Raw genomic sequence first — 56440 nt, forward strand, 5'->3', positions numbered from 1 at the left:
TAGCGCTTCATACATCAATCCCTGTCCCTGCCATTTCTCACCGAGTGAATAGCCAAGGAAACAGGCATGAAAAGAGCCCCGCAGCACATTGCTGAAGTTCGCAACGCCGCGCACCTCATTTTCATCCGGATCAAGCAGAATGAAGTAGTAGGCGTTGCCCTGCTTTTGCATTTCCGTGATCATGCCGAGCCGCGCCTGCCAGCCGGAAGGATAGCAATAGCTTTCATCACGCACCGGCTCCCAGGGTTTGAGGAAGGCGCGATTCTCCGCGTAATAATCCGCCAGGCGGTAGGCATCGCGCTCATGCACTAAACGGACGGCCAGGCGATCGGTGGTAAGACGTACTTTTGGTGATGCAGAGCGATAGCCGAACATCATTTCCCCCGCTATTCGGAACGGTTCGATAAAAAGAGAGTGATGGAACTGCGCCCTATGCATCAAGCGGCATAAACCGTATTTCCCGTCATTGAATATAACCGTAGCCTGCCTCACAGGTAAAACCCCAAGCGCTCAGTAAATAAGCGGTCAGCTTTTTTTCCCGCGCTTTTGTCGGCATGCTCCCGTTATTTCGGCGACCTCATCCGGAAACAGGTGGTCAACGCTTCGGCAAACAGACGTAAAATACGCGCTAAGTCACCAGAAAATCAGCAATATTTATATCAACTGCTATTCTGGTAGTACATTCACATCAGGAGTCGTCAGCATGTCCGAAGAAAACAATCACCTGCCCCAGCTGTTGGAACATATGGTTTTGAACCTGCGTATGATCTATGCCCGCTCCACGCTGATGGAGAAAGCTCTGGCGCGTATTTTGGCGGATGACAACGCGCTGAAAAGCGATGTGATTGAACAGCTTCAGCAGGTTAACGCCGCCACCGAGCGCGATAAAGTCGATTTAGAGCAGGCCCGCCAGCATTTGATTGACGTGTTCAATTCCATTCCCGCCAAAGAATAACCTCTCCCCCAGGCGCAACCTGCCGTGGTACGGTGGGTTACGCCTATTAGGCATCTTCCGGCAAGAATAGCGGGCGACAGCATCCGTAAGCTGTGCTAACTATTGCGGCAATCACCTGACAACGGGAGCGAGTATGAAACTGTTTATCTACGATCACTGCCCATTCTGCGTTAAGGCGCGCATGATTTTCGGTCTGCAAGGTCAGCCGGTGCGGCTGGTCACCCTGCTTAACGACGACGAAATCACGCCGACCACCATGATTGGTAAAAAGATGGCGCCTATTCTGCAAAAAGATGACGGCAGCTATCTGCCGGAAAGCATGGACATCGTGCACTATATCGATCGACTGGCCGATAAGCCGCTGCTGACCGGCTCCAGCAACCCGGCTATCGGCGAATGGCTGGCGCAGACGGCGGAATATACGCCGCAGCTGCTGCTGCCGCGCTTCGCCCAGGCCGACTTTGAAGAGTTCGCCACCGACAGCGCCCGTCAGTACTTTATTAATAAAAAACAGGCGGCGATCGGCGACTTTTCCCAACACCTGGCGAACAGCGCCGACCTTATCGCCCGTCTGGAGCAGGATCTGCCGGCGCTGGCGGCGCTGATCGTCTCGCCGGAGGCGGTCAACGGCACGCTGTCGGAAGACGATATACACCTGTTCCCGCTGCTGCGTTCGCTGTCCATCGTCGCCGGCGTTGCGCTACCGGAGCCGGTTGAGGCCTACCGTAACCGCATGGCTGAACGCAGCGATATCCCGCTGCTGCTGAATATGGAACAGTAATCACCGCCGCTGCGGTCAAAGGAGGAGCGCACAGATGCTGAAAATGGTGTTCGTCACCGCGCGCGATCGGGCGCGGCTGGCTGAAATTTCTGCGGTGTTGATCCGCTACGGTCTACAGGATGTGGTGCGTCTGCTGGGTTTAAGCCCGCTGCTAACCGCCGGCAAAGGCACCCCGCAGACGGATGACAGCCCGCTTTCACTGCCCGAACGTCTGCGCGCGGCGCTGGAAGCGCTGGGGCCGACTTTTGTCAAATTCGGCCAGATACTGGCGACCCGCTCCGATCTGCTCGACGCCGGCTGGACCAGCGAGCTGGACAAGCTGCACAGTCAGGCGTCCACACTGCCCTGGCAAACGCTGGCCGGCCAGGTGCATGCCGATCTGGGCGGCGACCCGCAGCAGATCTTTGCGCAGTTCGATACCCAACCGCTGGCGGCGGCATCCATGGCGCAAATTTATCGCGCCAGGCTGCACAGCGGCGAAGCGGTGATCGTCAAAGTATTGCGTCCGGGCCTGGCAAAAACCATTCAGGCCGATGTCCGTCTGCTGCGCTATCTGGCCGAAACTGTGGAACAGCAAAGCCCGGCGCTGGCGCGCTATCGCCCGGTGCAGATGGTGCAGACGCTGGCCACCGCGCTGAATAACGAGCTGGATCTGACCCACGAAGGGAATAACTGCGAACAGGTCGCGCTGCGCTTTAGCGATCGGCCAGAGGTGAAGATCCCGAAAATTTACTGGCAATGGTCAGGTAAACGGCTGCTGGTGCAGGAGTTTCTGCCCGGCATCGCGCCGGAAAACCCGCAGCAGTTGGCGGAGGCCGGCTTTAACGGCCCGCTGCTGGCACAGCGCGGAGCGCAGGCGTTTATGCGTATGGTGCTGGAACACCGCCTGTATCACGCCGATCCGCACCCCGGCAACGTGATGGCTCTTGACGGCGACCGCGTGGGTTTTATTGACTTCGGGATGGTCGGGCAACTGTCAGCAACGCGGCGCAATCAGCTGTTGCGCGTGCTGCAGGCAATTGCCGAGCGGCAGAGCGAAGGCATCGTCAACACGCTGCTCGCCTGGTCAGACAGCAATAACCCCGACGTGCAGGATCTGGAACTGGCGGCGCAGAACTATCTGGACAAACAGGGGTTCGGCACCTTAACGCTCGGCAAAGCGCTGACCGACCTGCTGGCGATGTCCCGCGAACACCAGCTGGCGCTGCCGCCCGATCTGGCGCTGCTGTTTAAAGCGCTGATCACCGCCGACGGCGTGCTGCACCGGCTGGATCCAGACTTTGACATTATCAGCACCTTGAAACCGATGCTGCAACAGCTCACGCTGCAGCGTTACGCGCCGGAAGCGCTGCGTCAGCGCATGTTTGCGCTGGGTGCCGACGCGCTGGATGCCAGTGATGAACTGCCGCAAAACCTGCGCCAGCTGCTGCGGCGTCTGACGCGCGGCCAGCTCAATGCCGACATCAACGTCAGCAATCTTTCACAGCTGAGTAAAGCATTGGAACGTGCGGCGGTGACGCTGGCTATCGCCATTGTCACCGCCGCCTTTGCGCTGGGCCTGGCGCCCTATCTGATGCACGTCTCCCCACGCTTATGGGGCGTGCCGCTGTTTCCGCTGCTCGGCGGTTTGGCCTGCATCGGCGGCATCGTCCTTCTGGTTCTGCGGCTGCGGCGATGAGGAGCAGGAGATTCGGCGTTATCCGATAGGCGCACCACCGATTCCCGCGCACTATCAACGCGCGCGGGGTTTATCGCTTGGGTTGCGAATGCGCGCATGTTTATAATGATAATCAATTCATTATTGGCATTTTTATTAGCAGTAGTTATGAGGCACGTATGAAAAAGATGGTTATGGGCGCAGCCGCCCTGATGTTTGTCGGCGCGCTAGCCGGCTGCAACAAGCTGACCCAGTACACGCTCAGCGAACAGGAAGTTAATGACTACCTGCAGAAACATAATGATTACCAGAAGCAGATCGGCGTGCCAGGGCTGGTGGATGCGCATATCGTGCTGACGCAGCTGCAGAGCCAGATCGGCCGCAGCGAACCGGGCAAAGTTACCCTTTCCGGCAATGCCAAAGTGGACATCACCTCGATTCTGGGGCCACAGCAGGCGGACATGCAGCTGACGCTGAAGGCGCAGCCGACCTATGACCGTGAGAAAGGAGCCATTTTCCTGAAAGATATGGAGCTGACCGACTATAAAGTGCAGCCGGAAAAAATGGATACCGTGATGAAGGCGATTTCGCCTTATCTGAATCAGTCACTGAAAAGTTACTTCAACCAGAAACCGGCCTATGTGCTGGACCCGAACAAGAGCAAAACCGAAGCCATGGCGCGCAAACTGGCCAAAGGGCTGGAAGTGAAGCCGGGCGAACTGGTGATTCCGTTTACTGATTAAATTCAGCGCATGAAGGCGCAGCAACCGCTGCGCCTGACAGGTTTTACGCCTGCTCGTCGTCTTCAGAGCCTTCCTGCTCTTCATACTCCGCCAGTTCATCGCGCATCGCCTGCAATGCATCACGGGTAATCATCGCCAATGTGCGATAAAAACCGCTGGTTGCATGGGCTTCAACCTTGCCGAGGAAACGTCCGCACCACGGCAGCAAATATTCATCAAACAGCGTAATTTGCGCCTGCGCCTCATCTTCCTGCGACTGATCTTCCAGCCAGGATGCCGCCAGCAGCAGCGAGCCGAAGTGATCCGCCGGCGCCTCGCCGAGCGGCATACCGCGCTGCTGCAGGAAACTGCGCACTTCGCTTTCCGTCGCCCCCTCAACATAGGTTGAGCGCAGCGGCGATACGCTGCATTCAGCGCCAACGAACAACGCGTTAAAGTCGGCAGCCAGCAGGTGCGGCTCGCAGCCTTGCTGCAAACGCTGGAGCAATTCATCCTGCTCCAGCGGCCAGTGCTGCTGCAGTTTACCCTCTTGAATCAGGCTGAACAGCGGCACCAGCAGCGGGTCCTGCGGCTGACGGTAAAACAGCGTCCCCAGCACGCGGCAGACGATGGAAAACTCATTCATGATGAAATCCTATGCAAAGGCGGAAATTTTTTGCCGTGACGATGTCACAGATCGGCCAATTCCGCAATCGCTGGTTTGCCGCGTTGCTCAAGAAAGTTCAGTAAACGACGCGGACTGACGTTGAGGATGCGATCCTGCGGGAATTCAACCTCGGCAAGGATGCGTTCACAGTGCTCAAAACCTCCCAGCGAAAAGGCAATATGCGAGTCTGAGCCCAGCGCCAGCCAGCCTCCGGCATCACGCACCGCAGCGGCGATCGCCCGGCAGTTGGCTTCACTGCCCTTACGTGAATGCGTAAACGATGAGTTGTTCAGCTCAAGCGCCACATTATAACGCGCAGCGGCGGCGGCAACCTCCGGGATATCAATCGGATAACGCGGATTGCCCGGATGACTGATGATGTGGACATCGCCCTGCGCCATCGCGGCAATCATCGCCTGCGTATGGGCGGCCCGATCCTGCGGTGCAAACACCGGCTCATGGAAACCGGCGATAATCACATCAATGGCATCCAGCATCGGGCCGGTGCAGTCAATATCGCCGTCCAGATTCTTAATGTTGGCTTCAATACCGCGCAAAATGGCGACGCCGTCCACTAACCGCGGCCAGACGCGCATATTCATAAAGTGCCAGTAGTGCGGCGCATCGGCCATATCCGGGCCGTGGTCGGTAATGGCAAACAGCTGGATGCCCTTCTGCTTGGCTTCGGCGACATAATCATGCAGCGTGCTGTAGGCATGGGTGCTGGCAACGGTATGCATGTGTAAATCAACGGGGTACATTGCTTCTCCTTATTCGTGGGTCAGCCGCCATGCGCAAACGGCAGGCGCAGTTGCGCCTTAGCATAGCAGTTAACCGGCTCATTAATAACCTCTGCGAATATCCACAATTCCCGTCGGCGTCTCTCCGGCTTCGATCGCTAAAATATTCTGGGCAACCCGATCCATCGCCTGCTCAGGCAAGGTAATCGCGGCAATATGCGGCGTGATGGTAACGGCGGGATGACGCCAGAAGGCGTGCGCCGGCGGCAGCGGCTCTTGCACAAAGACATCCAGCGTCGCCGCTTTAATCTGCCCCAGCTCCAGCGCCGCCAGCAGATCCTCCTCAACCAGATGCGCGCCGCGCGCCAGGTTGAGCAGATAAGCCTGCGGCGCTAAATGGGCAAACATCTCACCATTGAGGATACCCTGGGTTTCCGGCGTATTGGGCAGCAGGTTAATCAACAGCTTGACGCCGTCCAGGAATGCCGGCCGCTGCGCCTCGCCGGCGAAACTGCTCACGCCGTCAATCTGCTTGGCGCTGCGGCTCCAGCAGCGGACGTTAAAGCCGAAGTCCACCAGTTTTTGCGCCACCGCCCTGCCCAGCACGCCGGCGCCGAGAATACCGATAGTGAAATCCTGTAGCTGATGCGGCTCCAGCGGCTGCCACTCTCCCTGTTGCTGCTGCCGCTGGTACTCATCGAAACGGCGGAAATAGCGCAGTACGTAACTCAACGCATACTCCTGCATCTGCTGCGCCATACCGGTATCTTCCAGCCGTAACAGCGGTACCCCCGCCGGCAGCGTACCGGGATGTTGCCTCTCCTGCTGCAAAATGGCGTCAACGCCGGCTCCCAGGGCGAACACGCCTTTCAGCTGATGACGCCCGGCCAGCATTTCATACGGCGGCAGCCAGACCAGCGCATAGTCTGCCGGACGATCGTCCCCCGGCTGCCAGATGCGCAGCGTGGAACCGGGCAAACGCTGCTGCATGCCCGCCTGCCACTGCTGCGCATTAAACGTAGGATGGTAAAACATAATGTTCATGGTAAGAGAGGCTCCTGCTTGTTCGCTGTTATTGTCCCCTCAGGTTTCCGCGAATCGTCAGAAGATGCAAGAGTAAAACCGACAAATAAAAACAGCCCCGACCAGTGGGGCTGTTTCGCTCAGGCTAGTGCCGCTGCGCCGTCAGACGCGCTGGATCAGGCGGCGCAGCAGTGGTATCAGGATCAACAGCACCACGCCCACGCCGGCCGCTCCCCACCCCAGCATGCTGAAGACATGGCTGTAGCCGGGGTTGGTTAACAACGGCGTACTGCCGCTGTTTTCCGGCATCAGGCCGGATACATAGCCCGCCAGCACTGAGCCGACGCCGGTCACCATCATCCAGCAGCCCATCATGACGCCCTGGTAACGCGCCGGCGCCAACTTGCCGATCATGGCGTAACCGATGGGCGAAATCAGCAATTCGCCAATGCTCTGCAACACGTAACTGATAACGATCCATTTAAACGCCACCAGTCCGTCGCCGCCCGCCAGGCTGATGCCCAGCGGCAGCACCAGCATCCCCAGCCCCATACAGAACAAGGAGCCGGAAAACTGCAGGGGAATATCAATCTTGCAGCCGCGGGCGCGCAGGCGGTTAAACCACCAGGCCAGCAGTGGGCCGCCGATGACGATCACCAGCGTGTTGATGTTCTGGATCCACTGCGGGGCAACATGGATGCCATACGGGTTCAGATTGATATTGTGCTCCGAAAACAGCATCAGCCCCATCGGCGCCAGCTGATACAGCATCCAGAAGACCAGCGATCCCAAGGCCAGAATCAGGTAGGCGCTCATCCGCCGACGCTCATCGCGCGGATGATGGCGTAGCGTAACGAGACATAGCAGCAAGAAAATGGCGCATCCCAGGCCAATCACAAAGTAACCGCTGAATTCAGCATGGGTCAGCATCAGACGAATCACCGGCACCAGAATCACTAATACCGCCAGACCGGCCAACAACCGACGGCGATACTGCGACGGCGTCGTATCAAGCAATGGGGTATTGATATCGGCCAGCATGCGCCAGCGCAGCGCCGCAACGATAATCGCCCCGGCGTTGCCCAGCGTGGCGAACAGAAACAGCGTGCGGTAACTTTCCGTCAGTTGGAAATAGCCGGCGGCACTGTAGCCAACAAAAAAACCCAGGTTCATCGCGGCATAGTTCCACAAAAACGCCATCTCGCGCCGGTCATCCTCGGGCTTGAACCGCTGCGTCAGCATCATATTAATGCAGGTGACGTTCAGCCCGCTGCCGGTGAGGAACATCGCCAGCCCCCAATACAGCCCCCAGACGCCGGCCAGAGCAATCGTCGCGCACCCCGCCACCTGCAGCACCATCCCCAGGACAAACAGGTTGCGGTTGCTGAGATAGCGTCCGCCCAGGTAGCCGCCGAACAGGTGCAGGCCATAGTTGAACGCGCCGAATACGCCCATCATGGCGTTGGCGCTGCTTTCGCTGAACCCCAGACGCTTGGTGGCATACAGCACCAGCGTGGAGTACAGCACGGCAAAGCCTAGCGTAGCGAAAATTTGGATAAAGAACAGCGCTCCCGCGCCGGAAGGGGCAACATGGCGTGACGACGCCGCCAGTGTGGAATCTGAGTCAGTCAAAGCAAACCTCTACTGCATTATTATTTGATGGTTTTATCCCTGTCTGCGCTATCTGCCCTACGCCTTCGCTACACGCGGCGGAGAGCCGGTGCAACCGATAAGGAAATGGCATCAATAGCGCGGTAAGCGGCGCGGACGTTGATGTTTCCTTGCAAAAATCCCCGACGCTCGTCACTCCATTTAGCGGCATATTTGACTAATAATCCAGTATTAATGAATACATTGGCAATACGACATAACGAAACGGTGGAATATTAATCTACAAATGGATAATTTGCTCAAATAACAAACCAGACGACAGTTCCAAGTTTCTTATCGGCCATTCTCGGCGGCAGGTGAAGAATAAATAGCTGATTATTGTGCGTGAAATCAGCAAATTGCTGCAAGTTTAGCTAAACAAACTGAAAGCGTAAAAAGAGTGTTGACGCTGGGATCAGTTTCTCCTACATTAGCGCCCGTCGACAACGCAAGGCGCTGACGATGACAATATGGTGAGGTGTCCGAGTGGCTGAAGGAGCACGCCTGGAAAGTGTGTATACGCGAAAGTGTATCGAGGGTTCGAATCCCTCCCTCACCGCCATATTCCAAGAGAAAGCCTGAACTCACGTTCAGGCTTTTTTGCTTTATATTCCCCGTCCGGGAGGGTGAGCCCCCTCAACTTACGCTCCCGTTGCTGGCGCAGGCAAGGTAATTCCCTTTTGGACAGCAGGGCGCTCCGCTATCCGCTGGAACCAGGCGTCCAGGTGACGATAGCGACTGAAGTCAAACCGGATGATGCGGGCGATGTGCATCCAACCAAAATGAGCAATATCGGCAATGGAATAGGCATCACCAGCCAGATAGCTGTTTGCGGCCAATCTGCGGTCAAGTACCGCGAAAGCATCCTCCGTCAGGCTACGATAACGCTCAATCGCGGCCGGAATACGTTCAGCGGCAAATAACTCGAAGTGTACACGCTGCCCGACGATCGGCCCCACGCTTGAAGCGTGAAATTGCAACCACTTGATCGCCTCCCAACGCCCCTTGATATCATCCGGCATCAGCCGGCCGGTTTTATCGGCAAGGTACAGCAAAATAGCCGCCGACTCGAACAGTACCACACCAGTCTCATCGTCAGTCAGGACGGGGATGCGGGCATACGGGTTCAAGGCCAAAAAATCCGGCTGACGATGCTCACCAGCCTCGATACGCACATGGTGTAGACGATAAGGCAGCGCCAGTTCTTCAAGAGCGATCGTTGCCTTAAAGCCGTTAGGTGAACTGTCAGTATAGAGATTCAACATATGACACCTTTATTTAGTTTTACTAAACTCGATGATGGTAACCATCACCCGCCCATACTCCTTCTTTAATCAGCATGGATAAAGCGATACTTCTTAACATCAGTATTTAGGAAATCTAAATGAAAGCACCTCCTCTTCAGGCATTGCGCACCTTTGTTGAAATCGGACATCGCGGCAGCGTCCAGGCAGCAGCGCAGGCGCTACATGTTACGCCCGGTGCTATCAGCCAACAGCTACGCTCGCTGGAAGAACGGCTTGGCGTCGTACTACTTGAGCGCAACCGCCTGGGAATGCGTTTGACGGAGGCCGGTGCCAGCATCCACCCGAGGCTCAGTGACGCATTTGCGCACATTGATCGGTCGCTAGAAGAGTTGAAAACACGTGAAAGCCCTCAGTGCCTGACCATCAGCACGGTGGCCGCGTTTGCCGCCTCTTGGCTGGTTCCACGCCTGGGAAATTTTCAGCAGCGTCACCCCGGTATTGAAGTCCGAGTAGAAGCCACGGCAAACCTGGTGGATTTACGCCGCGATCGCGTCGATATTGCCCTACGCCACGGGTTGGGTGATTATCCAGGTTTGGCCGTCACTCCGTTGATGTCGCCCGTGCTGGTGCCGGTGGCCTCCCCCCATCTGCTCACCGCTGACCAGACGCTGAGCGAACCTGCAGATTGCCTGAATTATCCTCTGTTGCATAACAGTGATCGCACCGACTGGTCGCTCTGGTTAAGTGCGCACGGTGTGGCTACAGATCCTCGAGCCGACCGTGGCAATGTGTTTGAAGATGACTTTCTGCTCATCCGTGCGGCAGAGGCAGGACAAGGCCTGGCACTGGTGCCGGCAGCCTATGCGCAGATAGAGATCGCCGCCGGTCGCCTGGTACAAATACTGGATAAACCCTGGCCCGCGAGATTTGCCTACTACATCGTATACCAGCCCGATGCCGCCCTTCGTCCCGAGGTACGCGCCTTTATCGCGTGGCTGTTAACCGAGGCGGTCGCTGTCCCCTGACAGGGAAATGCGCCGAGCGGCCTTCCTGTTGCCAAAGAGCTGACAGCTGACCCCATGATCATCGCCAACTCAGCCTGACTTTCAGCCAAAAAGAACACAACTTAACCACCCGTTACGAAACCAAAAAAATATGCTTGACCCACCCGCTCTCACTCCCTATAGTAGCGCCCCGTTGCCCTGACGCATTCAGCGCAACGACAATATGGTGAGGTGTCCGAGTGGCTGAAGGAGCACGCCTGGAAAGTGTGTATACGCGAAAGTGTATCGAGGGTTCGAATCCCTCCCTCACCGCCATATTCCAAGAGAAAGCCTGAACTCATGTTCAGGCTTTTTTGCTTTACATTCCCCGTCCGGGAGGGTGAGAACCCTCGACAGGGTTCGACAAAACGCAACGCGTTTTGCACAGCCGTCAGGCTGCCCGCAGGGTGAGCGCAGCGAATACATCCCTCCCTCACCGCCATATTCTAAGAGAAAGCCTGAACTCACGTTCAGGCTTTTTTGCTTTATATTCCCCGTCCGGGAGGGTGAGAACCCTCGACAGGGTTCGACAAAACGCAACGCGTTTTGCACAGACGTCAGGCTGCCCGCAGGGTGAGCGCAGCGAATACATCCCTCCCTCACCGCCATATTCCAAGAGAAAGCCTGAACTCATGTTCAGGCTTTTTTGTTATGTATAATTTCTGTTAGCACTGAGTAATTAGAATTGCCGTACACGTACGGTACTTCTCTGCGATAACAGAGAACGGCAATTGAAGGGGCCGTAGGCGTGGCCCCTTTCACCCGCGCCCGCGCTTAGGCACGTTCTGCCTGCTTCGCAGGTGCCCTCTCTGCGTCACCGTCGCCGGACGGGTCGGCTCTACTGGCATTCCTGCCTGTGCCGCCTCAACCGGACATCCCTGTCCGGTTGAGGCGGCACAGGTTCCTTGTTCAGCAGCCCGTGATGCGCGCCGAAGGTCAATACCCGAATCTGTATTTACCGGGAAAATCAGCTGCGGGTTTTAACGTCAACGACCTAAAAACTATTCCCTTGATGCACAATCGTTAGTGACACAGTCGCAGCGAATACATCCCTCCCTCACCGTCATATTCCAAGAGAAAGTCTGAACTCTCGTTCAGGCTATATTCCCAGCCCCCGCGACAGGATTGGCAGGTATCACTCATCATGCCCGTTTGGCGGCAACCTGAAGCCGGCTCAACACCGCAATAAAAAAGCCCGACGTCATGTCGGGCTTTTTTCCATTCAACAGCTGGGAATCAGTTGCTGGTATCGAGTTCCGGGAAACTTTTCACCAGATCGTCGATCGCCTTCATCTGTACCAGGAACGGCTCCAGCTTATCCAGCGGCAGCGCTGACGGGCCGTCGCACTTGGCGTTGTTCGGATCCGGGTGCGCCTCAATAAACAGGCCGGCCAGGCCCACCGCCATACCGGCGCGCGCCAGTTCAGTTACCTGAGCGCGACGACCGCCGGAAGCGGCGCCAAACGGGTCGCGGGTTTGCAGCGCATGGGTCACGTCGAAAATCACCGGATGGCCGCCGGTGGCGTTCTTCATCACGTTGATGCCCAACATATCAACCACCAGGTTGTCATAGCCAAAGTTGCTGCCGCGGTCGCACAGAATAACCTGGTCGTTGCCGCCTTCTTTGAATTTCTCCACGATATTGCCCATCTGGCCCGGGCTGACAAACTGTGGTTTTTTAACGTTGATCACCGCGCCGGTTTTCGCCATCGCTTCCACCAGGTCGGTCTGACGCGCCAAAAACGCAGGCAGCTGAATGACATCAACCACTTCCGCCACTGGCTGAGCCTGAGCAGCCTCATGCACGTCGGTGATGGTTTTTACGCCGAAGGTTTGCTTCAACTCTTCAAAAATACGCATCCCCTCTTCCAGGCCCGGCCCGCGATAAGAGTGAATGGAAGAGCGGTTGGCTTTATCAAATGAAGCCTTGAAGACGTAAGGAATACCCAGTTTTTGCGTCACCGTGACGTAGTGTTCGCAGATGCGCATCGCCAAATCGCGCGATTCAAGCACGTTCATACCACCGAACAGCACAAACGGCAGGTCGTTCGCTACGTTGATGTCGCCAATGCTAATCACTTTCTGTTTCATGCTTTCGCCTTTCTTGAGGGTAAGTCGCCAAAATTAGTGCAGCGTCACCTGTTTGGGTTCGATCGCGTGGATCTGTACTTTGATCACTTCGCTGACCGGATCTTCAGGACACTGCTCGATAAAATAGTTGAGGTCAGAAATCGCCACATAGTTGCACTCCAGCTGCGCATAGATTAAACCACGGTCACGAATTTCATACGGATCGTCCGGGTCAAAGCACAGCACCGTTTCACTGGCGCGCAGCGCCATTTCCATCTGCTTTTCTTCCATCAGGGCGGCTTTCAGCGTATCGAGCATCTTACGCACCACCATATTATTCTCCGCTTCATCCAGATCGTCATCTTCCAGTTCGGCGGATAAACCCAGATTGCCCCTGATCCAGGCCTCAAGCGTATGCTCATTCAGCGTTTCGCCGTTAAGCGGATTGATTAGCCACATCTCATCATCCATCCAGTCGGCCCGCAGGATTAACTGGGTCGGAAAAATTACCGGCATCAGCGGTAAACCGAGCTGATGGGCGATGTGCAAAAAGATAGTGCCCAGCGATACCGGCGTACCCTGGCGCCCTTCCAACACCTTATCCAGCCAGATGGCATCAGAAAGACGGTAGACGCCGCTCGCCCCGCCAAACCCCCAGGTACGGTAAAACAGCTCAATGAGTGCCTCTAATCGCTGTTCCTGACTGAGATCGTCCGGCACTGCCGCCCGCGCTTCTTCAGACAATCGCTGCAGTTGGCGCGCCACGTCGGCAGCAGGAAAATCTCGCCGCACGCGCTGAGACACCAGAATGACCCCTGCGCTCAGCGGTGAAGAATTAAATTCAAAATCAGCAATGCTACTCATAGGTATCCCATCAGAAACGGTATTTTCGTCGTGGCAAGTTTAATAATCAGGTAGAGACAGCCCAGAGCCAGAATAAACGCCGACGTGCGTAACCCCGCGCTGCGGACTTTCTTGCTCAGTGCAACGTAGCCCAGCAGGATATAGATAATAACGCCAAACAGCTTTTCGGTCAGCCAGGAGTCCATGCCCAGCAGCGGGTAAAGCTGGAACATCACCACCAGTGCAATGCCGCTCAGAAACAGCACGGTGTCATTAATATGCGGCGCTATCTTCACCCAGCGCCGGTTCATCATCGCCGAATCACGCCATTTCCAGAAAAAACGCAATACAAACAAAACAATACTGATGGTTACCGTCAACAGATGCAAATTTTTTAACGCGGCGTAGGCTGTCATGGTCATTCCCTTTGCTTTCCAGTAATTATTATTGGGCCGGCAGATACTGCCCCAGCGTTACCCGCTCGTTGCCGCCATAGTCACGGCGGCTCTCCACGGCGCCAAAGCCCGCCTCGGCCAGCAGTTCACGCACGCTGGCCGCCTGTTGCCAGCCGTGCTCCAGCAGCAGCCAGCCTTGCGGCAAAAGATACTCCGGCGCCTGGCGCACGATGGCGCGTAAGTCCGCCAGGCCGTTCTCCTCCGCCACCAGCGCGCTGTCCGGCTCAAAGCGGACATCCCCTTGCGACAGATGCGGATCGGCGGCGTCGATATAAGGCGGGTTACTGGCAATCAGCTGGAAACGCTGCCCGGCCAGCGGCGAAAACCAACTGCCCTGAACAAACTGCGCATTGGTAATCGCCAGTTTTTGCGCGTTATGGCGCGCCAGCGCCACCGCTTCAGGCTGGAAATCAACGCCGGTTACCGTACAGTCGGGACGTTCGCTGGCCAACGCCAGCGCAATGGCGCCGGTGCCGGTACCCAGATCGAGAATGGCGCAGGCGCCGGCAGGCAGACGTGCCAGCGCCTGCTCGACCAGACATTCGGTGTCCGGCCGTGGAATCAGGGTTGCGGGGGAAACAGACAGCGGCAGCGACCAGAATTCACGCTCGCCCACCAGATAGGCAATCGGCTCGCCGCGCGCCCGGCGCGTCAGCAATATTTCCAGCCGGGCGATCTCCTGAGGGGTCAGGCAACGCTCGCCAAACGCCAGCAGATAGGTTCTGGCGCGCCCGGTGACAAACCCCAACAGGATTTCCGCGTCCCGCCGGGCGCTGTCGCTCTCCGTCAGCCGGGCCGTTGCCGCCTTCAGCCAGCTTTGATAATCCATCACTCTTGCTCGGCGGACAACGCAGCCAGCTGATCCGCCTGGTATTCCTGCACGATAGGTTGGATCAGCATATCCAGCTTCCCTTCCATCACTTCGTCCAGCCGGTAGAGCGTCAGGTTAATGCGGTGATCGGTCACGCGGCCCTGCGGGAAATTATAGGTACGGTTACGATCGGAACGGTCACCGCTGCCCAGCAGGTTACGCCGCGTTGATGCCTCTTCCTGCTGGCGTTTGGCCACCTCGGCGGCACGGATGCGCGCGCCCAGCACCGACATCGCTTTCGCTTTGTTTTTATGCTGTGAGCGCTCGTCCTGACACTCCACCACAATGCCGGTCGGCAGGTGGGTAATACGGATCGCCGAATCGGTGGTGTTAACGTGCTGACCTCCGGCGCCGGAAGAACGGAAGGTGTCGATTTTCAGGTCACCGGGGTTGATATCCGGCAGTTCAGCCTCCGGCACCTCCGGCATCACCGCAACGGTGCAGGCCGAGGTGTGAATGCGCCCCTGAGATTCGGTTTCCGGCACGCGCTGCACGCGATGGCCGCCAGATTCAAACTTCAGCTGGCCGTATACGCCCTCGCCCGAGACTTTGGCGATCACTTCTTTAAAACCGCCGTGCTCGCCTTCGTTGGCGCTCATCACTTCTACCCGCCAGCGGCGCGTTTCGGCATAGCGGCTGTACATCCGGAACAGGTCGCCGGCGAACAGCGCCGCCTCGTCGCCGCCGGTGCCGGCGCGCACTTCGAGGAAACAGCTGCGCTCATCGTCGGGGTCTTTCGGCAACAGTAACAGCTGCAGCTGTTGCTCCAGCTCTTCGATCACCGTTCTGGCCTGTTTAATCTCTTCCTGCGCCATCTCGCGCATTTCCGGGTCTTCCAGCATCATCTCGGCGGTCGCAAGATCGTCTTGCACCTGGCGCCACTGCAGGAAACAGTTGCTGACATCGGTCAGCTGCGCATATTCGCGCGACAATGCCCGGAACCGGTCCTGATCGGCAATAACGCCGGCATCGCCGAGCAGCGCCTGAACTTCTTCATGGCGCTCTTGTAACGCTTCCAGTTTGGCAACAATAGAAGGCTTCATGCGTGGTTTTAAACCCTGTAAATAGAGAGAAACTAGTGCTGATCCAGCCCGAGGCTGTCGCGTAATATTTGTAACCGCTCCACATCGCCGTCGCCGGCAGCCTGCTGGAGGGATTTGGTAGGGGCATGAATAAGACGATTGGTCAGATTATGGGCCAATTTATGGATCACCTGCTCCACATTGGCACCCTGCGCGATGGCCGCTAACGCTTTGGCTTCCATTTCGCTGCGGATCTGATCGGCCTGCGAGCGGTAGTCGCGAATGGTTTCCACCGCACCCTGCGAGCGCAGCCAGGCCATAAAATTGGTGCTTTCCTGTTGAACGATGGATTCCGCCTGCACTGCCGCCGCCTTACGCTGCGCCAGGTTGTTCTGAATAATCGCATGCAGGTCGTCAACGCTGTACAGATAGGCGTTCGCCAGCTTGCCGACCTCCGGCTCGATATCGCGCGGAACGGCGATGTCCACCAGCAGCATCGGCTGATTGCGGCGCGCCTTCAGCGCCCGCTCAACCATGCCTTTGCCGATGATCGGCAGAGGACTGGCCGTCGAACTGATAATGATGTCAGCATCGGCCAGGCGCGCGTCAATTTCCGGCAGCGTAATCACCTCGGCGCCGACTTCATCCGCCAGCAGTTGCGCCCGCTCGCGGGTACGGTTGGCGATGATCATATGCTTGACCTGATGTTCCCGCAGATGACGCGCAACCAGCTCAATGGTTTCGCCCGCGCCCACCAGCAACACGTTCAGATCCGCCAACGACTCGAAAATCTGGCGCGCCAGCGTACAGGCGGCAAACGCCACGGACACGGCGCTGGCGCCAATCTCGGTTTCGGTACGCACGCGCTTGGCGACGGAGAAGGACTTTTGGAACAGGCGCTCCAGCTCACCGGATAGCGACTGCTCACGTTGGGACTCGGCAAAGGCTTTTTTCACCTGGCCAAGAATCTGCGGTTCGCCCAGCACCAGTGAGTCCAGACCGCTGGCAACGCGCATCAGGTGGCTGACCGCATCATTACCGTGATGCCAGTACAGGCTCTTTTTCACCTCTTCCGGGCTCAGCTGATGGTATTCACACAGCCAGGCCACCAGTTGCTCGTGAATGTGCTCCTGCTGCTCCACGCTGAGGTACAGCTCGGTGCGGTTACAGGTGGACAACACGACGCCGCCCTGCACCAGCGGCTGCTGGAGCAGACTATTGAGCGCCTGGTCAATGCTCTCTGGAGAAAAGGTGACTTTTTCCCGCAAAGCAACCGGTGCGGTTTTGTGGTTAATGCCTAAGGCAAGCAGGGTCATTGCTTCAAGTAATACTTCTGTTGGTACGGGTTTCGTTGACGGCATTCTACTTGATGCGCGGCATCAATAAAAGCAACAAGCGCATCTTACGCCCAATCGCTGCCATCGTCGGCACACATCAAACAACCGCTTAAAAACAAACCATTAATTTATAATGACGATCAAAACTAAAGAACCGACGCCGCTGGCCGATTAAATCAGGTAACGATCGCGTGTTATGTGTAGTTTAGCGCTTTTTGCCGGCCAGATAAAACTCGCCGCGCCATGGCGCTCCTGCGCTGAACCTGTACGGATATTAATCAATAGTTGGTTATGATTATAACCACTGGCAACCTTCCCAATTGTTATTATTGAATTTCTGTCCGCCTGTTCGCATAATTCCGCGCCGTATAAATTCGTACATAGCGAATAATATCGGTTTATCCGTTCAGCCCCGATAACATCGGCGCCCGAAGTGATAATGCATTATATAAAGGACGCCGCGGGTGGTTTGAGCATCGGTGCGAACCATTCGTCGGAATTAAAAAATTGTATAAATATAAAAAGCAGGTATGGATATGGCACATAAAATTAGTCGTTTAGCCCGCGGCGTAGCCGTTGGTCTGATAGCTGGCTGCACCGCCTTTGCCGCGCAGGCAGAAATCACCTTACTGAAACAGGATCCGCAGGCAGGCGATCCGCTGAGCCGTCTCAACTTCACCGTCGGCGGCAGCATCCGTCCGCAGTTCAATATGATGACCGGCGACGGCGATAAAGGCTCTTACAAACGCAACGGCTTTGACGGCGGCACCCGCTTCCGCTTTGCCGCTGACTACTACCTGTTCGATGACATCAGCTGGATCAGCTACTACGAACTGGGCGTCAACATCCCGGCGCTGTTTGACTGGGACAACCACTACGCCGACGGCGCCAACAACACCAGCCGCCGCATGCTGTACACCGGCCTGAAGAGCAATACCTGGGGCCAGTTGACTTTCGGCCAGCAAAACAGCGTTTACTATGATGTGGTCGGCGCCAAAACCGATATCTGGGATTACGACATGCTCGCCCAGGCGCCGGGCAACGGCATCAACGGCGACTACGACGGCTCTTACCGTTCCCGCAAAATGCTGAAGTACAAGAAGACCTTCGGTGATGCCGACGTCTACGCCTCTTACCTGTTCAGCGACAGCGACTACCTGCCGGGCAACGGCCTGCGTTATAAGCGCAAAGGCGGCGGCTCACTGGGCGTCGATTACCATCTGACCCGCGACCTGACCTGGGGCACCGCGTGGAACTACACCCGTGCGGAAATGCGCGATCCGACCGGCGGAGACAGCAAAACCTACGACCAGAACATCCTGGGCACTGCGCTGAGCTGGAAGCCTGACAACTGGACCTTCAGCTTCGGCGGCGGCTGGTACAATAACTTCCTGACCACCAAGCAGACCGACGTGCACAATTACTTCGCCGGCGACGCCTGGGGTATTGAATACTACGCCGGCTACACCGCACCGGTCGGCCAGTATGCGCTGAAATCCGTCACCCCTTATGTGATGGGCGACCGCTTGGAATACGTCAGCGGCCGCAACTATCAGCGTATCGATAACGGTCTGGGCGTCACCTTCCAGTTCGACTACGGCTTCCGTACCGATGTGGAACACGTGTTCACCTCCAGCACCGACAACCTTGGCGATATGACCGTCGTACGTCTGCGTTACGACTTCTGATCGTACGGGCGCCCGCCTTGCCGGCGCGGCGCCCCGTTTTCTGAGAAAAAACCGCATTTTTCATCTTCTTGCTACATCCTTCCCCCTATCTCCGCGTACACTATGAACATTCGTCCGCCCTGACGCCGGACGCGCTGAATCATAATATTGACGCTGCGCGCCTGTGCCGTTAGCGTGGTGGCAAAAATGGGTGGCGTCACGTCAGCCCGCCAGGACAAAAGGACAAAAAATCGTTATGCCTATCCGCAAAGTCAGTTTGCTACGCCTTATCCCGCTGGCCAGCCTGGTGCTGGCGGCCTGTACCACCACCGGACCGACCGGCCCGGCCACCAGCCCGACGTCTCCTGAGTGGCGAGCCCATGAGCAAGCGGTGCAGCAGTTAAACCAGTATCAGACCCGCGGCGCTTTCGCCTATCTTTCCGACAGCAAAAAAGTCTACGCCCGCTTCTTCTGGCAGCAATATTCGCCGGATCGCTACCGTCTGCTGCTGACCAACCCGCTCGGCAGCACCGAGCTGGAGCTGAACGTGCAGAAAAACGTGGTGCAGCTGACCGATAATCAGGGCAAACGCTACGTCAGCGACAATGCCGAGGAGATGATCCGTAAGATGACCGGCATGGCGATTCCGATGAATAATCTGCGTCAGTGGATGCTCGGCCTGCCCGGAGAAGCGACCGACTTTACCCTGGATGACCGCTACCGCCTGAGCAAACTGAATTACCAGCAGGAAGGCCTGAGCTGGAAAGTCAGCTATCAGGACTATAACAGCGATATTCAGCCCCAGTTGCCGAGCCGTCTGGAGCTGCAGCAGGGCGACCAACGCATCAAGCTGAAAATGGATAACTGGACGCTCAAATGATTCAGCAGTGGCCCTCGCCGGCAAAGTTAAACCTGTTTTTATATATCACCGGCCGTCGTGCAGACGGCTACCATCAGCTGCAGACGCTGTTTCAATTCCTTGATTACGGCGACACGCTGACCATCACTCCGCGTCAGGATGATAAAATCTGCCTGCTGACGCCGGTTGACGGCGTTGAGGATGAGCACAACCTGATCGTACGCGCCGCCCGCCTGCTGCAGCGTTACTGTGATGAACAGCAGATCGCCACCCCGCCGCGCGGCGCCGACATCCGGGCTGAGAAAGTGCTGCCGATGGGCGGCGGCCTGGGCGGCGGTTCATCAAACGCGGCGACGGTGCTGGTGGCGCTGAACAGCCTGTGGCAGTGCGGCCTTAGCGACGAACGGCTGGCCGAACTGGGTCTGAGCCTCGGCGCCGACGTGCCGGTGTTCGTGCGCGGCCACGCCGCGTTCGCCGAAGGCATCGGCGAACGGCTGCAGCCTGCCGATCCGCAGGAAAAATGGTATCTGGTCGCCCACCCCGGCGTCAGTATTCCTACACCGCTGATTTTCGGCGATGCCGAACTGAAAAGGGATACGCCGGTGCGCACGCTAAATGAACTGTTGCAATTACCATACGCCAATGATTGCGAACCGATCGCAAGAAAACGTTTTCGCGAGGTTGAACAGCTTCTTTCTTGGCTGTTACAATACGCGCCGTCACGCCTGACCGGCACAGGTGCTTGTGTGTTTGCAGAGTTCAACACCGAGTCCGAAGCCCGCCAGGTGTTAAATCAAGCCCCGGCGTGGTTGCGTGGTTTTGTAGCGCGTGGCGTTAACATTTCACCACTACATCGTACCCGTTCCGGGCAAATTTGAGTCGTAGCTTGACGTTCGTTGTACTGGGCCTGTTTTCTCCGGCTTTGTTCCCTGCGCGGCTACGCCTCATAAGTTTTACATACCCGTATGTCTATTGCGTCAGCCATGCTCAACAGCCCCCTGTGCTGGCCGACTGTCAATAGCATCTTCTCTGGACGCAAGCCTGAGGTTCTTCTCGTGCCTGATATGAAGCTTTTTGCTGGTAACGCCACCCCGGAACTAGCACAACGTATTGCCAACCGTTTGTACACCAGCCTTGGTGACGCCGCTGTAGGTCGTTTTAGCGACGGCGAAGTGAGCGTGCAAATCAACGAAAATGTACGCGGTGGTGATATTTTCATCATCCAGTCCACCTGCGCTCCCACCAATGACAACCTGATGGAACTGGTTGTCATGGTCGATGCCCTGCGGCGCGCTTCTGCAGGCCGCATCACCGCCGTTATCCCCTACTTCGGCTATGCCCGTCAGGACCGTCGCGTTCGCTCCGCGCGTGTGCCAATCACCGCTAAAGTGGTTGCCGACTTCCTGTCCAGCGTCGGGGTTGACCGCGTGCTGACCGTGGATTTGCATGCTGAACAGATCCAAGGCTTCTTCGATGTACCGGTTGATAACGTGTTCGGCAGCCCGATTCTGCTTGAGGATATGCTGCAGCAGAACCTGGAAAACCCGATCGTTGTTTCTCCGGATATCGGCGGCGTCGTGCGCGCACGTGCAATTGCCAAGCTGCTCAACGATACCGATATGGCCATTATTGATAAACGTCGCCCACGCGCCAACGTTTCTCAGGTGATGCACATCATCGGTGACGTTGCCGGCCGCGACTGCATTCTGGTCGATGACATGATCGATACCGGCGGCACCTTGTGTAAAGCGGCTGAAGCGTTGAAAGAACGCGGTGCCAAGCGCGTATTCGCCTACGCGACGCACCCGATCTTCTCCGGCAACGCCGTAGACAACATCAAGAATTCCGTGATTGATGAAGTGATCGTCTGCGACACCATCCCGCTGTCACCAGAAATCAAGGCACTGAAAAACGTACGTACTCTGACCCTGTCCGGCATGATGGCTGAAGCTATCCGCCGTATCAGCAATGAAGAGTCAATCTCTGCGATGTTCGAACATTAATTCTCCGTCGGCGCGGGCATTCCGCGCCGCCGTTGAACATGGTCAGACGCAGTAAAAGAAAAACCCGTTGGCGCCTCGGCAACAACGGGTTTTCTATTTTAAAGCGCTCATAGCGTTAAACCTGGTTACGCGTCACAGTACCTGTGCCCTCTGTCTCCCTGACGTAATGACTAATGCGATGAACGATGATGGCTATTGCGGCAACGCTTATCAAAATGTTTTACCCACCAATAACGATCCGCAACCTGTTCACGTCCGCCGATACGCGCGCCGGCCAGCCACAGCAAGGCGCCGATAAAGATACTGAATATCGCTCCGTGGGAGAAAAACTGCGGTAAATTGAACTGAGAGACCTCGGCGACAATGGAATAGCCAACGCCGCCAATCATCACCAACAGCCCAAGCCCCATCAGAGCGTTACCCATCACATCCGCGTTTTTACGTTTCATATGTCACCTCCATAGCGCTAAATGCCAGCGGGATGAATAAGTCATTGTTAACTCCCTGCGATGAATTAATTATAGACACTCCCGGGGCAAGGGTATTGCGTTGGCGATCACAGATGTGTAATTAACACTGACAAATCTTTACTTTAGAAGCAGCAACTAGCTATAAAGTTGAACTATAACCCGTGTGCATTATTCACTTTTCAAAGTAAAGGGCTGTCGTTTATTACCGAACACGACGTGTTTTGTCATTCGGCGCAACGGAAGGTAGACTAATGCCCTTTCCATTATTTTGAGCATAGTGAATCTCTCCGTGAGCAGTATCAAATTGATTGTCGGCCTGGCCAACCCCGGCGCCGAATATGCGCAAACGCGCCACAATGCAGGCGCCTGGTACGTAGATCAACTGGCGCAACGCCATAACCAGGCGTTGAAAGAAGAAGGCAAATTCTTCGGCTATACCGCACGCCTGAACCTGGCCGGAAACGACGTCCGGCTGTTGGTGCCAACCACGTTTATGAATTTGAGCGGTAAGGCCGTGGCGGCCATGGCGTCGTTCTATCGCATCCAGCCAGATGAAATCCTGGTCGCTCATGATGAGCTTGATTTGCCGCCGGGCGTCGCCAAGTTAAAACTGGGCGGCAGCAACGGCGGTCATAACGGCTTAAAAGATATTCAGAGCAAGATGGCGAACAACCCGAACTTTTATCGTCTGCGTATTGGCATCGGTCATCCGGGCGACCGCAACAAAGTCGTGGGATTCGTACTGGGCAAACCGCCGGCCAGCGAACAGAACCTGATCGATGAAGCAATAGACGAGTCGCTGCGCTGCACCGAAGTGCTGTTAAAAGACGGTATGACCAAGGCCATGAACCGTCTGCATGCATTTAAAGCCGGTAACTGAAGCCCCTCCTTTCAGGCTGCATGATTGCCATGTAGCCTGGTTTTTCCTCCTCCCGCTCCGCCGCCATTTGCCGCCTGAGGCAACTGGCAATATGGCGTCAGACAGGTGAGGCCTAAACGCCTGCGGACGGAACGACGCTTTTTCTTTAACCAATGACGCTGCACAGGCTTTTTTCTCAGCATATTACGACTGTGCAGTGAAAAAGAAAGCAATGACAATATTGATAAACTTGGCGCTATATAAATTAAAATCCCATTCATTTAAACTATCCTCCTTGATATCCTCCCAAACGCCAAAACAATTAAAATATGAGGTAAGCGGCTCAGTAAATACAACAATAAAGCACAAGCAAAACTTTACAAAAAAGTTTAGATGCGTAGAACTAACAAATGGAATATGATTATTTTTTAATTAGATAATACTTAGAGAAACCCCAATAATCTTTATTATTGGGGTTTGACATTTTAGTCTGCGGCAACGCGATAGGTGGGATCGTCCAATTCATGAAGACAGAACGGACCAGCCTGCTTCAGCAGACTGACGCAGTCAGCGCTTAGATGACGCAGACGCACCGTCTTGCCGGCGGCCAGGTAGCGCGCCGTGAGCTTATCAATCGCCTCTACGCCGCTGGAATCCATCACCCGGGTCTGTGCAAAGTCTAAAATAACCAACGCCGGATCGTGTGCAGGGTCAAAGAGCTCGGCAAAGTCCGTCGTGGATCCGAAAAAGAGCGGCCCCGCTAAAGAATAAACAACGGTGTTGTTTTCTTCTTTTTTATCACGGATAGATATTTTTGCCTGTTTCCAGGCAAAGACCAACGCCGAAATAATGACACCGCTGATAACCGCCACGGCCAAATCTGCAAATACCGTAATAACGGTGACGGTCAGCAGAATAAAGGCGTCTTCTTTCGGCATTCTTTTTAAGCGGCGCAGCGAACTCCACTCGAAGGTGTTATAGCACACCACCAGCATAATGCCGGCCAGCGCGGCAACGGGAATATAACCGATGTAGGATGACAGGCTGACCACAAACAGAATCAGCAAAATAGCGCCAACCGCTGCAGAGATGCGGCCACGGCCGCCGGAGGTGAAGTTGATGATCGACTGGCCGATCATCGCACAACCGGCAAAGCAGCCAAACAGCCCGCAAATAGTATTCCCTGCCCCCTGGGCGATGCTTTCACGGTTGCCGTTGCCTTTACTGTTGCCCATTTCATCCAGCACCGTCATGGTCAACAGCGATTCAATCAAACCGACCAACGCGATAATCACGGCGTATGGCAGCACCACCTTCAGCATATCGAGCGTAAACGGCGCCATCGGCAGGCTAAAGTGCGGCAGACTGCCGGAGATATCCGCCAAATCCCCCACCCGCAGCGTATTCAGTCCAAACCCGATCGCCAGCGCCGACACCACGATCAGCGCCGCCAAAGATGCCGGGATCGCCTTGGTCAGACGCGGGAAGAATACCACCACCAGAATCGCCAGCAGCACCAGGCCGTACATCAGCGGCCCCTGCCCGGCAACCATATGCAGCTGCGCCAACATAATAACGATCGCCAGGCCGTTGACGAAGCCATGAATCGCCGGCAGCGGTACCAGACGAATAAATTTCCCCAGGCGGAAAATGCCGATCAGGATTTGAATCACGCCGGCAAAAATGGTCGCCCACAGCACGTAATCCATCCCGTGCTGGGCTGCCAGGCTCATTAACACCACCACGATGGAGCCGGCCGCGCCGGACACCATGCCGGGTTTACCGCCGAACAGCGCCGTGGTCAGGCCGATAATAAATGCGGTATGCAGGCCGACGATGGGCGACAGCCCGGCGACCAGGGAGAAGCCGACGGCTTCCGGGATCATGGATACCGCGACAACAAAGCCGGCCAGGACTTCATTCTTGACGTCCGCCAGCCTGAAGTTGCTCAGGTTAAGCATAAATTTTCCAGATAGTCTGAGATTGCAAAAACAGTGCATGCCTGATGCAGGCAGCAAAAAACATCAGCGCCGGCGCAAGGCCAATGCTGTTACAGAGAGAGTAAGCGGGCGGGAAAACTCAGGGTGGAGTAGGCAAGAAGTACATCCGCGCGTTTCCTGTTGGTTAAAGATAGTAAACAGTATGTTGAAACGTGAGCAAGATCTCAACACAAACTTCGTAAGCAAAACTCTCCGCCCTCACGCCGGGATCGTGATAGATGCGCATTACGTGTATAATGACGCAATTATTCTGCCCTTTATGCGGCCAGTTAATGCTAACTGGTTGTTAGTTAAGATATTTAAGGTGATAACAACATGGGATTCAAATGCGGTATCGTCGGCCTGCCAAACGTAGGCAAATCCACCCTGTTCAACGCGTTGACCAAAGCGGGTATCGAAGCAGCCAACTTCCCGTTCTGCACCATTGAACCGAACACCGGTGTGGTTCCGATGCCCGATCCGCGTCTGGACCAGTTAGCCGAGATCGTCAAACCCCAGCGCATCCTGCCGACCACCATGGAATTCGTCGATATCGCGGGCCTGGTGAAAGGCGCCTCCAAAGGCGAAGGCCTGGGCAACCAGTTCCTGACCAACATCCGCGAAACCGAAGCGATCGGCCACGTGGTGCGCTGCTTTGAAAACGACAACATCATTCACGTTTCCGGCCAGGTCGATCCGGCATCGGATATTGATGTGATCAACACCGAGCTGGCGCTGTCCGACCTGGATACCTGTGAACGCGCCATGCACCGCATCCAGAAGAAAGCCAAAGGCGGCGATAAAGACGCCAAGGCAGAGCTGGCCGCATTGGAAAAATGCCTGCCGCACCTGGAAAACGCTGGCATGCTGCGCGCGCTGGATCTGAGTGCGGAAGAGAAAGCAGCCATCCGCTACCTGAGCTTCCTGACGCTGAAGCCGACCATGTACATCGCCAACGTGAACGAAGACGGCTTTGAAAACAACCCGTACCTCGACAAAGTGCGTGAAATCGCCGCCGGCGAAGGCTCCGTGGTGGTCGCCGTCTGTGCCGCCGTTGAGTCCGACATTGCCGAACTGGATGACGAAGAGCGCGACGAGTTTATGGCCGAACTGGGTCTGGAAGAGCCGGGCCTGAACCGCGTGATCCGTGCCGGTTACCAGTTGCTGAACCTGCAGACCTACTTCACCGCCGGCGTCAAAGAAGTACGCGCCTGGACCATCCCGGTCGGCGCTACCGCACCGCAGGCAGCCGGCAAGATCCACACCGACTTCGAGAAGGGCTTTATCCGCGCGCAGACCATCGCATTTGACGACTTCATTACCTACAAGGGCGAGCAAGGCGCGAAAGAAGCCGGCAAGATGCGCTCTGAAGGTAAAGAGTACATCGTCAAAGACGGCGACGTAATGAACTTCCTGTTTAACGTCTGATAGCCAACCTCTCCCCATAAAAAACCACGCTAACGCGTGGTTTTTTTATTCATCATCACCGCTCGCCCTTAACGCATCTGCAGGATAATAACGTTGCTGCTGGCGGGATCGGTTTTCTCGCGTAGCTCCCCAACCGCCTTGGCATCCGTCTCCGCGCCCTGATTCCCCCATGAGGTACGAATAAAGTTCAGTACGTCGGCGGTCTGCTGGTCGGTAAGCTGTTTACGGTACGGCGGCATACGGTAGGCATCCGGCACGCCGTCGGCCACAATACGCGCGGAGCCGTTCAGCACCACGTTGATGGAAGACGACGCATCAACCTGCATTGACGTCGCGCCGGCCAGCGGCGGGATCCACGGTGCCTGACCGCGACCATCCGCACCGTGGCAGCTGCTGCAGCGCGCCATATAGGTCTGCCTGCCGGGATGACTCCCACTGCCGTCCGGCGCAGCAGCTGAGGCTTCTCCTTGCGGATATCGCCAGGCGTTACCGTTGTTATTACTGCTGGCCGGCAACGCCTTCAGATAGTGGGCGATCGCGCGCAGATCGTCATCGCTCATAAACTGGGTTGAGTTGTTGAACGCATCAGTCATTGAGCCGAACACCACGGCGTGCTGGTTGCGCCCCTGCTTAAGGAATGTCACAACGTCCTCTTCGCTCCAGCGGCTGATGCCGGTATTGGCATCGTTACGCAGACTTGGCGCATACCAGCCGTCCAGCAGCGCGCCGGCCAGATACTCCTGGCTGCCGGCGTCCAGCGCCTTCTCATTAAAGGCCAGCCCGCGCGGCGTATGGCAACTGCCGCAGTGCCCCGGCCCCTCCACCAGATACGCGCCACGGTTCCACTGTTCGTCCTGGCTCTCCTGCGCCTGATAAGGCCCACCGCGGGAAAACGCCGCGCTCCACAGCGCCAGCGGCCAGCGCATATTCAGCGGCCACGGAATTTCTGTCGGGCTATTCTGGCGGGATACCGGTTTAACGCCCTGCATCATAAAGGCATACAGCGCCGCCACGTCCTCATCGCTCAGCTTCTGGTAAGAAGGAAACGGCATGGCTGGGTACAGGCGATGGCCGTCACGTGCGACGCCGTGGCGCACCGCGCGATCGAAATCGGCCAGCGTGTAGCGCCCGATGCCGGTCTCGTCATCAGGCGTAATGTTGGTGGTGTAGATTTTCCCTACCGGCGTCGCCATCGCCAGGCCACCGCTGAAAGGCGCGCCGTCCGGCGTGCTGTGGCATGCCACACAGTCGCCGAGCCGGGCGACATACTCCCCCTGGCGAATCAGATCGGCGGAGATTGCCGACGTGTCCGTCGGCTCATGATCAAACGTTGAAGCAGGCGTACGCAGCAGCCACACGGTCGCCACCGCGGCGACGCCCACCAAACCGGCCACTATCAGGCCGAGCCTTTTCAGTTTCATGATTCTTTCCCTTAAGCGCCTGCGGCTCAGCTGAAGTTAAAACGTGACAGCGGCATGGAGCGGATCCGCTCGCCGGTCAAGCGGGAGACGGCGTTCGCCACGGCCGGCGGTATGGCGGGCAGTGGCGGCTCACCAATGCCGCCCATTTTGGCGCCGCTCTCCACAATGCGTACCTGCACCGGCGCCATGCGCGAGGGCGGCAGAATCGGGTACATATCGTAATTGCGCGCGACCGGCTGGCCTTTTTCATACACGCTCTCTTCTAGCAGCACCTGAGATAGCCCAAGGGCAACCGCACTATTGACCTGCGCCTCAATGATTGCCGGATTAACAATGCTGCCGGGATCGATCGCCTCCCAGACCTGATGCACCTTAACCTGACCATTCTCGATGGAAACCTCGGCAATGGCCGCCGCCTCAGAGCCAAACGGCGAGGCCATCGCCACCCCACGCGCCCGGCGGCTGCCGTCAGGCGCGGTATAAGGGCCGGCCTGCCAGCCGCCGGACATCTCCGCCACTGTGTTGAGCAACGTCGTCAGCCGTTGATTCCCCTTCAACAAATGCAGTCGCAAGGCTAAAGGATCCAGCTTGCTCTTATCGGCGATCTCATCGAGGAAACACTCATAGAGAAAATCATTCATTGAGTTGCCCACCGAGCGCCAGTAGCCCAGCTTGACCGGCCCCTTTTTATAGATCTGCGCGATACGCACGTTGGGAATGGCATACGCTTTACCCGTCAAGCCTTCCAATGCCGTGGGATCCAGTTGCTCGCCGTGTTTGCCTGCCTGCCCTTCCGTCGGCCCTTCGCAGATGCTGACCGCCTCCAGCGCCACGGGGTAGCCCTGCGCATCCAGCCCGGCACGGAAACGCACTGCGGCCATCGGCCGATGGGTGTCGCGCAGAAACTCCTCCTCCCGGCTCCAGATCAGCTTGATAGGCCGGCCAACCGCTTTGGCCAGCGCAATGGCCTGCGGATACACCATCGCGGTGTCATAGACAAAGTGGCGGCCAAAGAAACCGCCGAGCAGCGGTGAATGGATAATGATTTTTTCAGGGGCGAGTCCGGTGCGTTTAGCCACGTCGGCCTGAAACATTTCCGGCGCCTGATTCGGTATCCACAGCTCCAGGGTGCCGTCGTTATTAAAGCGCGCCAGCGCGGAAGGCGGCTCAAGCTGGGCATGATTGAGATACTGGCTGTGATAGGTCGCGCTCAGCGTGGTTTCCGCCGCTGACATTCCCTGCGCGATATCACCCTTCACTTCCGCGTCTTCGCCCTTGCCCGGCTCCTGCGCCAGCACGGCGGCAAACGCTTCAGAGGAGAAATCGGCAGGCATATAGTTACCGTCCGGCGTGTCAGGCTCCAGCCACTCAACCTGCAGCGCTTCGGCGGCGCGTTTCGCCTGCCACCAGCGCTCCGCCACCACGGCCACCGCCCCCGGCAGTACATGTACCGAGTGCACGCCTTTCATCGCCTTGACCTTATCTTCATTACGCAACTTGCCGGCATGCAAGCCAAGCCGTGGCGCATGCTGGACGGCGGCATGCAACATGTCGTCAACGCGGCAGTCGATGGTATAGACGGCCTTGCCCGTCGACTTTTCATGCATATCGAGGCGCTGAACCGGTTTGCCGATCCAACGGAAGCGGGCAGGATCTTTAAGCGTCACTGAATCCGGCGACGGAACGGATAAATCGCGGGCGCGGGCGGCGAGTTCGCCATAGCTCAGCGAACGACCGGAAGCCGCATGGATAACCCGTCCCGGCTCGGTCTGCAGCTGGTCAACCGGCACGGAAAGCTCCGCCGCCGCTGCCTGCAGCAGCATCTGCCGCGCCAGCGCGCCGAGACGACGCATGGTGGTGTAGCTGGCCCGCACCGACTGGCTGCCGCCGGTGATGCGCATCCCGCCCTCCATCACCTGATATTGTGAACCGGCAGGAGCATTCTCGACGATAAAGGTCGCCGGATCGGCATCCAGCTCCTCACCGACTATCTGCGCCATCGCGGTAAATATCCCCTGTCCGCCCTCGATAAACGGCGAAAGGAATTTCACCGAGCTGTCGGGGAGGATTTCTAGGAATGCCGGCACCCGCGTCCCCGGCGCTAAAACGGCTTCAGCCGCCTGAGCGCGGCTCTGCCCAATCGGCAAACCGACGCCCAGCACCAAAGCGCCGGCAAGGCTGCCGCCGGCCAGCAGAAAACGACGCCGTGAAAGGTTAACCGGTTGCTCATCCAGAGCTGTCAGATCGTGATCGCGTCGTTTCATGCGTTGTCTCCCTCCCCCGCAACCTCATGAATGGCGGCGCTGATAGCGTTGTAGGTACCGCAGCGGCATAAATTCACCATCGCCGCAGCAATCTCCTCGTCCGAAGGATGAGCGTTATGCTTTAACAAGGCGGTTGCCGCCATCACCTGGCCAGACTGGCAATAACCGCATTGCGGCACCTGATGCCGAACCCACGCCGCCACCACGCGCTTGCCGACGTCATCACTTTCGATCGCCTCAATGGTGGTGATTTTTTTCCCGGCGACGGTCTCCAGCGGCGTCACGCAGGAACGCACGGCCTGGCCGTCCACCATAACCGCACAGGCGCCGCACTGCGCCAGGCCGCAGCCATATTTCGTGCCGGTCATGGCCAGATCGTCGCGGATAACCCATAACAGCGGCGTATCCGCGTCCGCATCGGTCTGATAAATCTTGTTGTTGATATCGAGTTCCATCGCTAACCGCTCCAGATAAAATAGTGCTCACAATGACGGCTGTTCAGCTTGCAGGCTCAGGCAATGGCTACCCCGCAATGCTGATAAGGGTGGGTACGTCAGAAAAATGACGGAGATGAAGAAGACTTTTTATATTTACAAATATTAGACAAATAATTAACAGTTTCCTGCTCAATGTGGTTATGAAAAAAATTCACAAATCGCTACGTCGGATGCGTCAGCGCGCCAGGCCGTTTCCCGTGGCCGAAGCGCAGCCCGCGCTGTTTAAGGCGCGGACATCATGAAATGGAGGTCGGGGATAAGGGACAGGAGAATTGGCCTGTACCGCTGAACACGCGTTACCGGCAATATTTTAATCGGTTATACGGGGTTATCACCCAATGGACAAAAGCCGCCCACCAAGCCGCAGCTTACTTCCTCTGCTGGCGAAATCTGGCGACCTTCGCCCGGTTGCCACATAGCGCCATGCTGCACCAGCGGCGACGGTGCGACTTGGTACGATCATAAAACCACAGCGTGCAGTCGGGGTGTTCACATTCACGCACCAGCTCAAAATGCGTCTCGACCAACAGAGACGCCGCCAGCTCCGCCACCGGCGCCAGCAGTTGCCTCGGCGTCTGATTGCTATAGATGCGTTTAATACTCAGCCCGCCTTGCCGATCCGCCACCAGTTGCTGATGGCTGACGACGGCGCTCAGGTAGCGGTTCAGCGCCGCCGGATCCGGCGTTTCTCCGGCTTTTCTCTGCCTGACCAGTTGCCTGACGGTGTCCCGCAGCCGGCGCGCTTCATGCAGCAAAGCACCTTCGGCAAACGTCGGCGTGTCCGGCGCAGCGGCCAACCCGGCCAGCGCCAGCCAGTGGTGGACGTCATCATCAGACTGCCAAAAGTCATAAGGCTGCCCGTCCAACTGCGCTACCGTATTTAAGAAATCGAGCGCGCCGTGGTCGGCAACAAACAGCGGACCTTCAACGCTATGGGAGTGGGCAGACATCGACGCCTCCGTGGCACATAAACGAACCGTAACGTAACTCATAAACTGACAAATTAACAGTTACAAAATCATTTTACCGATGTGAAGCAGCACACCAACGCGATAACGCTGCTGCTAACCAGATGAAATAGAAAAAATATCTACACGGCTCCCCGCCTTTTGCGGTTCACCCTTCCACTGTAACCATTAAAAACACAATTGACAGGTTACATTATTTCGCCATACTCACCCTTCAGGTAACCATTAAAAACAACTTTAACAGTTACAGACGGAGCCAGATGATGACCATGAACCGCTATTTCCCCGTACGCTATCAGTTTGTCGATGCCGACGACGTACGCGTTTTCTACCGTGAAGCCGGCGATCCGCAAAGCCCGACCCTGCTGCTGCTGCACGGTTTTGCCAGTTCATCTCACCAGTTCCGCGAGCTGATCCCGCTGCTGGCGGATAAGTTCCATCTGGTGGCGCCGGATCTGCCCGGCTTCGGCTTTAGCGAAATCCCCGCGCAGCGCCGCTACCGTTACAGCTTCGATGCACTGGGTCAGACACTTACGCATTTTGTCGAGGCGCTGGGGTTGGAAAGCTACGCGCTGTTTGTTTTCGACTACGGTGCGCCGGCCGGTTTGCGGCTGGCGCTCAACCATCCTGAGCGGGTAACCGGGTTTATCTCACAAAACGGCAATGCCTATCTGGAGGGGCTCGGCGACGCCTGGGCGCCAATCCGCGCCTACTGGCAGGACGCCTCCGCCGACAACCGTCAGGCGGTTAACGACGCGGTGCTGAATCTGGCGGGTATTCGCTGGCAGTATCTGCATGGGGTGCCGGAACCTGAACGCGTCGCGCCCGAAACCTGGCACCTGGATGCCCTGCTGCTTGAGCGCCCCGGCAACAAGGACATCCAGTTGGATCTGTTTCTCGACTACGCCAACAATCTGAAGCGCTACCCCGATTTTCAGGCGTTCTTCCGTAAAGCCCAACTGCCGATGTTGATTATCTGGGGAAAAAACGATCCCTTTTTCATTCCGCCGGGCGCTGAAGCCTTTAAGCGCGACACCCCCGATGCCGTCGTCGAGCTGCTCGATACCGGCCACTTTGCATTGGAAACCCACGTGGCGCACATCGCCAAACGCATCCGCGAGGTGATTGGCGGCGAACGGGTCTGAGCCGATAGTAAAAATCCACGCCGCAGCGTGGATTTTTACTAGTCGGAATTAAGCTGCGCCTATTTGACCGGCGTCGCCTCAAACACCAGCGTTTCCAGCGGCTGCAGGGTAACCACCAGCGCCTGCTGATACGCCTGCGGGAAGGTGGCATTGTTGCCGTAAACCGGCTTCAGGCTAAAGCGGGTGGCGGCGCCCTGCGGGATTTCAAAGTCTTTACTCAGGTTCAGGTAATAGGCCTGCGGCTTATCCAGCGGGTTACGCAGGCCGAAAATCGCCTTCTCCGGTTGCCACGACGCCCAACCGTATACCTCCAGCCGCGTCGGGTCACCGCCGATCCAGTGGGTATCGACCAGCACATCGGCATTATCCCGCGACCACGTCGCCGCCTGCGCCAACGTATCCCACTTATGGTCGTTCAGCATCGACGGGGTGATATACAGCTCCTGCAGCTGCGTACCGGTGGCGAAGAAGCTCCACACCTGGTCGTCAAAGTCGTCGTCGCTCTGTACTTTCTCCAGGCCGTAGTAGGCATTTTCCGCGCTGATAATGCCGTGATACATCAGTGAATTCAGCGGGAACAGCGGCCCTTTTCTGACGATCGAGCGATAGGTTTCCGCATCGCGGTAGGTCATCCACCGCTGCACTGGCGAACCTTTGCCGTACAGATTGATATCATCCCCCTGCCGCCAGATGGAATCGGCATAAAACAGCCAGGACGGGCTGGCGTTGGTGCCGGTGGTCAGGTTGATAAACTGATTCGGATTGGCGGCGCGCATAGAGTCCAGCAGCGCGATCGAAGCATCAAAATCCGAGGCGAACGGGCTGCCGGCAAGATGCGCGTTGGCGTTGCCCATGCCGTCCAGCTTGAACGAGGTGATATGCTCGTTCTTGATCAGCTTGACGATCTGCTGATTAAAATTCTTAAAGTAGTTCGGGCCGGACAGCGCCAGCTTGCCGTCAACGGTTTCAAAGCCGTACTCTTTGGCGTGGGAGACGCGTATATCGCGCGGCGTGTTATAGCCGCCCCACGGCGACAGCCACAGGCCGACCGAACTGTGCAGACTTTCCGCTTTCTTTTTCACAGTGCCAAAGCCGTGGCGGAAGGCCGGGCCGAACAGCCAGCGGCCGGTGCGGTCATCCCAGCCGTCGTCCAGCAAGAACGCATCCAGCTTCACGCCGCGCCCGCTGATAAAGGCTTTGTCCCACTCGTCCATCCGTTTCAGCACATCCTGTTCGGTATAGGTGGTGAAAAAGCCGATATCCATCCAGCTGTTGTAGTGCAGATAAGGCTGATACGGCCGCGCGCGCACCGTATTAATGAACTGGTTGACGCTGCGGCGCAGCTGGCCGACCTGCGGGAAGGTGCCGAAATAGATACGATAGCTGACCGGCGTTTCCGGCTGTATCGGCGTCACCAGTTCCACATTCAGGTTGGTGGTGGCCTCGTAGGCGTAGGTATTGACTATCGGTTTTTCCGGCATGATAAAGAATGAGTCGGCGATAATCGGCGAACTGTTAATCGCACCGTCAACATACGGGGCCTGGGACTGCTTCTTCGTCGGGAAGAACGTGATCTTCGCCACGCTGCGCGCCTGCTTCAGCGCCGTAATCTTATAATCGATGCGGGCATACTTGCCGTGCAGCGTGTTGAGCGTCACGCTGACGTTGAAGTCCGGGCGCGTATACGCCAGCACGATCGCATCGCCCTGCTGGCTGACGCTCTTCAGCGTGAAATCCGCAGCATGAATTACCGTTTCATCCGGCAACGTCAGAAAAAACAGCTCCTGCGGCGCCAGCCGGCTTCCGCCGGCCTTATCTTTAATCGCCAGCGCCGATTTGCCCTCGTCAAAGGTTACGGCAATCTTCTCATTGTCGAGCGCATATTGCGCGGCGGTCGCGCCGTTGGCAACCAGCAGCGCCAACAGCGCCACGCGGGTGACTTTCTTCATTCCAGAGGTCCTTATTGTTGTTATCGAAGGTAACGGTAATAACGGCGCATTACGCCGTCAGCGCCGTCTCCGCGCCGATGCGGCCCGCCGAGCCGCACAGGCTGATTTTATTGCTGACCACCTCTTTCATTGCATCCATGCCCACGCGCAGGTAATAACGGGGATCGTTGCCCTGCGGGTTATCGGCAAACCACTGCTTCACCGCCCCGGCGAAGGCGATCTTCAGCTCGGTGGCAATGTTGACTTTGCAGACACCGAGTTCAATCGCCCGGCGCACGAAGTCGTCCGGCACATCGCTGGCGCCGTGCAGCACCAGCGGCACGCTGACCACATCGCGAATGGCCGCCAGCCGCTGAAAATCAATCTTCGGCCGCTTGGTGTATAAGCCGTGTGCGGTGCCGATGGCGACGGCCAGGCTGTCGACGCCGGTTTGTTCCACAAAGCGCCGCGCCTCCTGCGGATCGGTCATAAACGCCTGCTCTGCGTCGGTGGCCATATCATCCTCCACGCCGCCCAGGCGGCCCAGCTCGGCCTCCACGCTGCAGTCATGACGGTGACAATACGCCACCACCGACGCCACCAGCCGGACGTTATCGTCAAACGGCAAATGGCTGCCGTCGATCATCGCGCTGCGTACCCCGGCCTGCACCTTGCGGCGGATATCGTCCAGCGATTCATGGTGGTCGAGATGCAGCGCCAGCGGCATCCGGTAGCTGTCGGAATAGGCGCGGCACAGTGCATAGATCTCGTCAAAGGCGATATGCCTGAAGGTGCCGGGCGTCCCCGCCAGAATCACCGGCGAGCGCAGTTCGGCGCACACTTCCAAAATCGCCTGAATAGTCTCGGCATTATGAATATTGAACGCCGGCACGGCGTAGCCGTTGGCCTGCGCGTCCAGTAACAGATACTTGGTGGAAATAATGCTCATGGTGCCTCCTACGCTTGCCATGCATGAATAACCACGCCCTGCACCACCCGGTTTACCGCGCCGCTGGCGGAAGGCGTATCCGGCGTGATGCCCGCTTTCAGCGATTCGCTCAGTGCGAACATCTGCGCATACATCAGGAAACAGAACGCCAGCTCCACATCGTTGAACCCGCGTGAAGGCGGCAGCAGGATATGCGGGCCTTGCTCAATCATCGCGTCCGGCTCTGCCGCGATCGCCAGCACGCGCATCGCCTGGTTATCACGCCGCAGCTCGGCCAGCAGATCCAGGTCGTAACGCCGCGTATAGGGATGACTGGAAATAAACACCACCACCAGCGTCTCGTCATCCACCAGCGATTTCGGGCCGTGACGGAAGCCGGCCGGCGAATCGTAAAACGCCGCCAGCCGGCCGGCGGTCAGCTCCAGCACTTTCAGCGCGGCTTCGCGCGCCGCCCCCTGCAGGCCGCCGCTGCCGAGGTAGGCGACGCGCTTCCACGGCAGGCTGCCGAACACGCCCTCGCGGACATCGTCCAGCGACGCCAGAATACTGCGGCAGCGCTCGGCTACGTCGCGGAACGCCCCGACGTTAAATACCGCCGGCGCAAACGCCGCCAGACAGCTGAGCATCATGGTGGTGATGCTGCTGGTCATGGCAAAACCGCGATCGTGCGTTTCTGCCGGCATCAGCAGTGCGAAGGCATTGCCGTCGTCACGCGCGTTTTGATACAGGCTGCCGCCCTCATTACAGGTAATCACCAGGTGATGGCATTCCGGCACAAGCTGATTCGCCAGCTCAATGGCCGCCAGGCTTTCCGGACTGTTACCAGAGCGGCCAAAGGAGACCAGCAGCAGCGGGTGGGCGGCGTTCAGGTAGTCCATCGGGTTGGTGACCAGATCGGTGGTGGGCAGCGCGCTGAAATTCTTGCCCGTGTAGCACGTCAGCCAGGGGGCGATAATCTCGCCGATAAACGCCGAGGTGCCGGCGCCGGTCAGCACAATGCGTAAATCCTCATTCAATAGCAGCGGCGCAAGAAACTGCTCAAGCGACTGGCGCAGGTTATCGATAGCATTTAACGCCCGTAGCCAACTGGCCGGCTGCTGGCGGATCTCGGCTTCTGTCCAGGTGCCCGTAGCACCGGTCGGGCAAGTCTCGGTTTGTGGCATAACTTCATCCTTAGTCGTGTGACATCAATATCGGGCGTGGCGGCATTTCGCCTGATGACGTTTTTGGGCTATTCGCATGCAGTGGGTTATATGCCCTCTTCCAGCGGCTTTTCCTCTCGGCAGCGCCCCAGCTCATCCGCCAGGCTGGTCAACCCGCGGCGTCCGCACGCCAGCGCCTGCCGGCGAAATGCTTCGCTGCTCAGCCCCTCACGCTCCAGCACCATCTCCAACAAAAGTTGCAGATTGGTGCCGGTAATCACTTCCCGCCCCGGCTGCTGCATCGCCAGCGTCGACGCGACGCGGAACGGCGTGCCCCCCAGCAGGTCGGTCAGAAACACCAGATCCTCGTGCGCATCGAGTGCCGCAACCGCCTGCTCCAACTGTGCGGTCAGCAGCGATGTGCTCGAACTTTCGGTAAAATCGATCGCCATAAACTGCGGCTGCTCGCCCAGTATCTGCGTCATCGCCCGCGCCAGCCCGCTGGCGAAGCCGCCGTGGCCGCAAAGAATAATGCCTATCATCGTGAACGCCTCCGGCTTACAGAAAGTGAGCGAACTTACCGACTATCGCCAACACCACGGTGATCGCGATTAGCCGCAGCGGACTCCAGCCGCGCCGCACCAGGTAGTACATCAGCAAGGTATACATCAGCGGCAGGAAGGCCGGCATCAGCTTGTCGATCACGTCGCTCTGCAGCTTGACCACCGCGTCACCGGCGGTGATCTCCAGCGTCGTCGACAAACGTACGTAGGTCGCCACCAGCGCGCCAATCACCGTCATGCCGACGATCGACGCCGCATGGCCGACCCGCCGGGTATTGGCTTTCAGCAGCGGGATCGCCGCCACGCCCATGCGATAGGCATAGTGAGCCAGCCCAAAGCGCAGCCCCAGGTGCACCACGTTAAACAGCAGCAGGAAGATCACCGCGCCGAGGATCGAACCCTGCAGTGCCAGGCTGGCGCCGATACCGCCGCAAATCGGCAGCAGCGTCAGCCAGAACATGGCGTCGCCGATGCCGCCGAGCGGCGCGCCGACGGCGATTTTGGTGCTTTGGATGCTGTTCACGTCCTGCTTGGAGCGCTCCATCGCCAGAATAATGCCGATGACAAAGGTCACCAGAAACGGGTGGGTGTTAAAGAACCCCATATGTCCTTTCATCGCCCGCGCCAGATCGCGCGGGTTGGTATGGATTTTTTTCAGCGCCGGCAGCAGACCGTACAGCCAGCCGGCGGCCTGCATGCGTTCGTAGTTGAACGAGGCCTGCAGCAGCATGGAGCGCCAGGCGACGCGGTTGATGTCCTTGCGGCTCAGCTCCGCGCCGACGCGCTGGTCTTCATACAGGTTCTCATTAGCGCCGGTCAACAGCGTCCCCTCTCCGTCTGAAACGTTGTTCGGCAGCGTGCTCGGGTTAGATGCCATCTTCGAATTCCTCCTGCTGTGGGGCCGGCGCATTGGGCTCAGGGCCTTTGCGGTACAAATCAATCAGCGCCATCGCCAGCGCCGCCGCGGCAATCGCCAGCACCGGTAGCTTCAGCCAGGCCGCCGCCACAAAGCCGATGATAAAATAGGGGATATAGACATTTTTCATCATGATCTTCAGCAGCACGGCGAAGCCGATGGCCGGCATAATGCCGCCCGCCACGCCAAGGCCGTCAATCAGCCGCGCCGGCAGCACATCGATCGCGGTTTTGGCGTCTTCCGCGCCAAAGTAAATCGGCAGGAACGCGCACAGAAAGTAGAAGCATCCCAACGCCAGCATCGCCAGGTAGTTCACCCGCTCAATGCCTTTGGTATCGGCGTTGGCCGCCATCCTGTCGCAGCGTGACATCACGCCGGACATCACCGAGAACAGGAAGGTGATTCCCATCTGCACCGCCACGGCGAACGGCACCGCGACGCCGACGGCGACGTCCGGTTTTACCCCGGTGGTGATGGCAAAGGTGGTGCCGACGATGGTGCCGATAATCACATTGGGCGGCTGCGCGCCCGCCAGCGGCGCCAGCCCCATCCACACCAGCTCCAGCGTGCCGCCGGTCAGAATGCCGGTATGCAGGTCGCCGAGGATCAGCCCCACCAGCGGACCAAGCACCACCGGGCGGTGCATATGGGTTAAACCGTCAAACATATCCAGGCCGGCGATAAAGGCGAGAATGCCCAGCGCGCAGGCCTGCAGCAGAGTGATTTCCATTGCCTGTCCCTCACAGTTGTTTGAACAGATCCAACGCGGGTTCCGTCGGTACGCCCTGCACAAAGCACTCAACCCCGGCGGTTTGCAGGCCGTGAAACGCGGCGATATCGCCGGCGTCGACGGAGACCGTTTTGGCGATTTGCCGTTTACCTTCGACGTAATGCATATTGCCCACGTTGATGCGCGTCACGGGCACCCCGCCCTGCACCAGCGTGAGAAAATCCGCCGGCGTCTTGCAGACCAGCAGGATTTTTTGCCGGTCGGCGGCGCGGTGAATGTTGTCGATCACCTTCTGCAGCGACCAGAAGCGCACCGCAATGCCCTCCGCTAACACCATCTCCATCAGGTTTTGCTGCACCGGATCCGCAGCCACCTCGTCGTTGGCCACCAGCACCAGATTCGCACCGGCGAACCCGACCCACTGAACGCCCACCTGACCATGAATCAAACGTTCGTCGATACGGCTTAATACAATGTTCGGCATAGCGTTTTCCTCGTTGTTGTTATGCGGAACGCAGGGCCTCGCCCTGACAGGCGGCGTGGTACTGGCCCAAAACGTTCTGGATATGGTCGATAATCAGCGCACGCGGCGCGGCAGCCAGCGTTCCCGCCCGCACCTTGGGGTACTGCAGCGGTAAATACTGGCTGAGCAGCGGCTGCGGGATTGGCGTGTCCGTCAGGTTGCGCAGCAGCTGTGTAAATGCCTGCTCAATCTGTTCATCCGGCCAGTAATAGCGTATGCGGTCGGAGTAGCTGTAGCCGCGCGCCAGCCGACGGGCGGACTCATCGCCGTGATAGTGGCTGCGCCAGTATTCCGGCCGTTTGAGCATCACCTGTTCCAGCACCTGACGCAGGCCGGAGCAGGCGTTCGCCGGCAGCAGTTCCTGCTCGATCGCCGCCAGCGCAAACAGCGCCTCGCGCAGGGCGAAGGTCAGCGCCGGCCCGACTTTCAGTATCGCGAAATGGTCTTTCACCAGCTGGCGCAGCGCCTGCGGCGTCTGGTAATCGGTGGAATGCGCTTCAAACACCAGCGTATCGCAGGACTCCACCATGGCGCTGAGCGCCACGGCCTGTTGCGGCTGGTAATCAATTACCTGCGTATGGTCGAACTCGACGCCGGGCTGCACCACCAGCGCGATAATCCTCGGCCAGACGTCGCCCAGCCCCTGCCGTTCAAACGCCTGACGATGTGCGGCCAGCGTCGCCCGCGCGGCGTCCGGGGCGGTAACCGCCAGCGTCGTCAGGGTTTCATGCGCGCCGCCGGGAACCGGCACCTCGGTGCCGATCACATACGCCAGATCGGAAACGCCAAACTGCGTGCGGCAGGTACGCTCGGCCACCTGCGCCAGCCGCGCGGCGCGTTCGGCGACGATCGCATCGCTCAGCGGCTGCGGATCATCCGCGCAGGGCATGCTGCAATCCAGGTGAATCTTTTTAAAGCCGGCGGCGACGTAGCTTTCGATCAGCGTTTCCGCCTGCGTCATCGCCTGCTCGGCAGGCTGGCTCTGCCAGCGGTTGGGGCCGAGGTGGTCGCCGCCGAAAATAATCTGCGATGCGGGGAAATCCAGCTTCTGCGCCAGCTGGCAGACAAAGCCGCGAAAGTCCGCCGGCGTCATGCCGGTATAACCGCCAAACTGGTCGACCTGATTGGACGTCGCCTCAATCAGTAAAGGCGTCTGCCGCTGCCGGGCGTAGCGCAATGCCGCCTCCAGCACCAGCGGATGCGCAGAGCACACGGCATAAATGCCGTTCGTCTGCCCTTGTTTGTGTCTGTTTACCATCTCGGTTAGCTGCTTCACTTTCCTCCCCCTCTCCGGCTGACGCGCGGCGATGCATTTCGTTTCGTTTCTTTTATCCTGCTGCAGGGTGTTTAAAAAACAAAACGAAAGATATTAATTTTCCGATCTGTTTCACAAAAGAAAGCAAATGAAAGAGTTCAGACGTGAGGAAGCGCACTGAAGGCGGCATTTTTACGCTTGCATTCTGTCAAAGGAAAGGGGTTAATAGGCGAATCGAAATGAAACGAAAGATTTAATGAAAGGAGCTCATATGAGCAGCAGCAGCGACTTTTCCGCCGACAAGCGCGCCACCGGCACCAGCGAACGGCGTGAACAGATTATCCAGCGGTTGCGGCAGCAAGGAAGCGTGCAGGTTAACGATCTTTCCGCCTGGTTTGGCGTCTCAACGGTGACCATTCGCAACGATCTGGCATTCTTGGAAAAACAGGGCATTGCCGTGCGCGCCTACGGCGGCGCGCTGATCTGCGACGGTACGCTCCCCGCAGCCGAACCCAGTGTCGCAGCGAAAAGTTCGCTGAATACGGCGTTAAAACACGGCATCGCCCAGGTCGCGGCCGATATGATCCTGCCCGGCAGTCGGGTGATACTCGACTCCGGAACCACCACCTGCGAAATAGCCCGGCTGATGCGTCACCACCATGAGGTGATCGCGATGACCAACGGCATGAACGTCGGCAACGCGTTGCTGGAGGCGGAAGGCGTAGAGCTGTTAATGACCGGCGGCCACCTGCGCCGCCAGTCGCTCTCGTTTTACGGCGACCAGGCGGAGCAGGCGCTGCTGAATTACCACTTCGATATGCTGTTTCTCGGCGTCGACGCTATCGATCCGGAGCGCGGTATCAGCACCCACAATGAAGACGAAGCGCGCCTGAACCGCCGGATGTGCGAAGTGGCGGAACGTATCATCGTGGTGACCGACTCCAGCAAGTTCAACCGTTCCAGCCTGCACAAAATCATCGATACCCAGCGTATCGATACCATTATCACCGATGAGGGCATTCCCGCAGACAGCCTCGGCGAGCTGCAAAAAAGCGGGATCGAGGTAGTGCGGGTGAAGGTCTGACGCCAGCGTCAGCATTTAGCGCTGACGCTGGGCCTCAAAGTACTGGTTGCACATTGAGAAGATCAGCGTGTCCGGGTTCTTGATCAGCACCGTCGCGCCGGGGAATTCGTCGTCATCCGGCGTATTGGAGGCTGAGTCTTTCGCGGTATGCATGATGGCGATCCGCTCCACCGCTGGCGCAATAATGCCAAGCATGGCGAAATCGACGGCCGGCGTCTCGGAATCGGCATCCGAGTTATCCTCGACAAACTCCTGCTCCTCAACCGTACTGCTTACCACGCCCAGACTGCGCCGCTGCTGGTTGTTCCAGCTAAAACCGTCCGGCTGATAGCTGATCTGCGTATTCAGCACGCTGTCGATCTGCTGCCGATCCCAGCAGACGGCGGCCTGTGTCGGCAGCGTCTTCGTCACGCGCCACCGGCCAAGCAGCAGGCTGGGGATTGGCGCTTTGCTTTGCGACGCAGACGCGGCATGGCTCTTCAGCAGCGGCTCCTGCTGCGCTATCGCCAGTAACGGCGCCGACAGCGGTATAAGCATCATCAGTGGTAATAACCGACGTGTAACTTGCATAACGGATTCCCTTATTTCCTGGCGATAATCGAGCGCCCCGTAAAATCGGGCAGGATTAGCATACTGTCGCCGGGTCCGCGCGCGCAACTGCCAACGCGCCCCCGGTTGCTGCCTGGTTCAATATTCCATGCTCCGCCAGCGGCGCGCGCAGCCCTTGCAAAAATTAAAACATCGTTTTAATTTATCCTCAGCGGACTCATCCGTTATCAGGAGCGCATGATGTTTGTATTTAAACAAGATACCCGGCTGGAAACGCTGGGCGATGGCGTATCGCGCCGTATTCTGGCTCACGGCGGCGGCATGATGGCCGTGGAGGTGCACTTTCTCGCCGGCGCGGTGGGGCCGTTGCACAGCCACCCCCATGAGCAGCTGACCTACGTGTTGTCCGGACGTTTTGAATTCACCATCGGCGAGGAGACGCATCAGGTCAGCGCCGGCGATACGCTGTATAAGCGGCCTCACGTGGTACACGGCTGCGTCTGTCTGGAAGCCGGCGTCCTGCTGGATACTTTTACCCCGCAGCGGGAGGATTTCCTGACCTGAGCCGCGTCCTCCCTGTTCTCCCCGGTTAAAAATTGCGAGCCGCAGCGCAATTTAAGCGATTGTTCGCTCAGCGCGGCGCATCCTCGCCAATACTGTGTAGACGGTAAACCGGGCGGAGACAGGGTATGCAAATCGGTAATCAGGCGAGGATGAACCGGCTGTTTAATCAGGGTAAATGTCTGGATGTGGCGATCGACCACGGTATCGCCAACGAGCCGGATTTTTTGTCCGGCCTGGAGAATATCGAACGGGTGATGAGCAGCCTGATCGACGCCCGCCCGGACGCCATTCAGGTCAATTACGGCCAGGCCGACCTGCTGCAGGCTGCCCCGCAGCGCAACAAGCCGGCGCTGGTAATGCGCACCGACGTCGGCAATGCCTATAACGCCGCCCGCCATCGTGAAATGTGGGCGGTGCTGCATAATCCGGAGCAGCCGCTCCTCGCCGCCCTGCAAATGGATGCCGCCGCAGTGGTGGTCAACCTGTATATGATCCCGGATGAGCCCGGCATTTTCCGCCAGTGCGTGGAGAACATCGGCCGTTTGCGTCACGCCTGCGAGCGTTACGCCATGCCGCTGATGATCGAGCCGCTGGTGATGGCGCCGGCCGGCCAGGGTGCGGCCTACGGCTCGATCGGTGATGTGGAGAAAATGGTGCCGCTGGTGCGGCTGGCGCGCGAACTGGGCGCCGATATCATCAAGGCCGACCCGACCGAACGGGTGGAAGATTTTCACCGCATCGTCGAAGCGGCCCGCTGCCCGACGCTGGTGCGCGGCGGCGGCAAAGGCGAGCTGCGCGCGGTGCTGGACAAGTCCGCCGCGCTGATGGCGCAAGGCGCCAGCGGAATGGTGTATGGCCGCAACGTTTATCAGCACGATAACCCGGCGCAGGTGGTGCGCGCATTGATGGCGATTATCCACCAGGGCGCCGGCGGCGAGCAGGCGCTGGAGATTTACCATCAGGCATAGCGCATCGTTATGTAACTAAAATAACTCCCGTTCTCCGCTGCCGGCCGTGGTAATCTGCAGCCGGTAACTGCACCCGTCCCCTTTCCCCGTTAGAATAGCGCGTCACAACCTGCTCCGGAGAATTCTTATGTCACAGCCAAGGCTTCCGCTGAAGCTCAGCACCTCGGTTACGCTGATGGTGTCCGCCATTATCGCCTCGGTGCTGATGGTGGTTTACGCGCTGTTTTTTGTCCAGATGGACCATGAAGGACAAAGCCAGCTGCAGCGTAAAGCCATGGCTATCGCCGAAACGCTGGCGCTGTCCGACACCATCGTCGACGGGCTGCAGAACCGGCGGCAGGACGGCGCTATTCAGCGCTTCGCCGAGCAGGTGCGTCAGCATAATGAACTGCTGTTCGTGGTGGTGCTGGATATGGACGGCATCCGCTATTCGCACCCCAAACCGGCGCTGATCGGCCATCATTTTATCGGCAACGACCTGGCGCCGGCGCTGCGCGGCCAGTTAAACAGCGCCATTAACCGCGGCGCGCTGGCTCCGGCGCTGCGCGTGTTTGTGCCGGTTTATAACGCCCGCCACCAGCAGATCGGCGTGGTAGCGCTGGGCATTGCGCTGGATACCGTCGAGCGGGTTATCGACGAGAGCCGCTGGATCATCTACTGGACGCTGGCCTTCGCCGCACTGGTCGGCTCGCTGGGCACGTTCTGTCTGGTAAAAGCGCTGAAACGCATTATGCTCGGTTTTGAGCCTTACGAAATTTCCAACCTGTTCGAACAGCGCAATGCGATGCTGCAATCGATTAAAGAAGGCGTGATTGCCGTCGATAATCAATCACGCATCAGTATCGTCAATGATGAGGCTAAGCGGCTGCTGCGGCAGAGCGGGCCGGTTGAAAACCTGCTGCTCAGCGCCGCCAGCAAACACTGGCCGGCGCAATTGCATCTGGCAGAGGTACTGGCCAGCGGTAAACCGCGGCGCGACCGGCAGATCGCCTTTAACGGCAGTGAACTGCTGGTCAATACCGTGCCGGTGATCGTTCAGGGACAGGTGGTCGGCGCGATTGCGACCTTTCGTGACAAAACCGAGGTCAGCCAACTGCTGCAGCGCCTCAGCGGCATGACGCAATATGCCGATGCGCTGCGGGTGCAGTCGCATGAGTTTATGAACAAGCTGCACGTGATCCTCGGCATGCTGCATATGAAGGCGTATCAGCAGTTGGAAAACTATGTGATCAATACCGCCAGCACCTATCAGGAAGAGATCGGCACCCTGCTGCGCCGGATAAAATCGCCTGAAGTCGCAGGCTTTTTTATCGCCAAAATCAACCGTGCGCAGGAGGCCGGCATCGATCTGGTGATTGATGAGGACAGCCTGCTGCCGGAAGCGGCAGAGGCGGAAACCACCCATGTGCTGATCAGCGTGCTGGGTAATTTAATCGAAAACGCCATTGAGGCCATCGACGGTGAGGAAGGACATGAAATTACCCTGAGCTTCCATCACAATGGCAATCATTTACACTGTACCGTCAGTGACGACGGTCCGGGCATCGATCCGATCGTCGGCTCGCGCATTTTTGAACAGGGATTTTCAACCAAAGGGTCAGGACGCGGCATCGGCCTGGCATTAATTCTCAGCCACCTGCAAAAGCTGGGCGGCAGTATTGATTTTGACTCTGAACCGGGTGAACTGACCCAGTTTTATGTGCATATTCCCTATCAGGCCAAGAGCTGAAAACATGATTAACGTACTGATTGTCGATGACGATCCCATGGTGGCGGAACTCAATAAATATTACCTGAGCCAGGTCAAGGGCTTTCACTGCCAGGCCACGGTGGCAACGCTGGCGCAGGCACATGCCCTGCTCACCGACGCCAGCGCCCGTATCGACCTGGTGCTGCTGGATATTTATATGAAGCAGGAGAATGGGTTAGACCTGCTGCCGGCGCTGCGCGAACTGGGGGAGAAAACTGACGTCATCGTCATCTCTTCCGCCAGCGACGTCGACACGGTGCAAAAAGCGCTGCATTACGGCGTGGTGGATTATCTGATCAAGCCCTTTCAGTTCACCCGTTTCAAACAGGCGCTGAGCCACTATCAGCAGCAGTCACAGCTGTTGGCGCAGCGTACATTTTGCGCGCAGTCTGACGTGGATAATCTGCTGCGCCGCCAGCCGAACGGCAGCGAAAACAAGAAACTGCCGAAAGGGTTAACCAGCATTACGCTGCGCACGGTATGTGAGTGGATTGAACAGCAGCGTGATGAGGAGTTTTCCACCGACAACCTGGCCAACGCCATCGGCATATCACGGGTCTCATGCCGTAAATATTTAATTTATCTGGCTGACAGCGAGATCCTCAGCACCCGCATTATGTACGGCACCACCGGCCGGCCGGTGTATCTCTATCAGCTCAACGCCGATGCGCTGGGCCTGTTGCAATCGTATTGCCGCTGACCCTCTTCGCCGCCCCGCGCGCCGGCATAACACATGCGCGCTTCCCCCCTTCTTCTGCCCGTCGCCGGCATCGGGCGTTTATTGCACTGCCAGCGGATAAAGCCGGCAAAGTTCAGCGCTAAACGTAAATTTTATTAACAAATTCAGAACATATCGCTACGGTAATGTTTGCGTCACAATTAATTAATAAAACAACAGTAATAAAACTGTGTGAATAGAATTATTCCTAAAAATTTCACTTATCCGATGAGCGAACCAGAATTTCAATCCATTGATATTTAATTATTTTATAAAAAATCACACGATTTATAACTTCTTAACATGGGTTTAATACTTAATTAAACTTTGATCATCAGCGTGATCTGGTTCTAACTTTATAGGCGAATGGATGAATAACTCTCGCTTGGATGCTTACCCTGTTAATGCAAAACCCTGCAAGGTTTTTAGGAGGATTTATGGCTGATAATATCGTGAAAGACGTCGCTGACACCGCAAGCGATCTGGTTGGTTCCGTTACCGGTACTGCGGGCGATCTGGTTGGCGGCGTGTCTGGCACCGTAGGCGATCTGGTCGACTCTACCGTTGACAACGCTACCGGCGCTATCGGCGGTGTCGTTGACGCTGTAACTTCAGGCAGCGGCGGCCTGTGGGGTGTGATTAGCGGCGTAGCCGGCAGCGTTGGCGGCCTGCTTTCCGGCGTAGCAGGCTCTCTGCTGGGTCTGGTGGGTGATGTGGCTGGCACCGTAGGCGACCTGGCCGGCAATGTGACTGATTTTGTTGGCGGCGTACTGGATAAAATCAGCGACCTGGGCGGCGATGTCGGCAAAGTTGTTGACCACGTCACCGACGGCGTATCTGGTGTGGTTGACCACGTCACCGACGGCGTATCCGGTGCGACTGACGCAACCGACGCGCTGATCTCTGCACTGGAGCAGACCGGTGGCGACGTTGCCGCTGCTGCTACTCCTGCTGCTGTAGAAGTTAACGGCGTGACTGACGCCGCAGACGCTGCCGTACACCACGCAGCGTAAGCCATACCCGGATTCATAATATCGCTCTGCGGTCGTTCTGGCCGCAGAAACAAAATAACCGGAACGCAATAATTTTCACATATTTGCCAGGGTTTGCTGCGCCATTCTGAGGGGCCGGCATCATTTTATTGTTATTCATGGGGGTGGGAAATGAAACCAGAAACAGAAATTGTTCGCGTCGGTGACTGGCAGGTCTATGTAGAGCGATATATGTACCCCGGCGTCACGGATTCCGTCATCTGCGTTAATGGATCTTTTTCAACCACGCTGGCTTTTCGCAGCTGCGTACGAAACTTCAAGAACCGGGTTAACGTCATTCTCTTCGATTTACCGTTCCTTGGTCAGTCCCGTCAGCACAATGATTTAACCAAACCGCTGGCGAAAAGCGATGAGGTTTTCATTCTGCAGAGTTTGATTAACCATTATGAACCGTCTTATCTGCTCTCTATCTCCTGGGGCGGACTGGCAGCACTGATGGCGCTCTCCTCCCGCCCGCGCTCCATCCGCAAAGCCGTCGTTGCTTCGTTCTCCACCAAGGTTAACGACGCGATGAATTACTACGTCAGCCAGGGTAAAAAACTACTGGATGAAGGCAAAGGCGATGAAGCGGCTATGCTGCTGAACACCGAGGTCGGCAAATATCTGCCGAATCTGTTAAAGCAGGTGAACTACGAACATTTGCGGCAGTTTGATGAGTCAGCGCAAAAGCAGGTTCGTTACCACGTTGCGCAGATTACCGAGTTTAATCAGGCGGATTATATCGATACCTTCCGACAAATCGATACGCCGATACTGTTCATTAACGGCGAGCAGGACGAATACACTACAGCGCAAGATATTAAGGAACTCAGTAATTATATCAATAACTGCGAATTTATTACCGTACCGCAGGCTGGCCACTTTATTTATATGGAAAGCCGCTTTGCGGCAGATTATTTCAACGACGTGATGAACGGTTTTCTGTTGGTTGAAGAGGCGATGGCATCCTGAAAACGTGTCGCCGCACGCTGAAAGGCCGGACGTCAACAGCGACCGGCCTTTTGTTTTTCTTGCGAATGTTCAGTCCCAGCTGATGCGCCCGCACAGGCTCGGGTCGCGTCCTTCATCATCCCATTTCAGGCTGCCGCGGTCCCCCGGCGGCATACAGTTCACCAGATAGTCTCTGGCCGCCGGCCGCGTGCTGTTCGGGTGCCGTCGAATCCGCTCCCGCTGCTCCCCCAGAATATGCGCGCGTTGCCGCTGGCGCTGGTAATCCGCCAGTGCTTGAGCCTGCTCTTCACTCTCCGCCCGCTGATTGTCCTGCGCCAGTTTTTCCGCATTCCATATTTGGTGGCGCGGCACAGGCTTGAGGGGCTGCTGCGCATTACCCACTTTCCGATCGGCCGCTTCCGGCGGGTGATATTGTAAATCAAAGGTCGCGCCTGCGGCCGCAGACGCCGCGCCCATCAGCACCGCCGTCAGTAGCGGTAAGCTCCGTTTCATCAACATTCTCCTGAAATCCCTGTTTATGCGAATGCCATTCCGAGGGGGACGCCTGCCGTAAAGATCTCCCCCTGGCCCCACCGCTGCGGCGCTGAGCGCCGAAAGCTTGGGACAGAGTTAATTAGCATTCTTATTAATGGCTATAAAAACGGCAGGCCGCAGGATTATAAATGACGGCCAAATGAGAATGAAAGTGATTACGCTAATTACAATAGTTAATTAATCTGGCGGATAACCGGCGCCATCGACTCAATTCTGCTCCGAAACCAGCACCGCCAGCGTATCAGGCTCCAGCGCCTTGAAGATATGCGCCCTATCGCCGGGATAACAGATATAGTCGCCGGCATACAGCTCGACCGGCGTATCAATCAGCCCGACCAGCGCCCGGCCTTGAGTGATGATGATATGTTCCACCGAACCGGGCGAGTGCGGCTGCGAAATGCGGTCGGCGCCGGGCTGGGCCGTCAGCAAATAGATATCACGCCGCGCCCCCGGCGGACAGGTCGCCAACAGCGCAGCGGTGTAGTCGGCCATTTCCGCCACCACCGTCGGCCCTTCGCCGCGACGGATCACCTGCGTGCTGTTTTGCTGTGGCTCCATCAGCCTGGCAAACGGAATATCCAGGGCGACGCACAACGACCACAGCGTTTCCAGACTGGGGTTGCCGTTAGCCGCCTCCAACTGCGACAACGTCGATTTAGCGATGCCCGCACGCCGGGCGACCTCAGCCAGAGAGAGGCCCGCACGCTGGCGTTCACGCACCAGCGCATCGGCAATAATGGTTATCGGTTGCGTCATAAATTACGGCACCTTAATCCTATAACGAACGATCGTTCGACTTGTAAAACACTTCAGCGTTGTTCATTATAACAAAACTTTCGTTCGTTATAAGGTCATGGAGATGAAGTTCAACCGCTTGAGCGTGCTAAACAGTGAGGTGGTCAAAGGCATCGTGCTGGTCTGCCTCGCCGATGGGATCGTGGGCGTCTCTTACGGCTCGCTGGCTACCGGCTACGGCTTCCCGCTGTGGGTGCCGCTGGCGCTGTCAGTCCTGGTGCTGGCCGGCGCGTCCGAGTTTCTGTTTATTGGCATCGTCGCCGGCGGCGGCAGCCCATTTGCCGCAGCGACCGCCGGGCTGTTGGTCAACGCGCGCCATATGCCTTTCGGCATGGCGGTGAAGGATTTGATCGGCCACGGCCCGGCGCGCTTTCTCGGCTGCCATATTATGAACGATGAAAGCGTGGTGTTCGGCGTATCGCAACCGACGCTGCCAGCGCGCAAGGCGGCTTACTGGCTGTGCGGTCTCGGTATCGCACTGTGCTGGCCGCTGGGGGTGATTGTCGGCGGTTCGATCGGCAATTTAATCCCGGACGTGCACAGCATTGGTCTGGATGCCGTCTTCCCGACGATTTTGCTGGCGCTGATCGTCTCAGCGTTGAAAAACCGCCGCACCCTGCTCTCCGCCGTTTCCGGCACGGCGTTCGCGCTGGCGGCCGTACCCTGGGCGCCCATTGGCATGCCGGTGCTGTTTGCCCTGTTAGGGCTGCTGATCAGAAAGAGGACGCATTGATGTCACTGCACTCCATTGTTACCGGCATGATTATCCTGGCCGCCGGCACCTACCTGCTGCGCCTGAGCGGCGCCCTGCTCGGCCAAAAAATGGCCTTTTCCACCACCACCCGCGACCTGCTTGCGGATGCCGCCACCACGCTGTTGCTGGCGGTCGCCGTTATCGCCACGCTGTTCGAAGATCAGCATTTCGCCGGCGCGGCGCGGGTGGTCGGCGTCTTGACCGGCTTACTGCTCACCTGGCGTAAAGTACCGTTAATTATCGTGCTGGTCGCCGCGGCCGCAGTGACCGCACTGCTACGCTGGCTTGGCCTGCCCTGAGCGGAATGATTCGCATAACCAAAATAATGATAATAACCAAGCGTAACTGTTCTATGATGTAATTTCAGCGCAACGGGATAAATTGCGCATTAACCATCGGTGCCGGACTGACAGTTCGGCACTTCCAAGACATGTGATGCATCGCTTCGGTTAACTTTATTATGCTGAAAAAAACGCTTCCCCTGCTTCCCCTGTGCCTGGCTTTACTGCCGACGTTCGGTCACGCCGTCGATAAGGCAGAGATCGATAAAGTCGTACAACCATTAATGGAAAAATACGCGGTGCCGGGTATGACCATCGCCGTTTCCGTTGACGGCAAACCGCAATTCTACAATTACGGCGTGGCATCCAAACAGAGCAAGCTGCCGGTTACGCAGAACACGCTGTTTGAGATCGGCTCGCTGAGCAAAACTTTTACCGCCACGCTGGCCGCCTATGCGCAACACGCCGGCAAGCTTGACTGGGCGCAACCGGCCAGCCATTACCTGCCGCAACTGCAAGGCAGCGCCTTTGACCGCGTCAGCCTGCTGAACCTGGCGACCCATACCTCCGGTCTGCCGCTGTTTGTGCCGGATGAGATCACCAATGAACAACAGCTGATGGACTATTACCGCCAGTGGCAGCCCTCGCACCCAATAGGCAGCTACCGGGTATATTCCAATCTGGGAATTGGTCTGCTGGGCATGATCACCGCCAAAAGCCTGGCGCAGCCGTTTACCATCGCGATGGAGCAACGTTTGCTGCCAGCTCTGGGCATGACGCACAGCTATGTCAATGTGCCGCCGGCCGCCCAGAAAGATTATGCGCAGGGTTACAATAAAGAAGACCAACCGGTGCGTGTTACCCCCGGCCCGCTGGATGCTGAATCTTACGGCCTGAAATCCAGCAGCAGCGATCTGATCCGTTACCTGAACGCCAATATGGGGCTGGTCAAGGTAGCGCCTGACTGGCGGCAGGCGCTGGATGGCGTTCATCGCGGCTACTACCACGCCAGCGAGTTCACGCAGGACCTGATGTGGGAAAGCTACCCTTACCCGGTCACGCTGGATACGCTGCTGGCGGGCAATGATGCGAAAGTGATCATGAATGGCGTGCCGGCACAGGCAATAACCCCGCCGCAGGCTCCTCAGCAGCAGGCCTGGTACAACAAAACCGGCTCGACCAACGGTTTTGCCACCTACGCGGTATTTATCCCTGCACAGAAAACCGCCGTTGTGATGCTGGCAAATAAAAACTTCCCTAATGATGAGCGTGTAAAAGCGGTATACCAGATTGTACAGAGCCTGACGCGCTGAGCATCATCGCCTTTCGGGGGGGCATGCGTCCCCCGGTTTTCCTCTGGTAATGCTGAGTCATAATGCGACAGTTTTTTGCGTAAAAGTCTGAAACAAGCGTCTAAAAAAACAGGCGGAATTAATCATTATCCGTTGAATAATTGGTACATTAATCATTTCCTGGCAAATCTATCGCACACGCCAAACTTAAGCGCTACTTGTTAATCACCTCATTGTTTCTACCTTTACTTATTACAAGGAAATCATCTCAGCTACCGTGGCCGAAGATAACCACTCAGGGAATGTGGTGAGTAGTATCCGCCGATTTACTTGGATAGTGAGGAGATGAAAATGGTCGACGAGGCCCCACCGCTCAGCCTGCCCGTCAGGGTAAAATACATCCGCCAACAGATTATCGCGGCAGGTAATGACGTTAAGCTGCGCTTCCCCGTGTTGAAATATCAGAACGCCATCGGCTTAGGCATCTTGCTCTTCTCGATATTTTCACTGGTTGCCGTCTCGACGTTCTATATTCATCAGCAGATTTCCTGGTGGTTATGCCTGCTGCTGAATGCACTGTGTCTCTCTTTAGCCCATGAAATAGAACACGATTTAATTCATAACCTCTATTTTAAAAAAAATCGCTTTATGTATCACCTGATGATGACCTTAGTGTGGATCGTCAGGCCAAGCAGCGCTAACCCGTGGGCGCGTAAAACGCTGCACCTTAAACACCACCAGTATTCCGGCTCAGAGCAGGATCTTGAAGAACGTGCGCTCAGCAACGGCACTCGATGGGGAGTGCTCCGGCTGCTGATGACGGCGGATCTGATGGTGGCACTGGCCGTCGTCGCCTGGCAGGACAAAGGCAAAGGCGACCTACGAGGGGTATTACTGACCGGCCTCAAAGCGTTCTTCCCCGTCGCTTTTCTTACCTGGGGGCTGTGGTATCTGTTCCTGATCGTACACGGCATCGATTTTGCTGCTACGCTGAGCGGCATGCCGATTACCTGGTCCGGCGCAGCACAAGCGCCGATCGGCTATCTCGACATGTTGGTGGTGGTACTGATTGGCCCCAATATTCTCTGGAGCTTTTGCCTGCACTTCGTCAGTTCAAATATGCATTATCATGGCGATATAGAGCACAACAATATCCTGCAGCAGACGCAGGTGATGAACCCTTGGTGGCTATGGCCGCTGCAGCTGTTTTGTTTTAATTTCGGCAGCACGCACAGCATTCACCACTTCGTGGTTAATGAGCCGTTCTATATCCGCCAGTTGACTGCGGCAAAGGCGCACCGCGTAATGAGAGAGATGGGCGTCAGGTTTAACGACTATGGCTCATTCGGCCGGGCCAACCGTTGGGGAGCCGCGGAGTAAACGGTAAAAACGCGAGAACTGCGCGCCCCTGCACCACCTGAGTCAGGGCCGGGCCGGGCGATTCTCGCGCCTGCTTACATCACTGAATGCATATCCGCATGAGACGTTGCAATGCCGTTAACGTCGATAGCACTGTGCGCCGGTGCCGCATGATCGTGTCCATCAAGGTACAAATTAAATTCCGCAGCGCTGGTTTTTTCCTGCTTATCCCCCAGCAGGCCATCGAACCAATGTTTGATCCCCTCGAAAATATGGCTGGGTTTATCCGTCAGCTGATCATACTTTTCCTTAATCTCATGGAAAGAATTCCCCACTTTATCAGCAAGGTTCTTAGCGCCTTCCAAGGTATCCTTGAAAAACGTGAGCGGTTTGCTAAATAAATCTGAAAGATGACTGGCACGAATGTGAATAAACTCCCCTACCTCATGGGATAATGATTTCATTTGTTTCAGCGTGGATTGGAAAAGCTCAGAGGATTCAGGCGATAAACTATCGATTGTTTCTTTAATAGCGGTATGAAATTTAACAATGGGATCGCGCAAATATTTCGGTAACGAACTCAGGAAATCATCTTCATTTTCGAACTTGTCGAACATAGTACCCCCAGATAAACCATCAATTGTGATACTCAGGTCTTATTTTTATAGTTGTAAAGCCTCACCCCGTCAAAAACACGCTGGATGAATAAGAAAAGTCACAGCATGGCGGCACGCACACCGCCGGTGTGGCTATACTGGAGTGGCACGCACTGCCCACTTTTAAGGGGAGCTTATGTTTGACCACGTTAAATTCGGCGTTAGCGACTATGCCGCCAGCAAGACCTTCTTTCTCAACGCATTGGCGCCATTGGGTGTAAGCGTGGTTGCTGAAGGAACGCCGGACTACGGCGTAGAGTTAAGTTCTCCCAGCAACGCATCACTGTGTCTGTACCAAACCGCAGAACGGCCGGCGCACCTGCACCTGGCGTTTGTCGCCGACAGCCGTCGGCAGGTGGATGATTTCTACCGCGCGGCGCTGGCGGCCGGCGGTACAGATAACGGCGCACCGGGCCTGCGCCCCAATTATCACACCAATTACTACGCCGCCTTTGTGATTGCGCCGGACGGCCATAATATTGAAATGGTCTGCCATCGGCCTGATGAATGAAAATAGCGATAAGGAAATGGAGGCTGCCTGTACGGCAGTGAACAGGGGCGATGATGGTATGAGGATCAGAACAGATTTCTAAGCTGCCTGTACGGCAGTGAACTGTTGCAGATTAGCACTAGCCCGTTGTTTTTAAAAGCACTGCCGGCGATGGCGCACAAAAATGTTATTTTTTCACCGCCCAGAAAACCAATTGCATATCAATAAGTTATCTGGGGTATGAAAAAGGGTCTGCGTGCCTCCGGCTCGTAAAGCAGTTTCCTAACGACTTGGCACAAACAGACAGCGACACGCTGGTTATAGATATCAGTCCTGTTTTACGTCCGTTGTCTCACCGTTTTACCTCCCTGCTCCCAACCTTTGCCTGTTCTGGCTATACTGGATTGCCAATGATTCATAAGGTAAATAAGTTTGTTTTGCTCACGCGCCTGCCCGCGAGCAAATCATGCAACAGATAACTAAACAACCGGAAGGTAGCATTATGAGATTAGCGGTAATAGTGATAGTCGGCGTACTGGTTTGCCTCGGTATGATGAGCTTCTTACAATATATCAGCGAGCAGCCCTGGGGGCAGTAAATACAGTAGGCCAAGCAGAATTCAACACGCCAGCGTCTGTGATGATTGTTGAGCAACATCAACAATGGCGTGCAATCGCGCATTCTTACATAACCGGGATTTTATCTATAACTGCCATCCAGTCCCTCCCTACCCCTTTCGTCTATTCGTTTTTATATTAAAAATTTTCTGCTGCCTCATGTTTTTTCGGTTGAAAACCATCATCACTGGGCGATATTGCCATGTAATAAAAGAATTTTACTTATCAAAATAAATAAATCCATTTAGGGGATTATTAATAACAAGAACAATTCACAATGCCAACCATTATTTTCTTTAAGCTATTAGTTACTCCTCTAAAAATATAAAGTGAATGGCTTCCCATTCAGATTTATATTCGACGCATTGCTCAAGCACCATTCTGACGGCCCGTTCACGTAGCTCAAGGGATCACAATCAGCTGATTTCTCTATCATTTAGAAGCGCTTTTCACTGAGCGTTTGATCTCGCGGCAATCCGCTGTAATTCATTTCATTCGGCAGCGGCATTTGCACTTTTTAGACCAGAGTCTAATCTGGTTAGAATCCGACCTAAATTAGACTCCAGTCTAAAATACCCATAAACTCCCATGGGAGAGTGTCATGAGCAAACCGATCAAGAATATCGTCATCGTGGGCGGCGGTACTGCGGGCTGGATGTCCGCTTCGTACCTCGTCCGGGCGCTCCAGCAGCAGGCGAACATTACGCTCATCGAGTCTGCAGCGATCCCTCGGATCGGCGTAGGCGAAGCGACCATCCCGAGTTTACAGAAGGTGTTCTTCGACTTTCTCGGGATACCGGAGCGGGAGTGGATGCCCCAGGTGAACGGCGCGTTCAAGGCCGGCATCAAGTTCGTGAACTGGAGAGAGTCTCCTGATCGCTCGCACAACGATTATTTCTACCATTTGTTCGGCAATGTGCCGAACTGCGACGGCGTGCCGCTTACCCACTACTGGCTGCGCAAACGCGAGCAGGGCTTTCAACAGTCGATGGCGTACGCCTGCTATCCGCAGCCCGGAGCGCTCGATGGCAATCTGGCTCCGTGCCTGCACGACGGCAGCCGCCAGATGTCCCACGCGTGGCACTTCGACGCGCATTTGGTGGCCGACTTCCTGAAACGCTGGGCCGTCGACCGCGGGGTGAACCGCGTGGTCGACGAGGTCGTGGAGGTTAACCTGAACGACCACGGCTTCATCTCCAGTCTATCCACCAAGGAGGGCCGGAAGCTGGAGGCGGATCTGTTTATCGACTGCTCCGGCATGCGCGGGCTCTTGATCAACCAGGCCCTGAAAGAGCCCTTTATTGACATGTCCGACTACCTGCTGTGCGACAGCGCGGTCGCCACCGCCGTCCCCAATGACGACGCTCAAGCGGGGGT

The 56440-nt window shown here is 56.9% G+C and carries 56 protein-coding genes, 2 tRNA genes and 2 other RNA genes (2 of these 60 running past the window's edge); 29 read left to right on the forward strand and 31 right to left on the reverse strand.

Annotation, left to right across the window (positions count from 1 at the left end; translation table 11 throughout):
- Positions 1–375 carry the 5' portion of a ribosomal protein S5-alanine N-acetyltransferase gene (gene rimJ, locus CLM71_RS13225; protein WP_105233388.1) on the reverse strand. 210 nt of this gene lie to the left of the window's left edge, so 375 of the gene's 585 nt are visible here — the first part of the coding sequence; the start codon lies at positions 373–375; its stop codon lies beyond the left edge, outside the window.
- A gap of 328 nt (positions 376–703) precedes the next feature.
- Here rimJ and CLM71_RS13230 point away from each other — a divergent pair, with 328 nt between their 5' ends.
- The 4 genes from CLM71_RS13230 (at position 704) to CLM71_RS13245 (ending at position 4136) form a co-directional block, all read left to right on the forward strand.
- Entirely contained in the window at positions 704–955 is a 252-nt protein-coding gene (locus CLM71_RS13230) for a hypothetical protein (RefSeq protein WP_105231419.1), read from the forward strand.
- 133 nt (positions 956–1088) lie between these two features.
- Entirely contained in the window at positions 1089–1736 is a 648-nt protein-coding gene (gene grxB / locus CLM71_RS13235; protein ID WP_105231420.1) for a glutaredoxin 2, read from the forward strand.
- A gap of 34 nt (positions 1737–1770) precedes the next feature.
- On the forward strand, positions 1771–3414 hold the full coding sequence (locus tag CLM71_RS13240; RefSeq protein WP_105231421.1) for an AarF/ABC1/UbiB kinase family protein: 1644 nt from the start codon (positions 1771–1773) through the stop codon (positions 3412–3414).
- A 158-nt stretch (positions 3415–3572) separates the two neighbouring features.
- Positions 3573–4136, forward strand: coding sequence for a lipoprotein (locus CLM71_RS13245; RefSeq protein WP_105231422.1), 564 nt, complete (start codon positions 3573–3575; stop codon positions 4134–4136).
- 43 nt (positions 4137–4179) lie between these two features.
- Here CLM71_RS13245 and CLM71_RS13250 read toward each other — a convergent pair whose 3' ends face one another.
- The 4 genes from CLM71_RS13250 to CLM71_RS13265 form a co-directional block, all read right to left on the reverse strand.
- Positions 4180–4761, reverse strand: coding sequence for a molecular chaperone (locus tag CLM71_RS13250; protein ID WP_105231423.1), 582 nt, complete (start codon positions 4759–4761; stop codon positions 4180–4182).
- A gap of 44 nt (positions 4762–4805) precedes the next feature.
- Positions 4806–5543 carry a phosphatase gene (locus CLM71_RS13255; protein WP_105231424.1) on the reverse strand — a complete coding sequence of 246 codons (738 nt, stop codon included), beginning with the start codon at positions 5541–5543 and terminating at the stop codon, positions 4806–4808.
- Between the two features lie 81 nt (positions 5544–5624).
- Positions 5625–6566 carry a glyoxylate/hydroxypyruvate reductase GhrA gene (gene ghrA, locus CLM71_RS13260; RefSeq protein WP_105231425.1) on the reverse strand — a complete coding sequence of 314 codons (942 nt, stop codon included), beginning with the start codon at positions 6564–6566 and terminating at the stop codon, positions 5625–5627.
- Between the two features lie 141 nt (positions 6567–6707).
- Positions 6708–8177: a peptide MFS transporter gene (locus tag CLM71_RS13265; protein ID WP_105231426.1), complete on the reverse strand. Its 1470-nt coding sequence runs from the start codon at positions 8175–8177 to the stop codon at positions 6708–6710.
- Positions 8178–8667: 490 nt separating this feature from the next.
- On the opposite strand from CLM71_RS13265, the gene CLM71_RS13270 reads away from it, so the two are divergent.
- Positions 8668–8757 (forward strand) — tRNA-Ser (locus CLM71_RS13270).
- Positions 8758–8836: 79 nt separating this feature from the next.
- Here the strand turns inward: CLM71_RS13270 and CLM71_RS13275 are convergent.
- Entirely contained in the window at positions 8837–9460 is a 624-nt protein-coding gene (locus tag CLM71_RS13275) for a glutathione S-transferase family protein (protein WP_105231427.1), read from the reverse strand.
- A 119-nt stretch (positions 9461–9579) separates the two neighbouring features.
- Between CLM71_RS13275 and CLM71_RS13280 the strand changes: the two genes are divergently transcribed.
- From CLM71_RS13280 to CLM71_RS13295, 4 genes are all read left to right on the forward strand, one after another.
- The gene (locus CLM71_RS13280) at positions 9580–10467 is read left to right on the forward strand and encodes a LysR substrate-binding domain-containing protein (RefSeq protein WP_105231428.1); all 888 of its coding nucleotides are present in this window, start codon (positions 9580–9582) and stop codon (positions 10465–10467) included.
- Between the two features lie 204 nt (positions 10468–10671).
- Positions 10672–10761 (forward strand) — tRNA-Ser (locus CLM71_RS13285).
- Positions 10762–10805: 44 nt separating this feature from the next.
- A non-coding RNA gene (locus CLM71_RS13290) (RtT sRNA) lies at positions 10806–10927 on the forward strand.
- A 44-nt stretch (positions 10928–10971) separates the two neighbouring features.
- A non-coding RNA gene (locus CLM71_RS13295) (RtT sRNA) lies at positions 10972–11093 on the forward strand.
- A gap of 628 nt (positions 11094–11721) precedes the next feature.
- Here the strand turns inward: CLM71_RS13295 and kdsA are convergent.
- Genes kdsA through hemA form a run of 6 tightly spaced genes read right to left on the reverse strand, consistent with a single transcriptional unit; the run spans position 11722 to position 17062 of the window.
- Positions 11722–12576: a 3-deoxy-8-phosphooctulonate synthase gene (gene kdsA / locus CLM71_RS13300; protein WP_015672646.1), complete on the reverse strand. Its 855-nt coding sequence runs from the start codon at positions 12574–12576 to the stop codon at positions 11722–11724.
- Between the two features lie 33 nt (positions 12577–12609).
- Entirely contained in the window at positions 12610–13419 is an 810-nt protein-coding gene (sirB1, locus tag CLM71_RS13305; protein WP_105231429.1) for an invasion regulator SirB1, read from the reverse strand.
- Positions 13416–13814, reverse strand: coding sequence for a SirB2 family protein (locus CLM71_RS13310; protein WP_105233390.1), 399 nt, complete (start codon positions 13812–13814; stop codon positions 13416–13418). The genes sirB1 and CLM71_RS13310 overlap by 4 nt, the downstream gene beginning before the upstream one ends.
- Positions 13815–13842: 28 nt before the next feature.
- Complete coding sequence (gene prmC / locus CLM71_RS13315) at positions 13843–14682, reverse strand: peptide chain release factor N(5)-glutamine methyltransferase (protein ID WP_105231430.1); 840 nt, start codon at positions 14680–14682, stop codon at positions 13843–13845.
- Positions 14682–15767: a peptide chain release factor 1 gene (gene prfA, locus CLM71_RS13320; RefSeq protein WP_105231431.1), complete on the reverse strand. Its 1086-nt coding sequence runs from the start codon at positions 15765–15767 to the stop codon at positions 14682–14684. Before prfA ends, prmC begins: the two co-directional genes overlap by 1 nt.
- Positions 15768–15799: 32 nt before the next feature.
- Positions 15800–17062, reverse strand: a complete 1263-nt coding sequence (hemA, locus tag CLM71_RS13325; protein WP_105231432.1) for a glutamyl-tRNA reductase — start codon at positions 17060–17062, stop codon at positions 15800–15802.
- Between the two features lie 557 nt (positions 17063–17619).
- Between hemA and CLM71_RS13330 the strand changes: the two genes are divergently transcribed.
- From CLM71_RS13330 to prs, 4 genes are all read left to right on the forward strand, one after another.
- Positions 17620–18771, forward strand: coding sequence for a porin (locus CLM71_RS13330; protein ID WP_105233392.1), 1152 nt, complete (start codon positions 17620–17622; stop codon positions 18769–18771).
- A 235-nt stretch (positions 18772–19006) separates the two neighbouring features.
- Entirely contained in the window at positions 19007–19630 is a 624-nt protein-coding gene (gene lolB, locus CLM71_RS13335) for a lipoprotein insertase outer membrane protein LolB (protein WP_105231433.1), read from the forward strand.
- Positions 19627–20487 (forward strand): 4-(cytidine 5'-diphospho)-2-C-methyl-D-erythritol kinase, encoded by an 861-nt coding sequence (gene ispE, locus CLM71_RS13340; RefSeq protein WP_105231434.1) that lies wholly within the window; start codon positions 19627–19629, stop codon positions 20485–20487. Before lolB ends, ispE begins: the two co-directional genes overlap by 4 nt.
- 177 nt (positions 20488–20664) lie before the next feature.
- Positions 20665–21612, forward strand: a complete 948-nt coding sequence (prs, locus tag CLM71_RS13345; protein ID WP_015672655.1) for a ribose-phosphate diphosphokinase — start codon at positions 20665–20667, stop codon at positions 21610–21612.
- Between the two features lie 170 nt (positions 21613–21782).
- Here the strand turns inward: prs and ychH are convergent, their stop codons facing one another.
- The gene (gene ychH, locus CLM71_RS13350) at positions 21783–22061 is read right to left on the reverse strand and encodes a stress-induced protein YchH (protein WP_105231435.1); all 279 of its coding nucleotides are present in this window, start codon (positions 22059–22061) and stop codon (positions 21783–21785) included.
- Between the two features lie 310 nt (positions 22062–22371).
- On the opposite strand from ychH, the gene pth reads away from it, so the two are divergent.
- Positions 22372–22962, forward strand: a complete 591-nt coding sequence (pth, locus tag CLM71_RS13355; RefSeq protein ID WP_105233394.1) for an aminoacyl-tRNA hydrolase — start codon at positions 22372–22374, stop codon at positions 22960–22962.
- Between the two features lie 11 nt (positions 22963–22973).
- On the opposite strand, the gene CLM71_RS23980 is transcribed toward pth, so the two are convergent.
- Both CLM71_RS23980 and CLM71_RS13360 read right to left on the reverse strand, forming a co-directional pair.
- Positions 22974–23222: a hypothetical protein gene (locus CLM71_RS23980; protein ID WP_145961122.1), complete on the reverse strand. Its 249-nt coding sequence runs from the start codon at positions 23220–23222 to the stop codon at positions 22974–22976.
- A 204-nt stretch (positions 23223–23426) separates the two neighbouring features.
- A complete protein-coding gene (locus CLM71_RS13360) occupies positions 23427–24902 on the reverse strand; it encodes a SulP family inorganic anion transporter (protein WP_105231436.1) in 1476 nt (491 codons plus the stop codon).
- Between the two features lie 354 nt (positions 24903–25256).
- On the opposite strand from CLM71_RS13360, the gene ychF reads away from it, so the two are divergent.
- Entirely contained in the window at positions 25257–26348 is a 1092-nt protein-coding gene (ychF, locus tag CLM71_RS13365; RefSeq protein WP_105231437.1) for a redox-regulated ATPase YchF, read from the forward strand.
- A gap of 68 nt (positions 26349–26416) precedes the next feature.
- Here the strand turns inward: ychF and CLM71_RS13370 are convergent, their stop codons facing one another.
- The 4 genes from CLM71_RS13370 to CLM71_RS13385 form a co-directional block, all read right to left on the reverse strand.
- Complete coding sequence (locus tag CLM71_RS13370) at positions 26417–27769, reverse strand: cytochrome c (RefSeq protein WP_105231438.1); 1353 nt, start codon at positions 27767–27769, stop codon at positions 26417–26419.
- A 26-nt stretch (positions 27770–27795) separates the two neighbouring features.
- Positions 27796–30033, reverse strand: a complete 2238-nt coding sequence (locus CLM71_RS13375; RefSeq protein WP_105231439.1) for a xanthine dehydrogenase family protein molybdopterin-binding subunit — start codon at positions 30031–30033, stop codon at positions 27796–27798.
- Positions 30030–30488 (reverse strand): (2Fe-2S)-binding protein, encoded by a 459-nt coding sequence (locus CLM71_RS13380; protein WP_105231440.1) that lies wholly within the window; start codon positions 30486–30488, stop codon positions 30030–30032. Before CLM71_RS13380 ends, CLM71_RS13375 begins: the two co-directional genes overlap by 4 nt.
- Before the next feature lie 410 nt (positions 30489–30898).
- Positions 30899–31480 (reverse strand): ABATE domain-containing protein, encoded by a 582-nt coding sequence (locus CLM71_RS13385; protein ID WP_105231441.1) that lies wholly within the window; start codon positions 31478–31480, stop codon positions 30899–30901.
- A gap of 281 nt (positions 31481–31761) precedes the next feature.
- Here CLM71_RS13385 and CLM71_RS13390 point away from each other — a divergent pair, with 281 nt between their 5' ends.
- Positions 31762–32643 (forward strand): alpha/beta fold hydrolase, encoded by an 882-nt coding sequence (locus CLM71_RS13390; RefSeq protein ID WP_105233396.1) that lies wholly within the window; start codon positions 31762–31764, stop codon positions 32641–32643.
- A gap of 59 nt (positions 32644–32702) precedes the next feature.
- Here CLM71_RS13390 and CLM71_RS13395 read toward each other — a convergent pair whose 3' ends face one another.
- From CLM71_RS13395 to kbaZ, 8 genes are all read right to left on the reverse strand, one after another.
- On the reverse strand, positions 32703–34592 hold the full coding sequence (locus tag CLM71_RS13395) for an enterotoxin (protein ID WP_105231442.1): 1890 nt from the start codon (positions 34590–34592) through the stop codon (positions 32703–32705).
- A gap of 49 nt (positions 34593–34641) precedes the next feature.
- A complete protein-coding gene (gene kbaY, locus CLM71_RS13400; RefSeq protein WP_105231443.1) occupies positions 34642–35520 on the reverse strand; it encodes a tagatose-bisphosphate aldolase subunit KbaY in 879 nt (292 codons plus the stop codon).
- A gap of 8 nt (positions 35521–35528) precedes the next feature.
- Positions 35529–36683 (reverse strand): SIS domain-containing protein, encoded by a 1155-nt coding sequence (locus CLM71_RS13405; RefSeq protein ID WP_105231444.1) that lies wholly within the window; start codon positions 36681–36683, stop codon positions 35529–35531.
- Positions 36684–36769: 86 nt separating this feature from the next.
- On the reverse strand, positions 36770–37204 hold the full coding sequence (agaF, locus tag CLM71_RS13410; RefSeq protein WP_105231445.1) for a PTS galactosamine/N-acetylgalactosamine transporter subunit IIA: 435 nt from the start codon (positions 37202–37204) through the stop codon (positions 36770–36772).
- 16 nt (positions 37205–37220) lie between these two features.
- Positions 37221–38102: a PTS N-acetylgalactosamine transporter subunit IID gene (agaE, locus tag CLM71_RS13415; protein WP_105231446.1), complete on the reverse strand. Its 882-nt coding sequence runs from the start codon at positions 38100–38102 to the stop codon at positions 37221–37223.
- Positions 38092–38871 (reverse strand): PTS N-acetylgalactosamine transporter subunit IIC, encoded by a 780-nt coding sequence (gene agaW / locus CLM71_RS13420; RefSeq protein ID WP_105231447.1) that lies wholly within the window; start codon positions 38869–38871, stop codon positions 38092–38094. Before agaW ends, agaE begins: the two co-directional genes overlap by 11 nt.
- 10 nt (positions 38872–38881) lie before the next feature.
- Positions 38882–39355, reverse strand: coding sequence for a PTS N-acetylgalactosamine transporter subunit IIB (gene agaV / locus CLM71_RS13425; RefSeq protein ID WP_105231448.1), 474 nt, complete (start codon positions 39353–39355; stop codon positions 38882–38884).
- A gap of 19 nt (positions 39356–39374) precedes the next feature.
- Positions 39375–40670 (reverse strand): tagatose-bisphosphate aldolase subunit KbaZ, encoded by a 1296-nt coding sequence (gene kbaZ, locus CLM71_RS13430; protein WP_105231449.1) that lies wholly within the window; start codon positions 40668–40670, stop codon positions 39375–39377.
- Between the two features lie 250 nt (positions 40671–40920).
- Here kbaZ and CLM71_RS13435 point away from each other — a divergent pair, with 250 nt between their 5' ends.
- On the forward strand, positions 40921–41733 hold the full coding sequence (locus CLM71_RS13435) for a DeoR family transcriptional regulator (protein WP_105231450.1): 813 nt from the start codon (positions 40921–40923) through the stop codon (positions 41731–41733).
- 15 nt (positions 41734–41748) lie between these two features.
- Here the strand turns inward: CLM71_RS13435 and CLM71_RS13440 are convergent, their stop codons facing one another.
- A complete protein-coding gene (locus CLM71_RS13440; protein WP_158684814.1) occupies positions 41749–42303 on the reverse strand; it encodes a hypothetical protein in 555 nt (184 codons plus the stop codon).
- Positions 42304–42522: 219 nt separating this feature from the next.
- Between CLM71_RS13440 and CLM71_RS13445 the strand changes: the two genes are divergently transcribed.
- The 6 genes from CLM71_RS13445 (at position 42523) to CLM71_RS13470 (ending at position 48285) form a co-directional block, all read left to right on the forward strand.
- Positions 42523–42846, forward strand: coding sequence for a cupin domain-containing protein (locus CLM71_RS13445; RefSeq protein WP_105231452.1), 324 nt, complete (start codon positions 42523–42525; stop codon positions 42844–42846).
- 125 nt (positions 42847–42971) lie between these two features.
- Positions 42972–43814, forward strand: coding sequence for a class I fructose-bisphosphate aldolase (locus tag CLM71_RS13450; RefSeq protein ID WP_105231453.1), 843 nt, complete (start codon positions 42972–42974; stop codon positions 43812–43814).
- Positions 43815–43941: 127 nt separating this feature from the next.
- Positions 43942–45543 carry a sensor histidine kinase gene (locus CLM71_RS13455; protein ID WP_105231454.1) on the forward strand — a complete coding sequence of 534 codons (1602 nt, stop codon included), beginning with the start codon at positions 43942–43944 and terminating at the stop codon, positions 45541–45543.
- A gap of 4 nt (positions 45544–45547) precedes the next feature.
- Positions 45548–46264, forward strand: a complete 717-nt coding sequence (dcuR, locus tag CLM71_RS13460; RefSeq protein WP_105231455.1) for a two-component system response regulator DcuR — start codon at positions 45548–45550, stop codon at positions 46262–46264.
- 455 nt (positions 46265–46719) lie between these two features.
- Positions 46720–47295 (forward strand): hypothetical protein, encoded by a 576-nt coding sequence (locus CLM71_RS13465; RefSeq protein ID WP_105231456.1) that lies wholly within the window; start codon positions 46720–46722, stop codon positions 47293–47295.
- A gap of 150 nt (positions 47296–47445) precedes the next feature.
- The gene (locus CLM71_RS13470) at positions 47446–48285 is read left to right on the forward strand and encodes an alpha/beta fold hydrolase (RefSeq protein WP_105231457.1); all 840 of its coding nucleotides are present in this window, start codon (positions 47446–47448) and stop codon (positions 48283–48285) included.
- A gap of 69 nt (positions 48286–48354) precedes the next feature.
- On the opposite strand, the gene CLM71_RS13475 is transcribed toward CLM71_RS13470, so the two are convergent.
- Positions 48355–48777 (reverse strand): hypothetical protein, encoded by a 423-nt coding sequence (locus CLM71_RS13475; RefSeq protein WP_105231458.1) that lies wholly within the window; start codon positions 48775–48777, stop codon positions 48355–48357.
- 249 nt (positions 48778–49026) lie between these two features.
- Positions 49027–49575, reverse strand: a complete 549-nt coding sequence (locus CLM71_RS13480) for a helix-turn-helix domain-containing protein (RefSeq protein ID WP_105231459.1) — start codon at positions 49573–49575, stop codon at positions 49027–49029.
- Positions 49576–49678: 103 nt separating this feature from the next.
- Between CLM71_RS13480 and CLM71_RS13485 the strand changes: the two genes are divergently transcribed.
- From CLM71_RS13485 to CLM71_RS13500, 4 genes are all read left to right on the forward strand, one after another.
- The gene (locus CLM71_RS13485; RefSeq protein WP_105231460.1) at positions 49679–50347 is read left to right on the forward strand and encodes an AzlC family ABC transporter permease; all 669 of its coding nucleotides are present in this window, start codon (positions 49679–49681) and stop codon (positions 50345–50347) included.
- Complete coding sequence (locus CLM71_RS13490) at positions 50347–50667, forward strand: AzlD domain-containing protein (protein ID WP_105231461.1); 321 nt, start codon at positions 50347–50349, stop codon at positions 50665–50667. The genes CLM71_RS13485 and CLM71_RS13490 overlap by 1 nt, the downstream gene beginning before the upstream one ends.
- Positions 50668–50828: 161 nt before the next feature.
- Entirely contained in the window at positions 50829–51962 is a 1134-nt protein-coding gene (gene ampC / locus CLM71_RS13495; protein WP_105231462.1) for a class C beta-lactamase, read from the forward strand.
- A gap of 330 nt (positions 51963–52292) precedes the next feature.
- Positions 52293–53321 carry a fatty acid desaturase gene (locus CLM71_RS13500; RefSeq protein ID WP_105233398.1) on the forward strand — a complete coding sequence of 343 codons (1029 nt, stop codon included), beginning with the start codon at positions 52293–52295 and terminating at the stop codon, positions 53319–53321.
- Positions 53322–53395: 74 nt separating this feature from the next.
- Here CLM71_RS13500 and CLM71_RS13505 read toward each other — a convergent pair whose 3' ends face one another.
- Positions 53396–53917, reverse strand: coding sequence for a hypothetical protein (locus CLM71_RS13505; RefSeq protein ID WP_105231463.1), 522 nt, complete (start codon positions 53915–53917; stop codon positions 53396–53398).
- A 175-nt stretch (positions 53918–54092) separates the two neighbouring features.
- Between CLM71_RS13505 and CLM71_RS13510 the strand changes: the two genes are divergently transcribed.
- Together CLM71_RS13510 and CLM71_RS13515 are read left to right on the forward strand one after the other, a co-directional pair.
- On the forward strand, positions 54093–54467 hold the full coding sequence (locus CLM71_RS13510) for a VOC family protein (RefSeq protein ID WP_105231464.1): 375 nt from the start codon (positions 54093–54095) through the stop codon (positions 54465–54467).
- Between the two features lie 1197 nt (positions 54468–55664).
- Positions 55665–56440, forward strand: partial view of a tryptophan halogenase family protein gene (locus CLM71_RS13515; protein WP_105231465.1) — the 5' portion only. The gene runs 823 nt beyond the window's last position; only the first 776 of its 1599 coding nucleotides appear in the window; it begins with the start codon at positions 55665–55667; the stop codon falls past the right edge of the window.

Source organism: Serratia sp. MYb239 (assembly GCF_002966855.1).
In the GTDB taxonomy this organism is placed as follows: Bacteria; Pseudomonadota; Gammaproteobacteria; order Enterobacterales; family Enterobacteriaceae; genus Serratia_B; species Serratia_B rhizosphaerae.

Bases quoted from the DNA above. Each gene is read 5' to 3' on its own strand.
- CLM71_RS13230 (WP_105231419.1), top strand. From the start codon at position 704: ATGTCCGAAGAAAACAATCACCTGCCCCAGCTGTTGGAACATATGGTT.
- grxB (WP_105231420.1), top strand. From the start codon at position 1,089: ATGAAACTGTTTATCTACGATCACTGCCCATTCTGCGTTAAGGCGCGC.
- CLM71_RS13240 (WP_105231421.1), top strand. From the start codon at position 1,771: ATGCTGAAAATGGTGTTCGTCACCGCGCGCGATCGGGCGCGGCTGGCT.
- CLM71_RS13245 (WP_105231422.1), top strand. From the start codon at position 3,573: ATGAAAAAGATGGTTATGGGCGCAGCCGCCCTGATGTTTGTCGGCGCG.
- CLM71_RS13250 (WP_105231423.1), bottom strand. From the start codon at position 4,761: ATGAATGAGTTTTCCATCGTCTGCCGCGTGCTGGGGACGCTGTTTTAC.
- CLM71_RS13255 (WP_105231424.1), bottom strand. From the start codon at position 5,543: ATGTACCCCGTTGATTTACACATGCATACCGTTGCCAGCACCCATGCC.
- ghrA (WP_105231425.1), bottom strand. From the start codon at position 6,566: ATGAACATTATGTTTTACCATCCTACGTTTAATGCGCAGCAGTGGCAG.
- CLM71_RS13275 (WP_105231427.1), bottom strand. From the start codon at position 9,460: ATGTTGAATCTCTATACTGACAGTTCACCTAACGGCTTTAAGGCAACG.
- CLM71_RS13280 (WP_105231428.1), top strand. From the start codon at position 9,580: ATGAAAGCACCTCCTCTTCAGGCATTGCGCACCTTTGTTGAAATCGGA.
- kdsA (WP_015672646.1), bottom strand. From the start codon at position 12,576: ATGAAACAGAAAGTGATTAGCATTGGCGACATCAACGTAGCGAACGAC.
- sirB1 (WP_105231429.1), bottom strand. From the start codon at position 13,419: ATGAGTAGCATTGCTGATTTTGAATTTAATTCTTCACCGCTGAGCGCA.
- CLM71_RS13310 (WP_105233390.1), bottom strand. From the start codon at position 13,814: ATGACAGCCTACGCCGCGTTAAAAAATTTGCATCTGTTGACGGTAACC.
- prmC (WP_105231430.1), bottom strand. From the start codon at position 14,682: ATGGATTATCAAAGCTGGCTGAAGGCGGCAACGGCCCGGCTGACGGAG.
- prfA (WP_105231431.1), bottom strand. From the start codon at position 15,767: ATGAAGCCTTCTATTGTTGCCAAACTGGAAGCGTTACAAGAGCGCCAT.
- hemA (WP_105231432.1), bottom strand. From the start codon at position 17,062: ATGACCCTGCTTGCCTTAGGCATTAACCACAAAACCGCACCGGTTGCT.
- CLM71_RS13330 (WP_105233392.1), top strand. From the start codon at position 17,620: ATGGCACATAAAATTAGTCGTTTAGCCCGCGGCGTAGCCGTTGGTCTG.
- lolB (WP_105231433.1), top strand. From the start codon at position 19,007: ATGCCTATCCGCAAAGTCAGTTTGCTACGCCTTATCCCGCTGGCCAGC.
- ispE (WP_105231434.1), top strand. From the start codon at position 19,627: ATGATTCAGCAGTGGCCCTCGCCGGCAAAGTTAAACCTGTTTTTATAT.
- ychH (WP_105231435.1), bottom strand. From the start codon at position 22,061: ATGAAACGTAAAAACGCGGATGTGATGGGTAACGCTCTGATGGGGCTT.
- CLM71_RS23980 (WP_145961122.1), bottom strand. From the start codon at position 23,222: ATGAATGGGATTTTAATTTATATAGCGCCAAGTTTATCAATATTGTCA.
- CLM71_RS13360 (WP_105231436.1), bottom strand. From the start codon at position 24,902: ATGCTTAACCTGAGCAACTTCAGGCTGGCGGACGTCAAGAATGAAGTC.
- ychF (WP_105231437.1), top strand. From the start codon at position 25,257: ATGGGATTCAAATGCGGTATCGTCGGCCTGCCAAACGTAGGCAAATCC.
- CLM71_RS13370 (WP_105231438.1), bottom strand. From the start codon at position 27,769: ATGAAACTGAAAAGGCTCGGCCTGATAGTGGCCGGTTTGGTGGGCGTC.
- CLM71_RS13375 (WP_105231439.1), bottom strand. From the start codon at position 30,033: ATGAAACGACGCGATCACGATCTGACAGCTCTGGATGAGCAACCGGTT.
- CLM71_RS13380 (WP_105231440.1), bottom strand. From the start codon at position 30,488: ATGGAACTCGATATCAACAACAAGATTTATCAGACCGATGCGGACGCG.
- CLM71_RS13385 (WP_105231441.1), bottom strand. From the start codon at position 31,480: ATGTCTGCCCACTCCCATAGCGTTGAAGGTCCGCTGTTTGTTGCCGAC.
- CLM71_RS13390 (WP_105233396.1), top strand. From the start codon at position 31,762: ATGACCATGAACCGCTATTTCCCCGTACGCTATCAGTTTGTCGATGCC.
- CLM71_RS13395 (WP_105231442.1), bottom strand. From the start codon at position 34,592: ATGAAGAAAGTCACCCGCGTGGCGCTGTTGGCGCTGCTGGTTGCCAAC.
- kbaY (WP_105231443.1), bottom strand. From the start codon at position 35,520: ATGAGCATTATTTCCACCAAGTATCTGTTACTGGACGCGCAGGCCAAC.
- CLM71_RS13405 (WP_105231444.1), bottom strand. From the start codon at position 36,683: ATGCCACAAACCGAGACTTGCCCGACCGGTGCTACGGGCACCTGGACA.
- agaF (WP_105231445.1), bottom strand. From the start codon at position 37,204: ATGATAGGCATTATTCTTTGCGGCCACGGCGGCTTCGCCAGCGGGCTG.
- agaE (WP_105231446.1), bottom strand. From the start codon at position 38,102: ATGGCATCTAACCCGAGCACGCTGCCGAACAACGTTTCAGACGGAGAG.
- agaW (WP_105231447.1), bottom strand. From the start codon at position 38,871: ATGGAAATCACTCTGCTGCAGGCCTGCGCGCTGGGCATTCTCGCCTTT.
- agaV (WP_105231448.1), bottom strand. From the start codon at position 39,355: ATGCCGAACATTGTATTAAGCCGTATCGACGAACGTTTGATTCATGGT.
- CLM71_RS13435 (WP_105231450.1), top strand. From the start codon at position 40,921: ATGAGCAGCAGCAGCGACTTTTCCGCCGACAAGCGCGCCACCGGCACC.
- CLM71_RS13440 (WP_158684814.1), bottom strand. From the start codon at position 42,303: ATGCAAGTTACACGTCGGTTATTACCACTGATGATGCTTATACCGCTG.
- CLM71_RS13445 (WP_105231452.1), top strand. From the start codon at position 42,523: ATGTTTGTATTTAAACAAGATACCCGGCTGGAAACGCTGGGCGATGGC.
- CLM71_RS13450 (WP_105231453.1), top strand. From the start codon at position 42,972: ATGCAAATCGGTAATCAGGCGAGGATGAACCGGCTGTTTAATCAGGGT.
- CLM71_RS13455 (WP_105231454.1), top strand. From the start codon at position 43,942: ATGTCACAGCCAAGGCTTCCGCTGAAGCTCAGCACCTCGGTTACGCTG.
- dcuR (WP_105231455.1), top strand. From the start codon at position 45,548: ATGATTAACGTACTGATTGTCGATGACGATCCCATGGTGGCGGAACTC.
- CLM71_RS13465 (WP_105231456.1), top strand. From the start codon at position 46,720: ATGGCTGATAATATCGTGAAAGACGTCGCTGACACCGCAAGCGATCTG.
- CLM71_RS13470 (WP_105231457.1), top strand. From the start codon at position 47,446: ATGAAACCAGAAACAGAAATTGTTCGCGTCGGTGACTGGCAGGTCTAT.
- CLM71_RS13475 (WP_105231458.1), bottom strand. From the start codon at position 48,777: ATGAAACGGAGCTTACCGCTACTGACGGCGGTGCTGATGGGCGCGGCG.
- CLM71_RS13480 (WP_105231459.1), bottom strand. From the start codon at position 49,575: ATGACGCAACCGATAACCATTATTGCCGATGCGCTGGTGCGTGAACGC.
- CLM71_RS13485 (WP_105231460.1), top strand. From the start codon at position 49,679: ATGAAGTTCAACCGCTTGAGCGTGCTAAACAGTGAGGTGGTCAAAGGC.
- CLM71_RS13490 (WP_105231461.1), top strand. From the start codon at position 50,347: ATGTCACTGCACTCCATTGTTACCGGCATGATTATCCTGGCCGCCGGC.
- ampC (WP_105231462.1), top strand. From the start codon at position 50,829: ATGCTGAAAAAAACGCTTCCCCTGCTTCCCCTGTGCCTGGCTTTACTG.
- CLM71_RS13500 (WP_105233398.1), top strand. From the start codon at position 52,293: ATGGTCGACGAGGCCCCACCGCTCAGCCTGCCCGTCAGGGTAAAATAC.
- CLM71_RS13505 (WP_105231463.1), bottom strand. From the start codon at position 53,917: ATGTTCGACAAGTTCGAAAATGAAGATGATTTCCTGAGTTCGTTACCG.
- CLM71_RS13510 (WP_105231464.1), top strand. From the start codon at position 54,093: ATGTTTGACCACGTTAAATTCGGCGTTAGCGACTATGCCGCCAGCAAG.